A 57,671-nucleotide genomic window follows, 5' to 3' on the forward strand; every position below is an offset into this window, starting at 1 on the left:
GCCGCTGTTCTCCCGTGAGGGTGCGAACATTCGCATTATCGAAAACGGCAATGAAATCGCACGTGCTGACGGTCCCTATGGCGAAGAGGGCATGATTATTCAGCAGTTCTGTGCGCTGCCCAAATTCGGTGACAGCTATACGCTGATTGGCAGCTGGCTGATAGACGATCAGCCGGCGGGTATCGGCTTACGTGAAGATCGGGCGCTGATCACCCAGGATCTGTCTCGCTTCTATCCCCATACCTTTATCGGTTAGTCCGGTGGCGCATTCCGGTGCGCCATATTTATGCCTGCGGCTGACGCAGGCCGCTACCCCACCTGCGCTGACAGCATACTGATCGCGCCCATCTCCATGCCTTCAACCGGCACGCTGACCGCCTCACCCGCTGCGCGTGCGCCCAGAATATAGAGCAGCGGCAGATAGTGTTCAGCCGTCGGATGCGAAAGCGCCGCGCCCGGATGCTGCTGATAGTTAACCAGCGGATGATCGCCCGCCGCAGCGTCGCTGCGCAGATTATCACGCACATACTGGTTAAACCCGTCGGCCCACGGATACACCGGCGCAGCCCCCTGCCACTGCAGCTTGCGCAGGTTATGCACCACGTTGCCGCTCGCCACCAGCAGGATCCCTTCATCGCGCAGCGCAGCCAGTTTACGTCCTGCCTCAAAATGCCACTCAGCAGAACGGGTACTGTCCACGCTGAGCTGCACCAGCGGAATATCCGCCTCAGGATACATTCTGGCCAGCAGGCCCCACGAGCCGTAATCAAACCCCCAGCTCTCATCTTTTTCTGTCAGCGGCAGCAGCTCTGTCACACGCTGCGCCAGCGCAGGCGATCCGGGCGCCGGGTAGCGCACGTCAAACAGCGCCTGCGGAAATCCGCCAAAATCGTGAATGGTGCGCGGCTGTTCCATGGCCGTTACCCGCGTCCCGCGCGTGTACCAGTGCGCCGAGATAGCAAGGATAGCGCGCGGCCGCGGCAGATCTCTGCCCAGCTGCTGCCATACCCGGGTATAGCGATTTTCTTCCAGCACATTCATCGGGCTGCCATGACCCAGAAACAGAGCAGGCATACGACCGTCACGCATTTTCATACCTCATCGCTGTTGCTTTCATGCGCAATACGATACGCGCTTACATGAGCCTGTGAACGCGGAGATACGTGAGCATGTCTGTCAGCAAATTTGAACAAGCGTAAACGACATAACTTTACGCTTAATAACTCGATATTTTATAAGGTTAATTATAATGTAACTGGTAATCATTATCATCGTGGAGCGTGCTATGTCGGTGCCTTTACTGCTCACTGTTCTGGCCGGTGGTGCTACCTTTATTGGCGCCCTGTTCGGCATCCTCGGTCAAAAGCCTTCAAACCGCCTGCTTGCTTTTGCGCTTGGCTTCGCAGCCGGCATTATGTTGCTGATCTCGCTAATGGAGATGCTGCCCGCGGCGCTGCATACCGCAGGCATGTCGCCGATGCTGGGGTACGGTATGTTTATGCTTGGTCTGATCGGGTATTTCGCCATGGATCGCCTGCTGCCGCATCAGCATCCGCAGGATCTGATGGCCACTCACGGGCGTCCGGTTAACCTGAAGCGAACCGCCGTGCTGCTGACGCTGGGTATCAGCCTGCACAATTTTCCTGAGGGGGTGGCCACCTTTGTTACCGCCAGCAGCGATATGGAGCTGGGGCTTGGCATCGCTTTAGCCGTGGCCATCCACAATATTCCTGAAGGACTGGCGGTTGCCGGGCCGATGTATGCGGCGACCGGTTCCAAAGCCAAAGCGCTGTTCTGGGCCTGTATTTCCGGTATGGCGGAGATTCTGGGCGGCGTCATCGCCTTTCTGCTGCTGGGGCCGGCGCTGTCGCCGGTCGTGATTGCCGCCATTATGGCCGCCGTTGCAGGAATTATGGTTGCGCTCTCGGTGGATGAACTGATGCCGCTGGCGCGCGAGATCGATCCGCACAACAACCCGAGCTATGGCGTACTGTGTGGAATGACGGTGATGGGGCTGAGTCTGACACTGCTGCAGACCGCCGGCGCTGGCTGATTTTCCGGGCTCCGGCTGGTCTGCTTTTCTCTACCGGCGTTAGCTGGCCTGGCGGGTATCGCGCTGGCGGCGATAAGCCACCAGATCTTCGATAGTCACTACCGGCATATCATGCTGCTGCGCAAAGGCGATCGCTTCAGGCGCGCGCGCCATGCTGCCATCGTCATTGGTCAGTTCGCACAGCACGCCTGCCGGTTTAAAGCCCGCAAGCGTAACCAAATCGAGCGTGGCTTCGGTATGACCGCCGCGCGTCAGTACGCCACCTTCGCGCGCGCGCAGCGGGAAAACGTGTCCCGGACGGTGCAGGTCAGCCGGTTTAGCGTTATCGGCAATTGCGGCGCGGATAGTGGTGATGCGATCAGCCGCAGAGACGCCGGTGGTTACACCCGCAGCGGCTTCGATCGTTACGGTAAACCCGGTGCCGTAAGAGCTGGTGTTGTTCTCGACCATCATCGGCAGATCGAGCTGCTGACGGCGGGCCTCATTAATGCAGAGGCAGACAATCCCGCTGCCGTGGCGGATAGTCAGCGCCATCTGCTCTGTGGTCATGGTTTCGGCGGCAAAAATCATATCGCCTTCGTTCTCGCGATCTTCATCGTCAAGAACCATCACACCGCGACCGTTACGCAGTGCGTCAAGTGCACGTTCTACACGCTGTTCCGGCGTGCCAAATTCAGAAAGAAGCGTCTGATTCATGGTAATTAACCTTAAAATATTATGAGTTACCAGAACCAGGGCGAGCTTAGGAGTGCGTGAAAAATACACATGGCAAAAACGTGACGCGGGCCTGAACCCGGCTGATGTCGTTACCCTCTCCCATCCGGACTTTAACCGTCGGCCCCGGAATCACACCGGATCTGCTGTCCTTTTACACGGAGGCAAAAGCGCTCGCGGGCTTTCAGCAGAAGCTGATTTACCGCCGGTGGGGAATTTCGCCCCGCCCTGAGAATAAGCAAAATCACTATAGCGTTATTCACCGGGACGGGCAATCGACAAAACGGCAATTGCTTTTGCACATCATGCGTTGCGGATTTCGGGTTTAACCTTTTTGGTTCTGGCATTACACTTACTTCTTGTACCGTCGGAAAACGTGCTGCTCACAGCCACCGCAATCAGGAAATAACCATGATCGACACAAAAAAAATTGAACAACTGGCGCGCCAGGTCCATGAAGCGATGCCGAAAGGTATCCGCGACTTTGGCGACGACGTGGAAAAGAAAATCCGGCAGGTTCTGCAGGCGCAGCTGACCCGTATGGATCTGGTTAACCGTGAAGAGTTTGATGTGCAGACTCAGGTCCTGCTGCGCACCCGCGAAAAGCTGGCAGCCCTGGAGCAGCGTCTGGCAAAACTGGAGAGTGAAAGCCCTGCGGCACCGGCGCCAGCCGTCGTAACGCCCGATCCGGCCGGTAAAATCGATACGCCACAGTAAATATTATCAGCCGGGTGGCTGCTGCCCCCCGGCTGTCTGCTTAGTGACTGCGGATTGTTTTAATAATATTGGTGGTGGAGATGCCATCTTCAAAGTTAAGCACGCGTACGTCACCGCCGTTCGCCCACACTTCTTTACTGCCTGCGATATCTTCCGGCTTGTAATCTCCGCCTTTCACCAGCAAATCCGGCAGCACATCGGCAATCAGACGCTGCGGCGTATCTTCTTCAAACAGAACGACCCAGTCTACTGCTTCCAGAGCGCTCAGCACGATCATCCGGTTTTCCTGTGGATTAACCGGCCGGGTTTCGCCTTTAAGGCGTCTGGTTGACGCATCGCTATTCACCGCAACAATCAGCCGATCGCCCAGCTTGCGGGCATTGGCGAGGTAAGAGACGTGCCCTGCGTGCAGAATGTCAAACACGCCGTTGGTCATTACCACTTTCTCGCCGCGCTGACGCGCCTGGGCAACAGCGGTTTTCAGCTCGCTCTCCGTCATCACGCCAAAGCCGCTTTCCGGCCGCGCATGGATAGCGTTTTCCAGTTCCACCGTACTGACGGTTGACGTCCCCAGCTTGCCCACCACAACGCCTGCCGCCGCATTGGCAAGGAAACAGGCGTTTTCCAGCGTATCACCCGCCGCAAGGACCGCAGCCAGCACACCAATGACCGTGTCGCCGGCACCGGTCACGTCATACACTTCCTGCGCCTGCGTCGGCATATGCAGAGGCGCTTTGCCCGGCTGCAGCAGCGTCATGCCATTTTCTGAACGGGTCACCAGCAGCGCTGAGAGCGCATAATCAGCGATCAGCTGCATACCCCGGCTGACAATGTCCGCTTCGGTTTTACATTTGCCGGCTACGGCTTCAAATTCAGACAGGTTTGGCGTCAGCAGGGTCGCGCCACGATAGCGCTCAAAATCGGTGCCTTTCGGGTCGATCAGTACCGGTACGCCCGCTTCGCGGGCCAGCCCGATCATGGTCTGTACGCTGCTGAGCGCCCCTTTAGCGTAGTCTGACAGCACCAGTGCACCAGCCTGCGACAGCGACTGACGCATACGATCGTGGATGGGCTGCGGATCGACCTGCTCAAAGCCCTCTTCAAAATCCAGCCGGATCAGCTGCTGATTGCGCGACAGCACGCGCAGCTTGGTGATGGTGGGATGCGTTTTCAGCGCGACAAAGTCACAGCTGACGTTAACCTGCTCCAGCGTGCGGCTCAGTACCTGCGCGGCATCATCCTCACCGGTCAGCCCAATCAGACGCGATGCGGCGCCCAGCGCGGCAATGTTCATTGCCACGTTGGCCGCGCCGCCCGGACGTTCTTCAATGGTATCGACTTTGACTACCGGCACCGGCGCCTCAGGTGAAATGCGGCTGGTCGGGCCATACCAGTAGCGGTCCAACATCACATCGCCAACAACCAGTACGGTGGCCTTGCCAAACGCGGGCAGTGTTACTTTCATTTCAGAGACTCCAGACTACGCTCAAAATATTGCGCGGATAATACCATATACCCGCCGCAGGGTAAGATGCTGCCGCACGCCTCAGCTGTCAGGCTCAACCGTGCCCAGCCAGCGCTGCCAGCTGACGTTGACAATCCCGCGCTCGCGGGCAAAACGCTCCGGTGCAACGTGACCCGGCAGCGCCTGCAAAGCCAGATGATGCAGCGCATCACGCAGTGTGACATACGCATCCGTCAGCGCCTGGGCCTCCTGCGCGGGCATGATATCGTGCTGCGCCATCAGAGCAAAAATGCGCACGTTATCTGACCAGCGCGTCAGGGCTGGCTGATGCGCAGCTGACGCTAAGACCAGATACTGGGCAATGAATTCAATGTCAGTGATACCCCCTGCATCTGTTTTTATCTCCCAGCGTCCTTTATGTTTGTTGCTCAGATGCGCCCGCATCTTTTCACGCATTTCGCGTACTTCAGCCCGCAGCGCTGCGGTTGTACGCGGCAGACTGAGGATAGCGTGACGGATCTGCGTAAAACGCGCCATCAGTGCCGGTTCACCAAAGACAATCCGCGCGCGCACCAGCGCCTGATGCTCCCAGGTCCAGGCATCATTGCGCTGATACGCTTCAAAAGCGTCAAAGGTGCTGACCAGCATCCCAGCGGAACCAGAAGGACGCAGGCGGGCATCCACCTCATACAAAATACCGGAAGCGGTACGGGTGCTGAAGAGATGCATGATGCGCTGCGCCAGGCGCAGATAAAACTGCCGTCCGTCGATGACGCGTTCACCATCAGTCTCTGCGCTCTCCGGACAATCATGCAGAAATACCAGATCGAGATCGGAACTGTAACCCAGCTCCCAGCCCCCCAGCTTGCCATAGCCGATCACGGCAAAGCCGCGCTCGTCATCGTGCGTCAGATGCGAAGGCCGGCCATAGCGCTGTACCATCATCTGCCAGGCCTGCTGCACGACGGATTCAATGATCGCCTCTGCCAGCCAGGTTAAGTGATCGCTTACTTTCATTACCGGCAGCGTCCCGGCGATATCGGCTGCGGCAATACGCAATAGCTGTGCCTGCTTAAACTGGCGCACCGCCTCCAGCTGCTGCTCTTCATCCTCTGCCGGAATACGCAGCAGATATTGCCGCAGTTCGTCCCGGTAGGCGTCGGTAGCGGTGGGCTGATACAGCGTGGCGGGATCAAGCAGCTCATCCAGCAGCAGCGGATAGCGGGCCAGCTGGCTGGCCACCATCGGCGAGGCGGCACACAGGCGGATCAGATGGCGCAGTGCGCCATGATACTCGGTCAGCAGCTCCAGATAGGTGCTGCGCGTCAGCACCCCCAGCAGCAGCGGCGTCAGACGTTCCAGCACGCTGTCAGCATCCTCCCGCGGGGAGATTTCACCCAGCAGGCGCGGCATCAGCTGGTCGAGGGCCAGCCGCCCGCGCGGCCCGATGGTGCGCCGGCTGGCATCCTGCCGGAAGTCATTAAGGACGTAAAAAAAGCGCTGCCGCTGCGTGTCAGACAACTGTGGCACCACCGGCGCCAGCTCATGTTCCTCCAGCGTGTCCTGCCAGAGAGCAGCAAACTCCGCCAGCTCAGGCTGGTCGTCAACGTCCGGGGCATCGTCGCCAATCAGCTCATCAAACACCCTGCGTACATCGGCCATATGCGCCGTCAGCTGTGCCGTCAGCGCTTCCCAGTCGGCGCAGTTCATCGCCCATGCCAGACGTTGCCGGTTGAGCGCATCCTGCGGCAGCGTCTGCGTCTGCTCATCATTGATGCTCTGCAGCAGGTTCTCCAGCCGGCGTAAAAAAAGGTAGGCGTCATGCAGCTGACCGACCTGCTGCGGACGCAGCAGCTCCAGATCACCAATGGCCTGCAGCACCGGCAGCAATGAGCGCCCCTGAAGTGAGCGCTCACGTCCGCCACGTATCAGCTGAAATACCTGCACAATAAATTCAGTTTCGCGGATGCCGCCTGCGCCCAGCTTAATGTTATCTTTCAGGCCACGGCGGCGCACTTCACGCGCGATCATCCCTTTCATATTGCGCAGCGACTGAATCACGCTGAAGTCGATATAGCGGCGATAGACAAACGGCCGCAGCATCTGCTGCAGCGCCTGGCTCCATTCGCCGCGATCGTCGCCCATCAGGCGCGCTTTAACCATGGCGTAGCGCTCCCAGTCACGCCCCTGCTCCTGGTAATAGTCCTCCAGTGCCGCAAAGCTCATCACCAGCGGACCGCTGTCGCCGAACGGGCGCAGCCGCATATCCACGCGGTAAACAAAACCATCGACGCCAGGCTGATCCAGTACTTTTATCAGGCGCTGCCCCATGCGGGTAAAAAACTGTGCGTTGTCCAGCTCGCGTCGCCCGCCACGCGTGACGCCATTCTCCGGCCAGGCAAAAATCAGATCGATATCAGAGGAAAAATTGAGTTCTCCGCCACCCAGCTTGCCCATGCCGAGGATCAGCAGCGGCTGCGGCTCACCCGCCTCGTTGCAGGGCGTGCCAAAATCGCGACAGCAATCCTGCCACACCCGATCGCGGGCGGCCGCAATCAGGCTTTCTGCCAGAACGCTGAGTTGCGTCAGGCTCTGTTCGGTTGTGGCGTGCTGCAGCGCCTGCATCCAGGCGATACGTACCAGCATATGCCGGCGAAACAGGCGCAGCTCACGCATCAGCGCGGCCTCGCTATCCGCCTGCTGCAGCGCCTGCTGCAGCCACAGACCATAGTGCTGCCATTCATCAGGCTGAGGAGGCTGCTCCTGCAGTTGCAGCCACCATGCTGGCTGCTGCTGCAGGTTATCCACGATAAAGTCACTGAAGGCCAGCGCGCCAGCCTGCTCAGACGTCAGCGCCGACAGCGGCAGCTGCAGGCGTTCTGCGATGCCGGCCAGCTGCGCCTGCATCAGCGAAGGTAACGGTAACTGCATCCTCTCTCCCTGAATTTTACATGAGGTTGTTAACGCCTGACGCCGCTGCTCAGCCAGAATGGCGGCTGGCGTATGGCCATCGTAGCGAGCTGGATCAGGCCGTGCTGCTGTTTTTCCCGGATGGCGAGCTGCAGTTCCTGCCAGCCAGCCATCCACTGGCATACCTCTTCAGCGGGATAGGCCGCCGCCAGCAGGCAAACAGCCAGCAGCTGTCGCTGCAGGCGCGTGGCCTTATCCTGAAACTCGCCGATCAGTTTTACATCCGTAAAGGTTTCCCGCAGATCCGCTGCCACGCGGCTCAGCATGATGTCGCAAAAGCGTTTATAAGAGCCCTGCAGCTTGATCTGATTTTTGCTGTCGATCCACGGCTGCCACTGTGCTTCTGCCAGCCAGCACGTCAGCGCCATCTGCGCTTCTACGGAGGTGGCAGAGAAACAGAGGGTTTCCGCGCTGATAGCTTCATCCTGCAGCAGTTCCTCCAGCCGGGTCAGTTTCTGGCGCAGATCGCTGTTAGCCTTACGCGGCACCAGCGCACCAAACAGCGAAAATGCCTGTCGCAGCGTTTCCAGCGCCTCCAGCACAGCCTGCCGCGCTGCCGGGTTACCGCGCAGCCAGACCTCTTCATGATACTGCCAGTGATCCAGCGCGGCGCTGAGCGCAGCGACCATCCCCTGCTCTACTGTTGCTTTTGGTGTCACTTTCAGCAACGGCAGTGCCCGAACCGGACGCAGTGCGTCGCCCTGCGCCAGCTGATAGCCGCGCGCAGCTTTGCTCAGGCTGCCGGGACGCAGTCCGCCGCCCGCAGCCAGCGTCTGCGCAAGTCTGAGCAGATCGGCCGGTGTACCCTGTTTAAGCTCCAGCTCAACTTCCCGCAGCGGTTCGCTAAGCTCCCCGGCCGCCACGCTGCCCTGATCGAAGGCAATTTCAATAATGCTGTCACCTGCCTGTACCGTCCAGGTTTCGCGCCGGAAATGGGTGCTGAATAGCGGCTGCAGTCGCTGCTGCAGGCGGGCAATGTCGGTACCCTGCGGCCAGATTTCTGCGGGCAGGCGGGCGATATCAAGCTGTGGTGCCGTCATCTCCACGTTGTACTCCGGGCGCTGGTGCAGACCGCCCAGCGTCTGACCCGCGGTCTTAAGCGTCATCTCATAACGCTTGTCCACCCCCCGGATGCGCAGCCCCATATCCCAGCGGCGCAGCTGGTTGTCGTCTGTTTCATAGTAGATATTCGTCAGCTCGCGAGCGGCTTCATGCTGATGTGGCCAGGCGGCCAGCGTCTCTGCCAGAGTAGCGGCAGCCTGCGGGGTGGCAATGAACTTTAATTCGATTTCAGTGGTCATAATTTTTTATTTACTACGCTGCTGGCACTTATACGGTTAATCTGGCGAGAGTAATGCACCACAAGCACGCTGTCTCGGCTTTCTTGTGCTTTTACGCCCCTTTTCCCGCCGGATTGAGACCAGGATAGTTCTCATTCAGATTTATGCGAGGCAACTCCAGACTGTGCCGGTAAATTTACGCCCATCAAGAAAACACGACATCGAATGAAAAAAATTACACTTGCCGCCCTTTCTTTGCTGGCTTTCAGCGCCATCACCCCCGCTCACGCTGCCGATGAAAAGCGTTATATCTCCGATGAATTATCGACCTGGGTACGCAGCGGTCCGGGCGATCAGTATCGCCTGGTCGGTAAGCTGAACGCCGGGGAAGAAGTTACCGTGGTGCAGACCAACAGCGATGCGCAATACGCGCAAATTCGCGATGCAGAAGGCAAAACCAACTGGATCCCGCTGTCGCAGCTAAGCGCCACCCCGAGCCTGCGTACCCGCGTGCCGCAGCTGGAGCAGCAGGTTAAAGATCTGACCGACAAGCTGGCTAACATTGATAACAGCTGGAATCAGCGCACGTCAGAAATGCAGAACAAAGTCGCTAACAGCGACGGCACAATCGATGGTCTGAAACAGGAAAACCAGAAGCTTAAAAATGAGCTGATTGTGGCGCAGAAAAAAGTGAGCGCAGCCAACGTACAGCTGGATGACAAGCAGCGCACCATTATTATGCAGTGGTTTATGTACGGCGGCGGCGTGCTGGGCGTTGGCCTGCTGCTGGGTCTGCTGCTACCGCATATGGTGCCGCGCCGTAAAAAGAAAGATCGCTGGATGAATTGATCCGCCGTACGCCAGCCGTTTTTTCAGGGGGGATCGCCAGATGCCCCCTTTCCCATGCCCGCTTTTCCGCTAAAGTATGCAACAATTATGAAACACGCGCCTGACGCGCAGTTATCTGAATACCTCTGGAGTTGTTGAGTGAAAACCTTTCTGGTCGGTGGTGCAGTGCGTGATGCTTTACTGCAGCTGCCGGTAAAAGATCGTGACTGGGTGGTGGTTGGCGCCACGCCTGATGAGATGCTGGCGCAAAATTATCAGCAGGTAGGCCGCGATTTTCCGGTCTTTTTACATCCGCACAGTCGGGAAGAGTATGCGCTGGCGCGCACCGAGCGCAAACAGGGCAGCGGCTACACCGGCTTTATCACGCATTTTGCGCCCGATGTCACGCTGGAGCAGGATCTGCAGCGGCGCGATCTGACCATCAACGCCATCGCGCAGGCGGAGGATGGCAGCCTGATCGATCCCTGCCACGGCCAGCGCGATCTTGCCAGCCGCACGCTGCGTCACGTTTCGGCAGCGTTTAGCGAAGATCCGCTGCGCGTGCTGCGCGTGGCACGGTTTGCCGCCCGCTATGCCCACCTCGGTTTTCGCATTGCCGCTGAAACGCAGACGCTGATGGCAGAGATGGCCGCCAGCGGCGAACTGGCGCACCTGACGGCAGAGCGCGTCTGGAAAGAGACGGAAAACGCGCTGCTCACGCGCAACCCGCAGGTCTATTTTCAGGTACTGCGAGACTGTGGCGCACTGCAGGTACTTTTCCCGGAGATTGACAATCTGTACGGCATTCCAGCCCCGCCGAAATGGCATCCTGAGATTGATACCGGTGTGCATACGCTGATGACGCTGACGCTGGCAGCCGCGCTCTCTGATGAGCTGGACGTGCGCTTCGCTACGCTGTTTCACGATGTCGGCAAGGCGCTGACCCCGCCGGAAAAATGGCCGTCGCATCACGGTCATGGTCTGGCCGGTGTACCGCTTGTCGCCGCCCTGTGCCAGCGGCTGCGCGTCCCTAATTACGTGCGCGATCTGGCGCTGATCGTGACCGAGTTTCATGACATCGTACACACCATTGAGCGACAGTCAGCCGCGGCGCTGGTGGCGCTGTTTGATCGCATCGACGCCTGGCGTAAGCCGGAGCGGGTCGAAAAAATGGCGCTGACCAGTGAGGCAGACGCGCGCGGGCGTGCCACGCTGGAGAGTATGCCCTATCCGCAGGGTAACTATTTGCGTCAGGCGTTTGCGCTGGCACAGGCGGTACCGGTGCAGCAGGTGATCGCTGCGGGCTTTAAAGGGGCAGACGTGCGGGAAGAGCTGAGCAGGCGCCGGATTGCGGCTATTGAAGAAGGGCTGATCGGTGCGCGGCCGGCATAGCCCGCCGCGCGACCGCTATTACATAAACACGGCGTAGACCGCTGCTGCAACGATAAAGCGATAGATCGCGAACGACACAAACGAGATACGCTTGATCAGCTCAAGGAAGACCTTGATCGCCAGCAGCGCCACGATGAATGCGGTAATAAAGCCCACCGCGAACATCGGGAAATCCTGCATCGTCAGGAAGCCCATGCTTTTATAGAGATCCAGCACGGTCGCGCCCATCATCATCGGCACGGCAAGAATGAACGAGAACTCCGACGCTGCGTAGCGGCTGACGCCCATCAGCATACCGCCCGAAATCGTCGCACCCGAGCGGGAAAAGCCCGGCCACAGCGCCAGACACTGGAAGCAGCCAATCATAAACGCCTGACGATAGGTGATATCATCCACGCCCACCGCTTTTGGCTGTTTCGGCTTCAGGAATTCCGCGGCAAGCAGCAGCACGCCGCCCACGACCAGGGCATACATGACGTTAATCGGATTAAACAGCGTTTTGATCTGATCGTGCAGCAGTAAACCGATCGCCACCGCCGGGATCATCCCGAGCAGAATGTGGATCAGCGTCAGCTTACCGGTACCGGTACCTTCATGGCGCTCCTGACCAAAATGGATGCCAATCAGGCCAAACAGGCGTCGCCAGAACATCACGACCACTGCCAGAATTGATCCGAGCTGGATCACCACTTCAAACGTCTCTGCTTTATCACCCTCAAATCCCAGCAGGTGCCCGACAATAATCATATGGCCTGTGGATGAGACCGGCAGAAACTCGGTCAGCCCCTCGACAACCCCGAGGATCGCAGCGACCCACAGCTGATGCATATCTGCCATCAAAATTTTCCCCTATCCGTTTTAAACAGTAAAAAGGCGGTCGCAAACTGCTACCGCCTGAAATTATGCCGGCGTTGATCTGAAGAAAACCTTAGGGTTTTCTGCCACTTCGCTTCGCTTAACGCAACGGCCTCAGCTAAGACACACCATAATTTGATTTGGTTTCATTGTGATGGCAATCACAGGGGGTTTATTTAGGAATTGTCCCGCGCTCGATACGCACGCCAACGCTTGCCGCCTGAGCCACTGCACCCGGCTTACCGACCCGGATACGCACGCCGGGCGTTTTGAAACGCTTCATCAACAGATCGCAGATTTCTTCCGCGACGCGCTCGACCAGCGCAAACCGGTTTCCCTGCAGATGCGAAAGGATGGCATCGGTGACATCGGCATAGCTCAGACAGTCGCTGACATCGTCGCTGGCAGCGGCACGCCGGTTATCCCACGCCATTTCGACATCGAGCACCAGCTTCTGCTGCATACCCTGTTCCCAGTCGTATACGCCAATGGTGGTGAACACGGTGAGTTGTTCTATAAATACGATATCCATGATGTCACTCTCTGTTTTTGGCCAGGCCGGATACCACTTCCGGCGGATTATGCGTATTATCCACGCTTACCGGCAACAAAACGACCCAAAAGGAACGGTACGACGCTATGAGTGCTATCGCGCTTGGTATGATTATTTTCGCGTATCTTTGCGGCTCGATTTCCAGTGCGATACTGGTTTGTAAACTCGCAGGTTTGCCCGATCCGCGTACCTCAGGCTCCGGCAATCCCGGCGCCACGAATGTGCTGCGCATCGGTGGCAAAGCGTCGGCCGCGGCGGTACTGATATTTGATGTGGCTAAAGGGATGATTCCGGTCTGGATCGCCTGGATGTTGCACGTGACGCCCATGTACCTTGGCCTGACTGCAATAGCCGCCTGCCTCGGACATATCTATCCGGTGTTTTTCCGCTTTCGCGGGGGCAAAGGCGTGGCGACGGCATTGGGTGCGATTGCGCCGATTGGCTGGGATCTCACCGGCCTGATGACCGGCACCTGGCTGCTGACCGTGCTGCTGAGCGGCTACTCCTCGCTGGGCGCCATCGTCAGCGCGCTGATCGCACCGTTCTACGTCTGGTGGTTCAAACCGCAGTTTACGTTTCCGGTGTCGATGCTCTCCTGCCTGATCCTGCTGCGGCATCATGACAATATTCAGCGGCTGTGGCGCGGACAGGAAAATCGCGTCTGGAAACGGAAAAAAAAGAAAGCGTAAAAAAACCGGCTGCGCGCCGGTTTTTTGTTTTCAGATAGCGGGCAGTTCCGCCAGCGGCCAGCGCGGACGGACGCTGACGCCCAGCTCACCCCGCGTTCCGCCCTTCAGGCGCACCATGCCGGCATAGGCGATCATCGCGCCGTTATCGGTGCAGAATTCAGGCCGGGCATAAAATACCTCGCCACCGCGCGCACTCATCATTTCTGCCATGCGCGTGCGCAGCGTGCGGTTGGCGCTGACGCCGCCGGCGATCACCAGCCGCGTAAAGCCGGTCTGCTCCAGCGCGCGTTTGCACTTGATCATCAGCGTATCCACAACCGCATCTTCAAATGCACGGGCAATGTCCGCACGCGCCTGCTCGTCACCGTCATGCTCGCGAATGGTATTTGCCGCGAAGGTTTTCAGTCCGGAGAAGCTGAAGTCGAGGCCCGGGCGATCGGTCATCGGACGCGGGAAGCGGAAGCGGTTAGCTGTGCCCTGCTGTGCCATGCGTGACAGCATGGGGCCGCCCGGATAGTCGAGCCCCAGCAGCTTGGCTGTTTTATCAAATGCTTCACCCGCCGCATCGTCGATTGACTCACCCAGCAGCGTGTACTCCCCGATACCGGTGACGCTGATAAGCTGAGTATGGCCGCCGGAGACCAGCAGCGCGACAAACGGAAATGCCGGCGGATGCTCTTCCAGCATCGGGGCCAGCAGATGGCCTTCCATATGATGCACCGGCACCGCCGGCACATTCCAGGCGAACGCCAGCGCGCGGCCAATCGTGGCCCCGACCAGCAGCGCCCCCACCAGACCCGGACCGGCGGTATAGGCAACCGCATCGATATCACTGGCCTGCAGATGTGCTTCTTTCAGCGCCGCCTGTATCAGCGGCACCGTTTTGCGCACGTGGTCGCGCGATGCCAGTTCCGGCACCACGCCGCCGTAGTCGGCATGCAGCTTCACCTGGCTATACAGCTGATTCGCCAGCAGACCGGACGCATCGTCATAAATCGCGATGCCGGTTTCATCGCAGGACGTTTCAATACCCAGAACTCGCATAGCTTTATTACCCTCTTCTTGCGGCGCGCAGTGTAGCACAGGCAAAACTGCCGCCGGACTACTTTGACGGGAAAAAGTGTTTTTCTGCCGCACAAAGAGTGCGCTATACTCCACGGCCTGAAAAAACCGGCAGCCGCACAGGCAAACGCTCCTGTTGGTTCTAAATTATCCATGGTGCTTTACAAGCCAGCCCCGGCTGGAGTAAAATGCTGCACCATTTTGAAATGTGCTGGCGCCGCAGTCAGCAGCAAAAACCGAATTTTATCGAGGTGAGAGTTACATGCCGGTAATTAAAGTACGTGAAAACGAGCCATTCGACGTAGCACTGCGTCGCTTCAAGCGTTCCTGCGAGAAAGCAGGCGTTCTGGCTGAAGTTCGTCGTCGTGAGTTTTATGAAAAACCAACGACCGAGCGTAAGCGCGCTAAAGCGTCAGCAGTTAAGCGTCACGCCAAGAAACTGGCTCGCGAAAACGCACGCCGCACTCGTCTGTACTAATTTCTTTCGGAAGTTCGCTTCCGCCGCGTGTTAAACGCAGACAGAGTCAAGTAAGAGGCCGTGCTTTCCGAAAGGAAGCGCGGCTTGTTGCCGTTTAAGAGCTGAAAAAAATCGGGGCTTATGGCTGGACGAATTCCACGCGTTTTTATCAATGATTTACTTGCCCGCACGGATATCGTGGATCTCATCGATGCCCGCGTTAAGCTGAAAAAGCAGGGTAAGAACTATCACGCGTGCTGTCCATTCCATAACGAAAAAACCCCCTCTTTTACCGTCAGCGGTGAAAAGCAGTTTTACTACTGCTTTGGCTGTGGTGCCAAAGGCAACGCTATCGACTTCCTGATGAATCACGATCGTCTGGAATTTGTAGAGAGCGTTGAAGAACTCGCCACCCAGCACGGCCTTGAAGTGCCGTACGAAACAGGCAGCGGCCCCAGCCCGATTGAGCGTCATCAGCGTCAGAGTCTTTACCAGCTGCTGGAGAAACTGGATGGTTTCTATCAGCAGAGCCTGCGCAGTCCGGAAGCGGAGAGTGCCCAGCGCTATTTAGGCTCACGCGGGCTCAGCCAGCAGGTGATCGATCACTTTGCGATTGGCTATGCGCCTGCGGGCTGGGATAACGTGCTGAAGCGTTTTGGACAGCAGCAGGAAGACCGCGAATCGCTGATGGAAGCGGGCATGCTGGTCACCAATGATAAAGGCCGCAGCTACGATCGCTTCCGCGATCGCGTGATGTTCCCGATCCGCGATAAGCGCGGACGCGTTATCGGCTTTGGCGGACGCGTGCTGGGTAATGATACGCCTAAGTATCTAAACTCGCCGGAAACACCGATTTTCCATAAAGGCCGCCAGCTCTATGGCCTTTACGAAGCACAGAAGAACCATCCTCAGCCGGCACGCCTGCTGGTGGTGGAGGGCTATATGGATGTGGTCGCCCTGGCACAGTTCGGCATCGATTATGCCGTGGCGTCGCTGGGAACCTCCACAACGGCTGAACATATTCAGCTGTTGTTCCGCTCGACTGACACGGTTATCTGCTGTTATGACGGTGACCGGGCCGGTCGCGAAGCCGCCTGGCGCGCGCTGGAAACCGCCCTGCCCTATATGAATGACGGGCGTCAGCTACGCTTTATGTTTCTGCCTGATGGCGAAGATCCCGATACGCTGGTGCGTAAAGAGGGGAAAGAAGCGTTTGAAGCACGCATGGAGCAGGCGATGCCGCTGTCGGTGTTTCTGTTTGACAGTTTGATGCCACAGGTGGATTTGAGCACCCGCGATGGCCGTACCAAGCTGGCGACGCTGGCTTTGCCTTTGATCAGCCAGATCCCGGGCGAAACGCTGCGGATCTATATGCGCCAGACGCTGGGTAATAAACTCGGCATTCTGGACGATAACCAGTTAGACCGGCTGATGCCAAAGGCGGCAGAAAACGGTACGCCGCCTGTTGCGCCACCGCTGAAGCGCACCACAATGCGCGTACTGATTGCGCTGCTGGTGCAGAATCCGCAGTTTGCGACGATTGTGCCCACGCTTGACGGGCTGGCGCAGTCAAAACTTGCCGGTCTGTCGCTGTTTGTCGATCTGGTCAGCCGCTGCACAGAGAATCCTGGCCTGACGACCGGACAGCTACTAGAGTTATATCGCGGGACAAATTTTAGCCAGCCCCTTGAAACACTGGCTACCTGGAACCACATGATAGTGGATGAGGAAGCCGAAGCGGTGTTTCAGGATTCACTGGCAAGCATTTATGACGCTGCGCTGGAGCAGCGCCTGGAAGCGCTGATTGCGCGTGAGCGCACCGAAGGGCTCAGTGCCGCTGAGCGGCGCGAATTCTGGGCATTAAGCCAGGCATTAGCGAAAAAATAAGATTCAGCCGGGTCGGAATGGTGGAGTATTTCCCGTTCCGGCCTGCCGCTTTCGGTTTACACGCACATTAAGCGTAACCGTAAAGCACAACGATTTCAGACCGAATATCAAGCGGCTTAAGTGCCGAACTAAAAGGGGCTGCAGCCCTGGCCGCGTTGAAGGCAGCGGCAAAAACATAATGCCTTCACTGTTATAGTTGGCTCGCTGCCGACCGACACCAATCTAATTAACAGAAGTGTGGATACCGTCTTATGGAGCAAAACCCGCAGTCACAGCTTAAGCTGCTTGTCACCCGTGGTAAGGAGCAGGGCTATCTGACCTATGCTGAGGTCAATGACCATCTGCCGGAAGATATCGTCGACTCCGATCAGATCGAAGACATCATTCAGATGATCAACGATATGGGTATCCAGGTGGTGGAAGAAGCCCCTGATGCCGATGATCTGATGCTGAATGAGAACAGCACCGACACAGATGAAGATGCCGCAGAAGCTGCCGCGCAGGTCTTATCCAGCGTTGAATCTGAAATCGGACGCACAACCGATCCGGTGCGCATGTACATGCGTGAAATGGGTACCGTGGAGCTGCTGACACGTGAAGGCGAAATCGACATCGCCAAGCGTATCGAAGACGGTATCAACCAGGTGCAGTGCTCTGTTGCCGAATATCCGGAAGCTATCACCTACCTGCTCGATCAGTACGATCGTGTGGAAGCGGGCGAATCACGCCTGTCCGATCTCATCACCGGTTTTGTCGATCCTAACGCTGAAGAAGATCTCGCCCCTACCGCCACGCACGTTGGTTCTGAGCTGTCTGAAGAAGACCGCAATGACGACGAAGAGGAAGATGAAGAGAGCGACGACGACGACAGCAGCGACGACGACAACTCTATCGATCCGGAACTGGCGCGCGAGAAATTCCTCGAGCTGCGCACTCAGTACGAAGCAACCCGTACCGTTATTAAAGCGAAAGGCCGCAGCCACGCTGATGCCGTTGCCGAAATCAACAACCTTTCTGAAGTCTTCAAGCAGTTCCGCCTGGTGCCGAAGCAGTTCGACTACCTGGTAAACAACATGCGTGAAATGATGGAGCGCGTGCGTACGCAAGAGCGCCTGATCATGAAGCTGTGTGTTGAACTGTGCAAAATGCCGAAGAAGAACTTCATCACGCTGTTCACCGGTAACGAAACCAGTGAGAGCTGGTTCAAAGCAGCCCTGGCGATGAACAAGCCGTGGTCTGAAAAGCTGAAAGATGTTGAAGACGATGTGATGCGCTCGCTGCAGAAGCTGCTGCAGATCGAGGAAGAGACCGGCCTGACCATCGAACAGGTTAAAGACATTAACCGTCGTATGTCGATCGGCGAAGCGAAAGCGCGCCGCGCGAAGAAAGAGATGGTTGAAGCTAACCTGCGTCTGGTTATCTCTATCGCGAAAAAATATACCAACCGCGGCCTGCAGTTCCTCGATCTGATTCAGGAAGGCAACATCGGCCTGATGAAAGCGGTTGATAAGTTTGAATACCGCCGTGGCTATAAGTTCTCAACCTATGCCACCTGGTGGATCCGTCAGGCGATCACCCGCTCTATCGCCGATCAGGCGCGTACCATCCGTATTCCGGTGCATATGATTGAGACCATCAACAAGCTCAACCGTATTTCGCGCCAGATGCTGCAGGAGATGGGCCGCGAGCCGACCCCGGAAGAGCTGGCTGAACGTATGCTGATGCCGGAAGATAAGATCCGCAAGGTGCTGAAGATCGCCAAAGAGCCTATCTCCATGGAGACGCCGATTGGTGATGACGAAGATTCGCATCTGGGTGATTTCATCGAAGATACCACGCTGGAGCTGCCGCTGGACTCTGCTACCTCTGAGAGCCTGCGTTCTGCGACCCACGACGTGCTGGCGGGCCTGACCGCACGCGAGGCGAAAGTCCTGCGTATGCGTTTTGGTATCGATATGAACACCGACCACACGCTGGAAGAAGTGGGCAAACAATTTGACGTCACGCGTGAGCGTATCCGTCAGATTGAAGCCAAAGCGCTGCGTAAACTGCGCCACCCGAGCCGCTCGGAAGTGCTGCGCAGCTTCCTCGACGATTAATCATCTGCAGGAAAACACAAACCCCGGCACGCCGGGGTTTTTTATTGCCCGCTCTCCGGCAGCCCCAGCGCATCCGCCAGCTGGCGATACGCTGCCACCATCTCCTCCAGCGAAGCGCGGTTGAGCCCGCTGGGGTTCGGCAGCACCCAGATGCGCGTCTCCATCAGCGGCTGCGGCTGCTCGCCCCACTCCACTTTACGCTGCCGGAACGCACGCTGATACGCATCCTTGCCCAGCACCGCCAGCGCCCGCGGCTGATAACGTAAAATTTTATCCTGCAGCCGCAGCCCGCCGTCGCGCAGCTCATCGCCGCTCAGCTCGCTGGCCTGCGTGGTGGGACGCTCAACCAGCGCGGTGATGCCGCAGCCGGTCTCCAGCAGCCGCCGCTCCTGCTCCGGCTTCAGCAGCTCGCGCGTGAAGCCGGCCAGATAGATCACTTTCCAGAAGCGGTTGCCGGGATGCGCAAAATGATAGCCGGTATGCGCAGAAGATTTGCCGGGGTTAATGCCGCAGAACAGCACCTGCAGATCGTGTGCGATGATATCGCGAATGTCGTGTTCGGGTTGCATATGCCTCTGAATGCCTGATAAACGTGCTTAAAGGGTAGAATATTCAGCGGGATGGGGAAAGCGTGGTAATTATGATAAGTGAAAAGCCAGCGCCAGCAACCTGGCCAGTTAACGATTTCTTTTAGCGTCTGTGCAGCAAAAAAACGCTCAAACTGTTGTGGCAATCACTCCTGTCACAGCAGCACACCGATTTTTTCATTAATATCAATCACTCACCATTGTGCTAATTTTCATCAACCGATCGGTGAAGGCTGGATCGCCTCTGCCAGATACTTTATAATCCCCGCACTACTGGCCCCTTAGCTCAGTGGTTAGAGCAGGCGACTCATAATCGCTTGGTCGCTGGTTCAAACCCAGCAGGGGCCACCAAATTTAATGATGTAAATCATGCAGTTAAGCCACCTTTCAGGGTGGCTTTTTTGTTGGCTGCTGAGCAAGCTTCGCACAAAAGTTGTAGAGATACGCATTTTTCTGAATACTCACAAAGCCTTGCCCGCCTAACTCATATCTTCAGGGTTGTTTCCCGCAGGCTTTTGGCTTCAGATCCCCGCGAAAAATGAAAGGTGAAATGTGGATAAACAAGCCAGACTGGAGCATTTACACGAATGCTTACGCCGTGAAGTGATGATGAGTTCTAAGGATTTTTCGTGGTTTAGGACGCTGCATAAAGCGATTAAATGCCCGAATCGCCGTTATCACTTCTGGTGGCGCATAGCGTCGCACTGGCACCACTCAGGCAATAAGTTTCTGAAAAAATGGGCCATAAATATAAACAGACGCCTCATTTTCAAATATGGAACTGAAATTCAGTTAGGGGCAAATATCGGCCCTGGCATGGTGATTTCTCATCATCAGGGAATTGTGATAAACGGTTCGGTTGTCACAGGCCATTCCTTGCGGATAAGACAAAACACCACGATTGGCATTACCGGCGCAAATGCTGATAAAGAGCCAATATCAATTGTTATTGGCAATAATGTGAGTATTGGTGCAGGTTCCTGCATCATCGCTGACAGGATCCGGATCGGTGATAACGTTGTGATCGGCGCTATGTCCTTTGTAAATAGAGACCTTCCCGATAACACCACTGCTTATAGTGAAAAGGTTTTGCATGTACGGCCGAACAATTGAAATATAGAATAATTCAGCAGCCACTGTGCTTTTCAGTTATTTTATTGCTGAGGATTGCTGATTGTACTACCGGGTTAACATGCTATCGATAACGTCTAATGTCGTGCGAAAGAACAGAGCGTTATCAGACTGATAACAAAGCGTGGCTCAGGAAAGCACATCAATGTTATTCCTCATGCCAAAGAAAAAAGCATAGCAACTATCGTTACCGGGTTTGCAGCGATCCCCGGGAGTAAAGTCTGATAATGAGAAGTCTTAATAGCTTCTGAAATTCAGGTTTATATTGTATAGCGTCATGCTGTCGCTCCGGATTTAAATATCAGCAAACGAACAGGCTGAGTTTTTCCATTCCCTGCTGACTGGCGGCTCTGGCTTAACTCATCACGTTCTGCTGGCGCAGATGCCGCAGCAGCACCTTTCCTCCCGGCATAAAGTCGGTGCCATAACGCACGATACCAACGTCGTCCAGCCCGGCATCAATGGCATAACGCAGCTCACCGGGCTGCGTCTGTTCCAGCATCACCACATCAACCTGTTTCAGCCGGGGCTCATACTTCAGTAATACGTCAGAAAGAATATGTACCAGCTGATGTGCGGTGCCGGGCAGCCCCTGCAGGATGAGCGTCATATCCGGCAGGCCATAATCGGGCAGATGAGCCAGGGCACCGGCGCGGGTGTTAAGAATGCGCTGCAGGTTATCCAGCACCGACAGAATCACCTGTTCCCGTTCGCTCACCGCATCCAGCTCCAGGCCGCCGCTGAAATTGCCGTAAAGAATGTCGTAAAGTGAAGGCGTCATCAGGGTCTTTTCGCCTTTTCCGCTACCAGCGTCAGCGTGCCGTCACCCAGCTCAATCACCCTGGCCCTGTCCGGATGGAGGTCTGCGCGGGTCAGCAGCAGTCGCCACGTCTCATCCTGAGTATCTGGCGACAGAAACAGCCCGGCCACCGCCACAAACTCTGCTCTCTCCTCCATCGGCATATCAATACTGATCGACTCACCGGGACGCACCCGGATCGCTTTCTGCGCCATCAGATCTGCCCTCAGCACGTGGCTGTCAGCCGCTAACAGTGCAGGATAGTCGGCGGCGTCAAAGGCCTGACGGTCGCTGAGTTGCCAGATGCGTACCACGGTTGAGAGCGCAGCGCCCTGCGCGTTGCGGTTGGCGCCTTCGCGGGCGCGAAAGTCGAGATGCAGCGTGCGTATTTGTTTGTAAAAAAGAGAGTTTGTGACGGAGGCGGTGCCCTCGGATACTTTCTGCGTCAGACCGCAGCCGCTGGCGCTTAGCGCCAGCATCAGAGGGATAAGCGTCTTACCAGCGGTAGTCGCCCTGTTCATCGGTTTCACTCCTTGAAGGTTGTACCCGGACGCGCTGATAACGACCGAGCGGAATGGTGAGTAAATCAGGTTTGCGTGAGGCATTCAGGTTTCTTTGAGGCAGCAACGCGGTGCGGCCCAGCTGTTGTGCCGCTTCTGTCCGGCAACTCAGCTGCGCATCAGGCAGCATGGCGCGGTCGACGCACAGCTCCAGCCGCGCATCCAGCTTTGCCCCGAGGTAGACATGGAGCAGCGCCATCAGATCGCCGTGCAGTTGTCCGCCGGGCAGCCAGCCACGCACCTCCTCCGGGTTACCGGTCAGCAGTCGCAGTAATACCTGTCCGTTAACGTCGGTGGCATGCGTCCCCATGACCGGACGGCGCATCAGACTGACCGGTTGCTGCGTGCTCAGACGTAAACGGCAGGGCTGGGGAACACGGCGTGGATCCCACGGAACGATCTGCGCGCGCGTATCCGGTGCCAGCAGCGCCACCAGCGAGGTCATGCCCTCTGCGGTCCGGGCAGGCAGCATCATGACCGGTAACAGCGCCAGAAAGCGGGAAACCGGCGTGGCGATGTTTTGCGCACAGCCGTTTATCCCCAGACCAGCCAGCCCCAGCAGGTACTGAGAGGTTTTATCGGTGCCGCCAGGTGCGAACGTGGCCGGATAGGTGTATTTGCGCCAGATACGGTAAAACTGCGTAGTCAGCCGGTGACTGAAAATATCCAGAAAATCCTGAAGCGCCTCATGGCCCTCGCGCTGTCGGGTGATATCGTCGATATAGTGCGTTGGCAGCGGAGATGCCGTGCCATACAGCCCCATAAAATTGATGCGTACCGTGGGCGGAAGGTGCGGATGCCCGGAAGTGTCAGCCCCGCGAATTTCACCTGCCGGAAACCCCATGCCGGGGTGCGGCCTGAACCGTACCGGCTCGTGTCGCACCTGCCAGTCGCTGCCTGGTACCGGCGCTTCAGGATCGCACTTCTCCAGCAGCTGGCAAAAACGGTAAAAATTCATACAGGGCAGCTGGTTACCCAGCCGTGCTATCAGCCGGGCAGACGCTGGCTGTGATTCTCTTTCCATCGGAGACATTTTCCTTCAGGCCGGATAATCAGCGAGAGCTGAATGAACTGATTCATGTCCGCATACAGGGACAGGAAACGGTTAAGCATTTCACCAAACAGATGTACGTCGCCGTCACCGGTAAAACCGCTGCTGTCGAGCGTCACTTCAACATCAAGACCACGCAGCAGATAACCTGATTCAAACCGCTGCAGGCGGTGATGCTGCACGTCAAGAATCGCCTCCAGCCTGCGGTTGCAGAGTTCGTCATCCTGCCAGTTATAGAGCGCCAGCGTGCCGCGCAGCACCTCCGCACTGTTCATCATGTTGATAAAGCCCGAGCCGAGGTGACTCAGGACCCGCCAGTGAAAACGGTCCTCAGCGGGTGGATAAGCAGGCAGCGTCGGACGGGTCAGATTGCACACCGTTACCGGCGTCTGCAGCACCTGTTCGCAGCGGTCCAGCAGTGTACTCTGCAGCGCGCGACGCGGAAGCTGGCCGTTGGTGCCGGTGATGCGCAGCGAAAGCGTGTCGCGGGAAAGCACATCGTCTTTCTCCCACTGCTGACCGCCAAGGATCAGCCAGGTGTCATGCAGGCCGGTAACCCCCCGGCGCACGCGGGTATGAAAGTAGCGCTCCGGAGCATGACGTCGCATCATGCCGCCCCGGTGCCGGAAGCTGGTGAACGGAACATATTCAGCTGCCCCGGCCAGCCCTGAACCGCTGACCGCATCCACTGAGTAAATTTCTGTGTGCCCATCCTGCAGGCGCTTTGCGCGCAGCAGATACTCGCTCTCCAGTCCGTTCACGGTCAGCGGATCGGCTTCCAGGTCGAACAGGTTAATCACCGGTACGCAGTGCAGGCGCAGAGAGCGATCTTTCACCGGTAAATCACGCTGCCACGGCTCGCTGAACACCACCTCGATATCGATGTATGCCAGCCCGGGTGGAAGCGAGAGCATCTCCAGTCCGTTCAGGTTCACAAAGCGGAATTTCTCAGGAAAGGTGAAATATTCCAGCAGCAGCTGATAGCCGCTGAAGGCGCTCTCTCCCTTTGGCCAGAGCCGGTCATCCTCGTCAAATCCGCCCGGGCTGAACCAGCCGTCAAAGGCGCTACGCTCCGGCTGCCCGGCCAGACGAATGTACAGCGCCGCCTGACGGCGGGTCAGCCTCTGATGCAGCGCCGTCGCCACGGGCACATCTTCTCCCAGCCACAGGCTCAGCTGACGCAGGTCACACTGGCTCCAGTCTGCCTGTCCGCTGCTGGTCAGGCGCAGGCGTAGCACAGAGCGCCCATCCGGTTCAGTGCCCATAGCAACCCCGGCGACTGCCAGCGGGTTAAGCGTGACCGGCTTTGTGGTGCGATAGCGGCACACGGTATTTTTTGGCCCCACGGGACGGGAAAAGATCTCCAGCCCTGCAGGTGCCGTCTCTGCTATCTTCATTTTCGGCAGGTCCGGCGTCAGCGCCACCACAGCGAGTGACGGAATGGTGCGCAGATAGTGCGGCCAGAGCATGCTGACCAGGCCCTCGGTCAGTTCCGGCAGGTCATCATCAATCTTCTGACGCAGTCGTCCTACGCTAAAGGCGAAGCCTTCCAGCAGGCGTTCCACGAAGGGATCCGGGATGCCAGCGCGATCCAGGCTGAGCATGGCGGCGCGGTCAGGATGGGTTTCGGCAAATTCTTTTGCGGCGTCGCGCAGATAGCGCATTTCGATATCGTAATAGCGCAGGGTTAAGTCTTTCATGTTCTGACGAGCCTCTCTTATTTGAACGCACCCATATCAATCATCAATTTGAGAAACGTCAGCGATATCGGGAAAAAATAATGTCATCAATCCTTTGGACCATTTTTTTTTAAATTAAAGAAAGAGGTCAGGCCGTATTAAGAAAAGAGCACTGACGCTCGTGCAGCATCGATAGTCACCAGCCCGGCCAGCAGCTGCTCCATGTCAGACTGCATACGGGTTTTATCCGTTTCACTCCGGCCCGTGCGGGCACGCAGTAACTTCAGCCGGCGGGACTTTACTTCAAATAACAGCGCTGGCTCCCACTCCGCCAGCGTCATACTCTCTGCGGTATCATCGAGCGCGCCCAGCAGCTGCAGTGCCAGTTCCTGACGACCAGACTGTTCAGCGATCCGTGCCATCAGCAGGCGAAGGAGCCACTGCTGGCGGGGAGTGCGAATACCGGGTCGCTGCTGCAGCCAGGCCAGCGCAGCTTCAATGCCCTCCCTCTCTGCCAGCTCAGTGGCCTCACTCTCCAGTAACAGCACGTCATCTTCCGGCATGCCCGTCGCAGCGGCGGGATCGGATCTGAACGTACTCTCTGTTATCAGTACCTGCTGCTGGATCCAGCTCAGCGTCACCTCATCCGCAAATGGCATGCCGTCGCTGAAGGCCAGCGTTTCCAGCCCGCGCAGGCGTGAGAGCAGCCCTTTCAGATCGTCCTGAACAATAGCTGCAAATTCCGCATGCCCCAACCGCAGCTGCGCCTGGTGCTGATACCACTGCAGGTCAAGCCAGAAGTGGTTGGCACCCCGGCTGAACAGGCTGTCCGCCTGCTCAGCCAGTTCGGCCCAGCTCTGCTGAAGCCAGAGGCGTTTAAGCAGGGCGTGCTGGTCAGATTTTGGTGGCGTAACACGACTGTTGCCGTTACCTGACAGCAGCGGCAGCTGACTGAGCGTGTCATGGCGGAGGGTTTTCATCAGCCGGTGTGCGGCCAGCGCGCCATTTGGCTGCTCGCGCAGATAAGCTGCCAGCGCTCGCGCCTGTTCCATCAGCTCCCGCCCGGAGCTGATGGCAGCCAGAGCTGGCGCTGCCGGTGTTGAAGAAGCGTCTGGTTGCGGAACGTCCGCTGCTGTCAGCGGCACCACCGCATCAGGGCCGCCAGCGTTAAGCAACCGGCCCTCGAGCGCACTGTAAAGACCACTAAGGTTTGTACCACCCTGTGCCCTGCAGATGTCATCAATAGCCAGCAGCGCCGCCACGGTGCGCTGCGCCGTGGCGATCGTCACCTCCGGATAGAGCGTCAGCGCGTCCAGCACGCGCACGCTGGATATAAAATTCAGCGCCGCCTCGCGACTGCGCGTTCGCTGCGGATGCAGGTCGTCACCAAAGCGCTGCAGCAGACCCGCCAGCAGGGCCAGGCCCTCAGCAAACCCCTCTTCGCCATCCTTCTGCAGGCGTGCGAAGCTATACCAGACCGCTACGCGGATATCTTTCGCTTCCGACGTCAGTATCTGCGCTGTCAGCGAACAGATAAGCGTCGTATCCGCACCAGACAGCCGGTTCATCTCTTCCTGCATCTGCTGAAACGCATCGGTATAGGTCGGATCTTCACCGGCGGGGAGGCTGGCATTCACAGGCTGCAGCCAGTGCTCCCATAAAAGAATGTGCTCAGCAGCCTGTACGCGGAGGTGTTCCGCATCCATGCCGCAGGCGCTAATCAGGGATTGCAGGGGCATCACTCCTCCTCACTGAAGTCAGCATCATCCGACGGGCTTTGGGTGCTGCCGGTGATAAAAATATCGGACGGAAGCGTAAAGTTGCGCAGCTTCAGCAGCACCAGCGGCCCCTCGCCGGCTTCGGTACGCAGGATATAATTTAACGGCCGTCCGTCAGGGGCATGCCAGGTAAGCTGCCAGCTGCTGCCGGACCCCGGTCTGGCACTGATCTGCGCCTTCTCCAGCAGACGGATCAATCCCCAGCTGCCTGGCATGTCAGCGTACAGACGGCTGCCTGCTTTGGTGCTGATCCAGCTCAGCGATGCGCCCGGCGCTTCGGTGTCGGCAGGCCAGGTAAAGCGCCGCCAGACCGGCTGCTGGTTCATGTAAGTCAGCTTCTGGCTGTCGATTATCAGGTCAGTCTGCATCACGTCTGCTGCCGTTCCCGGACGCAGCTCAAAATGCAGGCCGGCATCACCGCTGGCAAATATCACGTCAGCAATCTGACTGAGCTGATTAAGCGCCTGCAGAAAAGCCGGATTAAATGTCAGTCCGCGGGCGTTAATGCGGTCCGGTACCCAGCGGGTCCCTTCGCGGTGCAGTACGCCGCTCAGGCGAGCGTGCAGAAAGCGGGTAAGGCGTCCGTTTTCCGCATTCAGGTATTTCGCCAGCAGCGGCAGTGATACCTCGCTGCTGACGTTTCTGAACGGGTAGCGGCCGCCAAATGCGCGGTTCCACTCGTTCACCACGGCCTGCTGCCACTGTGCGTTGAAGCTCCGTGCAGCCGGCATCAGCACCTGCTGCCACGCCTGCTCTATCGGGCGCACAAACACTGTCTGCCCGAAACCACTCCACTCCTGTCCCAGTCCGGCGGCGACCAGGCTGCCGTAGTCACGTGTCTCCGTCAGATCAACGCTCTTGCCCTGAAATACCGTCTGCGCCAGCGTCTGCGTCATCGCCTGCGGATCTGCCGCACTGGTGATCTGCTGCAGACGCAGGCGCACCTGGGTCACGCGCGTCAGAAAAGTGCGCAGGCTCAGGGTGCTGCTGCTCTGATTATCGGTCAGCGCCAGCAGCGGTCCGAAGGTGGCATCAAGCGGTCCCCGCGGGCCGCTGCGCTGGTCAATCGCCGGGCGCTTCTCCCGGTTAAACAGGTTTTGCGCCGATCTCACCAGCGAGTCGCTCATCGCGTCGCCGCTCTGTGCAGTACGCCCCTGCAGGTTGAGCGTGTTCATCAGCGCTACCAGCGGCGACTGTCTGACGTCCGCTATCAGCGTGAGCTGGTCAATTGCATCGGAGAGCGTTGGCGCGGGCTGCAGGCGCAGACTATTAAGGAAGTGCAGCCAGGCCGCACTGTAATCGGCAAAGTAGCGGCTGGCGAACCTCGCTTCCAGTGCCTCAGGCGAAGCAGCATCACCCGCAGGCGGCGGTGCATCACTCAGCACCCAGTCCATCTCTTCACGCCGCTCACGTGCCACCTGTTCAATGGCAGGTTTAACGCCCTCTTCCCACGCCTGCCGGGTGAACATGCCGGGCACAACCTCATCGGTGGTAAAGAGGCGACCGGCATCCGTATCCCCGGTCATATCGGCCAGCCGCATATCGGCGTACTGGTGCTTTATCCGGGCAATCACCCGCTGATATTGCCGCGATTCGCTGTTGGTCACCCCCATCTGGCGTACCAGCAGAGTGCGTACCTGTCCGACCAGATCCGGGTCGGCTTTCAGTGACCATTCGGAATGTGTAATGAGATGCTCCGCATAGAAGGCCAGCAGCGGCTGCCCGCTTCCCTGCCAGCGAGCGTCATCCAGACCCTGCCGCTGCGTCCAGCTCTGCATCAACGTCTGGCTGAACCAGGCGGCATCCATACGTTCAGGACGCGCCAGCATCAGATAGAGTCTGAGATGCACATAGGCCTGCTTTGCCTGCGTTTCGCGCAGCGGGCTGTCGGGCGGGAGTGCGGCATAAGCCTGCAGTGCATCGGTGAGCCAGTCTGCGGCGGCGCCGCGCAGCAGAGGCTGTGCAGCCTCAAGGTAGCGTGGCCATAAGGCAGACCGCAGTTCTTCGTTCTGACTAAGCCCGGCGCGCTGATACCATGGCACGCCATGTTCCGCGCGATACTCCAGGCGAGCCAGCGTATTCTGAAATGCAGTCAACGCGTTCATGCGCTGTTCAGGCGACTGATTCGGCCTGACGGCAAGCGCGGCCTGAGCATTTACCTCAGCAATCTGTCTGTAATTAGTTACGTATGCCATGCCTATCCACGCAGCCCAACCCACCACTGCCAGAGAAGCACAAGACGCCATCACCTTTTGCCATGGAACGCCCGGCTTACGTGGCCGAAGCTCTGCAGGAAGTGTCTGAACTGACGCAGGCAGAACATCCCAGCACTTATCCATGCGCCAGTGGTGCATAGCAGCTTGCCTTGCACCCGCAGAAGGCTGGCTGAACACCAGCCCCGCGAGCGATAGTGGGCTGGACGGAGTGAGCATCGCTGAGAGGAGCGCGGTCACGTTCTCCGATCTGCGGCTGAGCTGATCAGCGAGCGTCAAAAGAAAGTGATGGTTTATATCACTACAGGCTTGCTGTAGCCCCTGCGAGATGAGGACCGGCGTCAGGGCAGTCAGCGTTTCTGTTAAAGCCTTATTATGACAGCCGGCAGGTAGCAGACAGCCAGTGGCCTGCGTGATGCGACCTTCCGGCTTACCGGCGCATGTATGCAGGGACCAGACATATAGCGGAAGCTTCCAGCCCAGCGCATCCATCCGGGCGCGAATGGCATGAGAGAGGGGATCCATGCTGCTCTCAGAAAGTAGCGACAGCGGCTGCTTCAGTCCCGTCGCTGACAGCTGGTCGAACGCCGGAGTCACCCACACCACTCCATCAACCGGACGGCGACGCAATCTGCGTAACGCCATCAGCCAGGCAATGTCAGCAGGTGTGTTAAGATCGCCCCCCCACAGCAGCAGCGTGCCACGGTCTTCCTGCCAGAGCTGAGCCGGCAGGCCCGGGGTTAACTGTTCCACTTCATCAACTGCACCGGTTATCAGCAGGATGCGCGTTTTACCTGCCCAACGGCGACCGTGGAGGTTACGCAGGGTAAGGCGGATAGCATCAACGGTGACGTTACGCGGTGCGGTTTGTGCAACACGACTTTCATCAGCAGGCAGGACATTCTTTCGCTTAGCCTCTAAGCGATGCCAGCCCTGCTGAATAGCCAGACTCATTGTTCTGCCATGACGAAGCATCATCAACAGAAATAACGCACCGGCAAGTACCAGAATTTTCATAAGCGTAGTATGCAGCCCAATCCTGTCGTCAAAGTGCCATATCAGCCAGACAATCCCTCCTGCAATAAGGGCGGAGAATCCCAGTCGGCCCCACTCTCCACGCCATAAAGAATCACCTGTTTTCATTGGTTATATTCCCTGTTTGCACTGTATTGATAAATTCCTGCTCACCATCCGTTGAGAGCATCAGGCAGTCCGCTTTTTGTAAATTAACGATATCGCTGGCTACAGCAGCCAATATCCATGGAGAGAAAGGGCCACTTATTCCGGCATATTTTTCCAGCCAGTAAAGCTGTTCAGGTTTCCAGTAACCGCCATATTCTCTGGCTGAATTAAGCAAACGGAAAAATGCATTACCCCAATCCACTTTGTCACCAACGATACTGACCGCTGAACAGGCCTGTGTTTGCGTTGAGAAAAACATATTCAGTGACGTTTCTGATATCGCCCTATCAAGTTTCATTGGACGCAAAACACGGGCGTTAAAAGAGAGGCTGAATTTTGTGACTACATCATCGGAGGTCAACATAAGAAGAGCCAGCGCATCACTATACGCATCTCCTCCCTGAGTCTGATGAATCAGGATTAGTTCCACATCCAGCGCAGGTGCCCGAATTCGCTCATCCAGTGAAAGGAAGGACTTCGACTTAAGAATGGTCAACCGGGGTCTCGGGCGATCGGGAATAGCTCTCTGCCAGGCATTCATAAATGCAGCCTGCAACGCAGGCAAATCATCAGAAAAATCGGTCAGCAATGTAACGACAGGTACGATACCTGAAGGCAACTTTGCTAAAGCCTGATTTCCCCCTGCAAGCAAAACAGAAAAGTGCGCCTCAGGAGTGTGCAGAGCGATTCGTCGGGATAAAAATGAGCTTTGCTCCAGCGTTGGCGGAGAAGCCAAAAGAATTTTAGATGTCAGATTTGCAGGCAATATAACACCGCTGTGCAGGACTGCGATGTTGCGGCCACCCCACTCTTCCCACTGCTGTTGTGCAAATTCTGCTTCACTTAATTCAAATTCATGCCTGTTAAACGCGTTGTTGTAGAGCCAGCTGCGCAGGCAGAGAAAAAATATCCAGAGAACAGCAGGAAATGCGGCGACGGCCCAAAGACTATATGTTTGAAGTACCCCTGCCAGTTTATTAGCATGCAGGACAAATAATAGTATGCACCCGACCAGTGCAAGAACCCCTGCTATTATCCACAGGATGAATGAAGGCTCTTCGGGCTTAGCTGATATTGTTGATTTTTGACGCTCCCAACTCATTATTTATCCTATTGCGCAATCCGTCGCACTGGAAATAACCTGACAACCACATTCGCAGTGGCAACCATTAACAACCACGGCTTTACCATCTGATATCCATTCTGGCGAGCCATCGATAATAGCATTAATGCCATAGCCATTTATCGGGCAACTTATTTTATCGCCAACAAGGGCGACACTCTTTCCATTGATTACCATTGTTGATGAGGCGGAAATGACCTGTCCACCATGTGTGGTTTTATCACCCAGCAACACAAAACCTTTCGACATATTGAGACCCATATTTAATTCCGCATATAAATTTCATTATGCATATAATTTTATTAGTTCTTTTTTTAATATCTTTCAACTTATCACACGCATTGTAATCACCTTTAGAGCAACTATTTTTGAACAGTTCGACGGCCAGCTCCTTGTTTTCAGCAACCCCATAGCCATCGAAGTATATCGTGCCCAGGTGATACATCGCCGAAGGCTGGCCTTGTTTTACTGCAATCTCAAGCCAGTTTCTGGCTTTGGCATAGTTCATTTCAACTCCCTCACCATTGAGGTATGCGTAGCCTAAATTCATTTGGGCAGTGGCATTGCCATTTTTCGCTGCTTTCTCATACCAGTAATTCGCCTTTTCGTAGCTTTGCGCGGTTTCTTTTCCGTAATAATAAATATCACCTAAATCAACCTGAGCATCCGTGTTTCCGAGTTCAGCAGCGATCTGGTAGAACTCGAAGGCTTTTTTCATATCCCGCGGAACTCCCATGCCTGAATGATACATCTTAGCTATTTTATTTGCATCGTCCGCCCTGGTTGTTGATATGGCATCGGCAATGGTTGTTGAAGAAAATAAACAAGCAGAGATAAAAATAAGAAATAATCTATTTGATGATTCCATAAGAAAATCCATTTAGATGAGAGGGAAGTTGCCTGACTAATTTTATTTAAAATATAGTGGCTTACCAGATCCCATAAAGATACTTTTTATCTTTAATAAAATCAGGAGTATCCCCATAGTATACATATCCATCTGGATGTCCTGTGACACCTTTGCACATATCTAGTTCTTTACCTGAAACAGTTATTATTTCTGTATCGATTAGTGGAATATCTGAATGACCATATTGCCTCAGCCAGACGCGAACTTTCCCCTCAGGCGCCAGACCTATCAGCATCGTCTGTCGGTATGCATTTTTTCCCGGATCTAAGACATCAGGATAGGGGCTAATCATCTTTCGCCATGTATCCTGAGTGAAAAATAAAGTGGATTGGTAAGTTTTCTTATCGATTATTGAATCCCAGCAAAACATCATTATTTGCGGCAATCTTTTTGCCTGATTAAATTGCGTATTTCCTGCTGAATTCTTTTCACTCCAGCGTCCTGTGCTGATACCCCGCGGTTGATCAATAGTCCGATATGTAGATGCATAGCCATCTATGTCCAGCAGCTTTAACACTGTTACCTGAGCCGGCAAAGATTTAGGCGTGGTAAAAGCAAAATACCACCTCTCCCAGGGAGTCTTGTAACTGTCAGGTTTATTGCTGGTACAGGCGGTAGTAAAAATCAAAATTAAGAAAACCGAAATCAACCAGGATATATTTTTCATAGCCACCCTCACTTTCTTTTTGCAGGCTACGCACAACGAACTGATAATATATTTAATAAATAGTTACCCCGTATTTAAAAAATATTCACCAAGAGCCATAAGGATATTTTTTATTTGAAATAAACGCTTTCGTTTTATTGCTGTAACCATAGGAAAAATTACTTCCTGTGACACTTTTGCACATATCTAGTTCTTTACCTGAAACAGTTATTATTTCTGTATCGATTAATGGGATATCTGAATGACCATATTGCCTCAGCCAGACGCGGACTTTCCCCTCAGGCGCCAGGCCTATCAGCATCGTCTGTCGGTATGCATTTTTTTCTGGTTTCAGAACGTCAGGGTAAGGGCTAATCATTTTTTCCCATGTATCCTGAGTGAAAAAAAGAGTGGATTGGTAAGTTTTCTTATCAATTATTGAATCCCAGCAAAACATCATTATTTGCGGCAATCTTTCGGCCTGATTAAATTGCGTATTTCCTGCTGAATTCTTTTCACTCCAGCGTCCTGTGCTGATACCCCGAGGTTGATCAATAGTCCGATATGTAGATGCATAGCCATCTATGTCCAGCAGCTTTAACAATGTCACCTGTGCCGGCAAAGATTTAGGGGTGGTAAAAGCAAAGTACCACCTGTCCCAGGGAGTTTTGAGATTGTCAGACTGATCGCTGGCACAGGCGGCAGTAAAAATTAAAATTAAGAAGGCCGAAATTAATCTAATAATATTTTTCATGAGCAACCTCTCTTCTTATTGAAGGCGGCGAAAACCGAAATGAGGTTCAGATGGGTTATTAAAATGGAACACCCCAACTCTAAAACAAATTTATTCACCATGAACCATAAGGATATCGTTTTCCATTTATAAATTTTTTTATGCTCTCATTATATTTATATCCATTAGGAAAGTTCGTTTCGCCTTTACACATATCAAGATCCCCTCCTGAAACAGTTATTATTTCTGTATCATTTAATGAAATATCTGAATGACCATATTGCCTCAGCCAGACGCGGACTTTCCCCTCAGGCGCCAGACCTATCAGCATCGTCTGGCGGTATGCATTTCTTTTCGGTTTCAAAACGTCAGGGTAAGGGCTAATCATTTTTTTCCATGTATCCTGAGTGAAAAATAGCGTGGATTGATAAGTTTTCTTATCAATTATTGAATCCCAGCAAAATATCATTATTTGCGGCAATCTTTCGGCCTGGTTAAATTGCGTATTTCCTGCTGAATTCTTTTCACTCCAGTGTCCTGTGCTGATACCCCGAGGTTGATCAATAGTCCGATATGTAGATGCATAGCCATCTATGTCCAGCAGCTTTAACAATGTTACCTGTGCCGGCAAAGATTTAGGGGTGGTAAAAGCAAAATACCACCTCTCCCAGGGAGTCTTGTAACTGTCAGGTTTATTGTTGGTACAGGCGGTAGCAGTACACACAAGCAATAAAAGCTGAATTGGTCTGGTAATTAACCTCATGATTTTCCTCCCTGCATATTCCACACAGCGCGAACCCAGCCAGGATTCGGACGATTGATATAAAAAAAAATCAGATGATTTGACAGCGCCATAGATAGTTTTTACTTTCTTCCCGTCCAGCCAGACATCTTTAACAACTACAGGGTTCCAGTGAGCAGAGCAGTGAATATATTTCCCAATAGTTTCTAATTCAGATGAGGAAAACGACGTCATCACACCACCGCTTCTTACCATTTTTCCCTGGTCAATTGCTTTTTGACATAAAAATTCAAGTTCACGAGGCAAAGAAAAATTCTCATCCTCGATGATAATTTCCTCAAATATTACTCCCGCTTCCTGAGCCGCATCCAGCATCACTCGTAAACTCACTTTGCTCCAGTCATTAGTCACTACTCTCTCAATAGTTATTGCCGCCCCAACACGTTTTTGTAGGGTGCCACCACGTTTTTTATCCTCGTTGACCAGATAGTCATACCAGGTCTCTGTCTTTACCTCACCGCTCGGAATTATTGCACTTAACCCTGGATTACTATTGAGATCGGATATTTGTGCCACTGAACGCCGATAAACATTGGTCATTTCAGAAGAAATACCTTCATTAACAGTTTCGTTTCGGGGCTCGGTCAGGTAAAGATATTCTTTTTCCCTCGGGTTATAGCCACCGCCGATATCTGAATGCACGCCTGGCAGGGCCAGTTCCGGCCACGATTCCCTGATGCTGTTAAGACTAAAGTTGTAGCGGCACTCATGCATTGCCGTAATTTGAAAGACTTTCTGTGCAATACCCGGAGGTAAATCCAGCTCAATGCCAGGGTTCACACCATTATGTACATCAAATAAATTGCTTACCGTACCTACCGCGCACACGGTATCAAATAACCCCAGAAAGCGGGTTTCTCCTGCAGGTTTACCATGGTGATTTCGACCGCCCAGCCCTTTAGCTATTGCCAGCCGTATGGCTTTATCGTTATTTCTTACACGATTCACAAAGTGGCGGGCTGCGGCTGCTCCGCGACTAAATCCAAAAACATCGAACTGAATTTTCTCAATGGCAAAATTTACTCCCTGGTTAAGCGCCAGGAATTCCGAAATTTGCTCAGTGATAAGAGCGACGCCTTCGTCAGATTTATCAACCACACCATAAAACCAGCCGCCTGTCGCCATACTTATCGAGCTATCGCTATTACCTCTGACAGTACCAATGCCCTGTACATAGATTGCTCGTTGATAAACTGCCTGCCCCTCAATCACTTCGTCATCGGTAGCGTAAAGCATATTCAGCCAGTGAATATTAGAATAATACCCAATATAACTCCCGGCACTGCTGATATTCCACCCTAGTTTCCTGGCGCAGGCTTCTGCATCTTCTGCCTTCATTCCAACATCGAGATGAGAACATGACTCCAGAATGCGGTTCTGAGTATTAAATGTGTTGTTTCCCGTACCATCGAAAAAAACCCCAATAACAATTGTTATTCCCGGGACAGGCTTACGCTTACAGACAATTTTTTTCTCTGAGATATTTACATCAGTAAAATGCTCACATTCAGTGGCTTCCCATGCATGGTAATCAGGCATAGCTATAGACTCCCTGCTGAATCGCCAGTGCCAAGGATCTCAATTTTTAATTTCCCGGGCATTGCAGTATAGATCGGCAACGTCTTTCCGTTGTCATCTGAAACCCCATGGAATACCTGCCCATCAGCAGTTGTTACCCTATATTCAGTTTGAGGGATGATTTTACCTGCCTCGTCAGTCAGAGAGTAAACACCGCCATAGCCTTTTTGGAATTCAGGAGCAGGCGTGTCTGCAGAAGCTGCTCCCATTTTCTGAACATTGGCACATTTCAGCAGAATATTTCCCGGGCAGCCCAGCTCAATATTTCCATTACTTAACCTGATGTAAGCACCGTCGCAGTTAATGACCAGTTCCGTTGCTGCTGTAATACTAATTTTACCTTTGGTGCTGGTTACGGCGATGTCTTTTTTCGCTATGACGTCCAGCGCATCATCCTGCGCCTGGATTTCAACTTTTCCTTTTGCCGCAAATAGTTTCATACCAGCCTGACGTGCCAGCATACTGATGGCTTCACCTGCCGCTACCGTAAAGCGTTTCATCACGCTGATATCAGCATTTTTTTGCGCTACGATCCCTACGCTGGCGCTTCCCGAGGATACGCGTACGCCTTCCGGACTGCTGATACTTACTCCCTGCGGTGCATTCAATACCATCCCCGGCTGTACCAGTTCTGTCAGTGCGTCTGTCATTAACTTCTGGCTTTGAATATCCGCTGGATATGCCTGCGCACCTTCTGCCGCACCTGACAGGCTTCTGGCAATACTCAATGCATGTTCAAGCTGTGCCTCAGCTTCTTTCATGGAGAGCATTTTGTCGCTGCCATATGACTGGCTGTCCGCACTGATGAATACACCGGCTCCGCCACGAACGGTTACCCACTTATCGGTGCGTAATTCAGCCCCTTCACCACGAAGAACCCTGCTCGCGTTGACGTTATGTCCCAGATTCAGCTGCGTTTTCCCGCCATACTCCGTGCTAAGCTTGATGTGCTCCTCACCGCGCTTATCCTCCATACGCAGCTTATTCAGGCCCGCCGTACGGATGACATTGCGCGTGCTGTTTTTTTCAGTGACGTGATCGACATGACGTGAATCATGCAGCGCATGAGCAATATAGGGCTGATCAGGATCGCCTTCGCGGAACGCTATTGCCACCTCAGTGCCCTGTATCAGCGGGAAGTGGAAGCCGTACATGTCGCCGCCGTAGGGTTTCGCCAGCCGCACCGGCATGCTCTCCAGACCGCGCTCCCGGCTCTCCTCATCGGCGTCAAACACCACGCGGTATAAACCCGCTGCGTCCTGCCAGGCGTAGATATCGTTATCTTTCGCACTGGTCACACGCGCCGTCATGGTGCCGCTGACTTTTGGGCGGGCAAGCAGAGCGGGACGCCAGCAAAGGGTTTCACTGTAGGGAACGGCGCTAAGCGTTATGCGCATTGCAGACTTTCTGCTGGCAACAAATCCCAGCCTGACTATAACAAGTGGATTGAGAAGCTGTTCCGGTAAAGAGGGGGGTATATTATTGTCGGTGACAGTAATAACCTGCCCCGCAGCAAGGCCAGGATCGCTGCTTGTACCTGCGATAACAGACTGCGCAGCCAAAAATCGTTCGTGATCGAGTCGCGCATAGAAGTTGGCGGTTTCCGCAGAGGGAAACATTTTATCGCCTGCCTGAAGATGTCGGGCGCGATAATGATAAGCCTTCCCGTAATTGATTTTGTCGCCATCGCCCCGCGTCATATCTGCTTCGTCAGAGCGTAAAACATATTGTGCTGCGCGGTGATTATAATCTTTTGCCGTCACGCTTTTTTGTACAATATGATGCTGCTGATTTAAGCCCCAGACTGATTCGACGCCTCCATCCTCCATGCCTGAGGGCGTGCTGAACAGTAATACTGTTCCTGTTTCAAATGCTGCTTGGCTATCACCAAAATGAACAACCTCTGTACGAACGTCTTCCTGCAACCGGAAATAGTAGAAAATGCCGACCTCAGCTAATATTCGCTGGATGAAGGCTAAGTCGTTTTCCTGGTACTGGTTAATTTGCTCGCGTCTGGGATAATCCTGCTTCAGACTGAATTGATATTGCCAGCTCTTCAGACCAAGCTCTGCTAATATCTGAGAAACGACGTCAGTAACAGATTTATTTACAAAAAAACGATGACTACGAAAATTTTTCTCAAGTAATGCAATGAAGGGTTTAATCTCAATCTCATACAAAACCTGATCGACGGAACTTTGCAGTCGTCGAAAACCAGTGACAATGCCATGCACAGTTTTTCGTGTTTTTCCGGGCAGCATTTCATCCCGCACGCCTGGCGTGTCATGCATAGTGAGCCAGACATTTTTACGTAACATTTGCTTAGGCAGAATATCTGACTCGTCGCTGGTAAACCTGATAGTATAGCGATAGATTTCACTCAATCCCTCCTGAGCATCAAATTCTTCGACATCCATTTGAAAGAGACAGTCAGGTATTTCCAGATGAAATCGATTGTGTGAAAGCGCAGATGACTTAGTGAGATAATTATAAGAGATCATTTATCCTCCATGATAAGATCAATCCCCATCAGGGGTGCCTGTGTGCTTTCATATCCGGTAAAAAACAAGCCAGCTGAGTTGTCTAAAGCATTAAATGCTTTCGCGTGAAAAATTTAATGGTCAACATCAAATTCGTTATACATTTTCTCAAAGCTGTATTTTATCAATTTATAGCCTGCGTATGTTTGTAACAAAAAAACGATGATTAAGACATATCGATAATCATTGGTTGAAAGAAAAGCATAACAGATTGATATGATTAGCCCTGTCGTCATTAGCACTGAGCCTGCTGCTCTTACAGCGAGTGATGCCAAAGTTAAGCCTAAACATTTTATTAAAGAATTCTTCACGGCTCCTCTCATCATACTTTTAGTCAAATAAAATCAGCTTTTTAAACCATTAGAAAAGTATTTACATAACTCATCAAACTCAAGAGGATTTTCTTTATGTATATCGCAGGCTCTTTCAAAAGGAGCAACCGTATCTTTAATAATGAAGTACGAAACCTTCATCTGAACATAAATGACGTATAGAAAAGAATTAGCAAGACTATCCATACGGCAACGAATGCGAGCATCTGCTACAACCGGGTATTAAGGCCATATAAGGGGCCGAAATGAAGCATCAAGGCCACTGTAATTACTGAGATGCAGGCTATTATGGCGGCAAGTCCCTTTCTGCTCCATGCACTACCCGGCATCATTATTTTCACTCCCTGGGGTAACAGTACTGACAAAACGTTCTTTACCTGAAGTAAACATCCCTAAAACCGGTTCGTTGCTGACAGACACAATATCGGCCAGTAATATGGCTAACAGCCACGCGCTCCCGGTTCCTGGAATACCGTTATATTTTTCCAGTACATCAATTTCCTGCGGCACCCACGGTGTCAGATGTGATTGAGACGCTGTCATTAGATCAGCAAAACAATCATTCCAGTGCCCGTAATCGCAAAACACTTTCGACGTCTGACAGGCGATCGTTTGTGTTTCAAGGAATAAACCTATATCAGCCTTGAAATTTGGCATGCATAGCGGCATCGGTCTCAATATGCGGGAAGAATGGTAAAGGTTGTGTTTTTCAACAACATCGTCACTGGTCACTATTATGGTCGCGAGTGCATCGGAATAATGTTCATTTCCCTGATGCTGCAATATCAGAATCAAATCGATATCGAAAACAGGATTTTTCAGGCGCTCTTCAACCCAGGCAAAAGAAAGGGTTTCACAACATGAAACCGAGCCTGTTATCGCATATCCGGGGTAGGTTTTTTCCCATGATTCGCGGAACTGAGTCTCGAAGTCAGACGAAATCATGTCGCTCACAATGGTAACGTTGAACCGCCCTGTCGCAGGCAATATCGCAATTGCATTTTGTACACCGGCCAGAGCCAGTTCGAGCAAGAGGGTGGACGTCGCCGATTGCGAATCAAAATGGCTGGTGAGTGAAAGAAATTGCGGTGCATCCGCAGCGTCTGATTTAACAATGGCGTCAGAGGTCACTCCAGAAGGCAGCAGTATGCTGCTTCCAAGCACAGCCAGATAACGTCCTGCCCAGACTTCCCATTGATGCTGTACGTATTCAGCTTCTTGCTGCAAAAAATGATGTTCATTGACTGCTCTACCCCATAGCCATCCTCGAAAACAAAAAAGTAAAAACCAGCCAATAACCGGGCTGGATGCCATCCACCAGATATTGAATACAGCCTGTGCCTTAATCATGCCTGATGCATGTAGAATAAATAGCAAAATACCCATAACCGTGGCAACACTACCCGCCACCAGCCACCTAAAATAAGACGGCTGAGGTGGCAACTCAGTTATTTTGGGTTTGGATCTTTCCCAGCCCATTTATCATCCTACGGTGCTGTTCATCGCACTTGAAATTACCGTACAACCACACTGGCACTTGCACCCATCGACAACAACAGCACGACCATTGAAAGTGCGATTCGGCAAACCTTCTAAAATTGGATTTGCTCCATGACCCTGAACCGGGCAACTCACCATGTCACCGACCAATGCGGCTTTTTTTCCATTGACTGTAATAGCGGAAGAAGCGGTAATTACTTTCCCGCCATGGGACGTTTTGTCGCCAAGTAAAATCAGACCTTTTGCCATATCTCATTATCAATAGAAAAAATAATCATTTTATTTTCATTTTGTCGACTTTATCAAAGTCAGGGAAGAGAGTTCTTGCAGGAGCAAAACTTCCGTCCGGATAAATTATTTGAGGATAAACACCTTTTATTTTTTCTTTTGGTTCAACATATCTAATCACTTTACTTTCATCTAATAAAGGCTCAAATAGAATATTATCGCCATCAGTAATCCTGTATTTTAAAAAAGTTCTCTTTCCATATAAAGAAAGATCTTTCATTTTTTTATTTATATTCCACTCTGTTATATAAGGGTAATATTTGTGCGATATTTTCAAATCCCCTTTAATGAATCTATATTGTCCATTTCGGGAGGCATCGTTATCAAAAGCAAGCGATACTCCTACAGCAGCACCGGGTACCAAGTCTTCGCCAAGGTGCATTACATCAATATATTCAATACCAAGTGTTACGGCACTCAGCATCCATTTACACGAGCCACCACCAGTCATAGCAACTTTTGCTTTCCAGATATCCCCACCCTCTTGCTGCATGGGGATCCCAATAACGTTATAGCTGGGTTCCGTGATAACTGAGCCATCAAAGCCACTGATTCTCCTTTTCATGCATTCATACGAGATGTATCTGACCTCCAGCGGGAACGGTTTCGTATACTGAGACGGGTTTTTCACTTCAATATTGACCCATTTTGTATCCGCCGGTGGAGATAACGTTTTGTTAGCAGCTCTATTTATGCTGCACCCTGATAATGAAAAAAACGCCAACGAGAGCAGAATGATTTTTGATTTATTATACATTTTCCATTACCTCTTCTCCATATTGAGCAAACCGTAAAAGCGTATCGTTGCCAGACGGCATAGACAGCGTAGGGGAAAGTGATACATCCAGGAGCTCTTCGATATCCAGAAAGATTTTATTTCTTTTTAACTCTTTATCTGGTATGCCATCTTTATTTTCTGCCATCTGCTCCCTGAATGAATCAACGTTGTACCGATGCTCAGTAAAGGTGCGTTTTTCCACTATGCCAGCATTATCAATCAGCTCTAGCACTTTGTTGTACATATAGGGCATATAGGAAGTCATAAAGTGATTAAAGAGATTTAAATTAATCCCTCTGTCCGGGTTACTGCCTTTGGGAAAAAAGTCAGTGAGATCTGCCTGCATTAGTGATGCTTTAAACTCTTTCTGCTGCTGACCGGCCTGCTGCATCTTCTGTTCCGCCAGCGCGGGTACCAGGAAAAGTTTAGTCTTAAAGGGTAGTAAATTTCTGATGGTAATACACCCTGCCGGCGTTGGCAGGTCTCTCTTGCACTCTTTCCACTCCCTGCTCTGGGTGGCGGTGAGAAAGGCCACCGTATTACCGTGGTGCCAGAAGCAATCTCCCCAGGCAACCATCTGGTAAGCGAGAAGTTCACCTACTGACCAGAAAAAACCGAGCGTTCCCCCCAGCCATCCCCAGAGTTTATATAGTTCATTATCCAGATTAGCTTCTGCTGGAACCGCAGGAATTGGGTCGTTATCATTAACATGGCGGAAATGAGTAATCTCCGACAACTGCATCACGGCATCACGGCATCACGGCATCACGGGTAAAGGTTCGCGGCATTCCATAAGTATATAAGAGAGGATTGCTGTTTTTTAATGAAGTAGCGTGAATTAATGCAAGCGCTCCACCCAAACTATGACCGCAAATATATAAATCATGAGAACCAGATAATCGTTCTAAGTTAACAAATTCTGCAGCGAATTTCATATTAACTCTATTATACCCACTCCAGAATCCGATATGTACTTTTCCAGCAGGCAGCAAGCTAGTACATCGCGCCTTACCTTTATCGCATAAATTTGTATTTACCGGTCTGAACGCAAGATCAGTCCCCACATCAAACAAACTGGCCGTTCCGCGCCAGGCAACGATCACCTTATTCGCGTTATAGACATAATAAAGCTGTGTATCACCATCTGCCTTTGTTGCAGCAGTATCGATCCCTGTATGTGCTGTTGCCTGTGAATTATTCCTGGCCACCTCAGGCGAAGTATCCCGTGAGGTATCCATAAATACCGGGGGATAATACCGTTCACTAAAGGGAACATCCTGTACCAGCGTACTCCATGCAGAGCCTTCTTTATAGAGCTGAGGTAAGCGGGATAGATCCTGACACTGATTAATAAAAAAGCGCGTAATTGACACCGTATCCAGAGCATTGTCATCTGCATAGGCTAGTGTGGCTGCTGCCCCAAGATTAATTCCATTCGCAATGGAATAACATATTTGATGATGCAGAACAAGCTCCCAGGCTCTGAAGGGGCATATTTCAATAACATGTCGCTTTTCAAGATGATTAGTTTTTATTACCACCCCTTTCATAATTTTATTCTGAGGGAAATGAAATGGCGGCCAGACTTCCCCATCTCTTAATTCAACAGAAGGAAGCATCCGGCAAAGCTGACCAATAACAGCATAATGCCAGATATACCCTTTCTCTTCAGCTTCAGGACGCACAACAGAATCATTTTCCGCATCACGACTAACGCGTAAGGCGCGTTTTTCCATTTCCAATGCCAGTTGATTACCATCTAACGTCAGCCTCAACTCAAGTCCATGTGGCATATCAATGCGAATAAGCCCGTCTGAGTCACTTTGACCTGTATACATAAAGTTATTAACTGGTCCGGACACAGGATGAGTACTTTCCACAGTCCATGGTATATTCACTACAGGATCGCCCTGCTCATCAACCAGTTGAAATTCGACCCAATAAGGCATTTGCTCTTTACAGGGAGCAGATGGATTTTTGCGACAAAGTGAGGAAACTGTGGTAGTCATTTTTATTCTTCCACTTGGCTATCGGCAATATTTCGTGGATATTCGATTTTTAACTGCGAGGGCATGGACGTAAATATGGGAGATGTTTTTCCATCAGCACCAGAAATTCCTGCATAGATATCGCCTTCAGCCGTTGTAATTTTATATGTGGTGAAAGGCTTGACTGCTCCACTGGCTGATGACGTTGTGGTAAACCCTTCGCTATACCCCTTCGGGAAAGTCACAGGTAGTGTATCTAAACTGGCAGGTCCGGTCTGATTAACATTGGCAGCTTTCAACAAAATATTCCCCGGGCATCCCAGCTCAATATTTCCGCCGCTAAGCTTTATATAAGCACCTCCGCAACGTAAAACCACTTCCTGGCTGGCATTAACCATTACGCATCCCTGACCACTGGTGATGTTGATGTCCTGTAGTGCAGAGACCCCTATGGCGTCTCCTTGCGCCTGGATATCAACTTTACCCTTTCCGGCGAACAACTGCATGCCAGAGGACTGTGCAAACAAACTCACTGACTCACTAGCAGCGACTGTGAAAGAGTGGCCGGCACTAATATCCGTGTTTTTCCCGGACATCAAGCCAATGCTCGCCCCACCCGCAGCAACGCGAACAGTTTCAGGACTAAGAATACCAATTCCGGCCGGGGCACTAACCAGCACCCCAGGCATTTTCAGGTATTTTAATGAACTATTAAGTGCCTTCTGGCTGTCAATATCCGATAAGGTTGCTTTCGCTCCTCTCACTACAGCCTGCAGGCTTCTTGCCAGGGTAAGAGCCTGTTCGAGTTGTTGAACAGCGCTGTCCATTTCAAGCATTTTACTGCCGACATCAGGTTGCGCATCTGCAGTAATCAATACGCCCTTCCCACCGCGCACACTTACCCAGTCATTCGTCCGCAGTTCAGCCCCCTCACCACGAAGAACCCTGCTCGCGTTGACGTTATGTCCCAGATTCAGCTGCGTTTTCCCGCCATACTCCGTGCTGAGCTTGATGTGCTCCTCGCCGCGCTTATCCTCCATACGCAGCTTGTTCAGGCCCGCCGTACGGATGACATTGCGCGTGCTGTTTTTTTCAGTGACGTGATCGACATGACGTGAATCATGCAGCGCATGAGCAATATAGGGCTGATCAGGATCGCCTTCGCGGAACGCTATTGCTACCTCGGTGCCCTGTATCAGCGGGAAGTGGAAGCCATACATATCGCCGCCGTAGGGTTTCGCCAGCCGAACAGGCATGCTCTCCAGACCGCGCTCCCGGCTCTCCTCATCGGCGTCAAACACCACGCGGTATAAGCCTGCTGCGTCCTGCCAGGCGTAGATATCGTTATCTTTCGCGCTGGTCACACGCGCCGTCATGGTGCCGCTGACTTTTGGGCGGGCAAGCAGAGCGGGACGCCAGCAGAGGGTTTCACTGTAAGGTACCGCTTCCAGCATGGACTGAAAGGCTGAACACCGGCTCCCGCTGACGCTGATACGGGTTATTAATGCAGGACTCTGCAGCTGTGCAGGCAGAGTGGCTATGCCTGACCCGGTAATTAACAAAACCTGTCCCGGGCTGACAAAAGCGTCATTGCATATCCCGGTTATCAGCGTCTGTCGGGCAAGAAAACGCTCGTGGTCGAGGCGGGCATAGAAGTTGGCGGTCTCAGGTTCCGGATAAACTTTATCGCCGCTCTGCGGGTGGCGCGGGCAATAGTGATAAACCTGACCATAAGAGATGTTTTCACCATCCCCTCGCGTCACGTCTGCCTGCACCGACCGCAGCACGCGGTGTGCTTCGCGATGGTTATAATCTTTTGCGGTGACGCCCGCTTCAGCCACGTTATATGTGATATTCAGGTTCCAGATGGACTCCTGAGCATTGTCGTTCAGACCCGATGGATTGCTCAGCGGCAGTGACCTCTGACCGTCATAGGCGCTCTGCGCGTCGCCAAACCGGATGACTTCAGTCTTTGTGTCTGACTGCAGTGTGAAGAAGTAAAAAATGCCAGTTTCCGACAACAGACGCCGTATAAACTGCAGGTCACTCTCATGATACTGGTTAATCTGCTCTCTTTTGGGGTAATCATGCTTCAGGCTGAATTCATATTCCCACCCCTGAAAACCATGCTCATCCAGTATCTGACTGACCACTTCCGGCACGGATTTATTCACAAAGAATCGGTGTGAACGATATTGTTTATCCAGAAGCGAGAATCGGGGTTCTATGACGATAAGATAGCTGACCTGGTCTGCGGAACCCGTCAGACGGCGGAAATCGGTGATATAACCGTGAACAACCTTATATGATTCAGATTCAGGCAGTAAACCGGTTCGCATGGTTAGCGTGACCGTTTTGCGCAACATCTGCTCCGGCTGGATGTCTTTATCCGGACTGGTGAACATCACGCTGTAAAGGTAATTTTCGCTCATGCCCTCTGTACCGGTCAGGTTTTCCACATCAACCGGAGAGACACAGGATGGAATTAATAGAGAATAGCGATTAAGCGTAGAGGAGACTGCCGATGCTGCACGTTGTAGTAAATCAGTCGGGATCATTATCATTCGCTCCGTGATGACGGATTTCTATCTCCCTCACTGATGGTAGAGAGAGTAACTCAGAGTTATTAACAGTATTATTTACTGACCTGAAGGATATTAATATTTACTAAAATCTTTAACCAGTTAGCGCAGACCACAGCATATTAAACTGAGTACAACCATGGACTCTGCGTTTTTTCTCTAATGCCAGTTGGTTGTATCATCAAATATTCGCTTAATAGCAAAACTGTACAGCATATATCCGACAATAATTTCAAGCAGGGACAATACGCCCCACCCTATTCTCCACGAATCCCTGGAGAAGAAGAAAAACCATATTGCAAATCCGGAGCCGGAAATAAAAAGCCCCGATCCCAGCCCCTGAATGAGTCTGGAAAGAAATGATAATATTATCTGTCTTGCTCTCATAAGCCCTCAAAGAAATATTTGCATATTTTCTTAAACTCTTCCGGATTATATTCAGCAATATCGCATGCTTTTTCATAAGGCCCAACAACATCTTCTATAATGAAATAGAGCAAATCCAGATCCCCTCTGCTTTTAAGCTTATACCAGCGCTCAAAATTTCTTTGCCTTAATGCAAGTGAGGTATAAATTGCCCTGGATTGTTCGGCCCCAACTGTCAGAATTCCTGATATCGCAAAACCAGACATAATGGATCCGAGCATACTTCTCAGCAATACCTTTCCCAGATTGACGCCTGTCAGTGATGTAAAAGTTGCCCCACCTATTACCGTAGCGGATACGTTATCCATGGCTTTCAGAACATCATATCTGTCAATTCTGTCAGTAAACTCGTTTGTGAACACTTCAATCGCACGTGGCAGAACGTCCTGTTCTGATAAGCTGTTTTTTATTAACTCAGCAAACCGGATTTTATCGTCAAAACGGCTACTGCGGCTGTCAGTATCAAGAAAGTCATATCCCAGATAAGCCAGTGATACGGGTAAACGAATAAAACTTTTTGTAAACGCTACCATTATTCCATCGCGATCGGCGTTTATTACAGCCAGCATTTTTCGGGCAATCTCCTTTGCGCTGTTCATCCGTTTCAGCCTCTGAATTCAATCAGTACACTGCCCTCTTCATTCCAGTCAAGACTGATGCTCTCTGGCAACTGCCCCCTGGCCTGATACTGCAGTAGCTGCTGACTTACAATCGGCAAAATCTGCTGACTGAGCAGACTGTCAACGTTGCGCGCGCCGGTGTCCGGCAGCAGGCAGGCGGCGGTGAGGGCATCGTACAGCGCGTCTGTGATATCCGTGCGCAGACCATAATGGCGCTGCAGGCGCTCTCTGACCTGCTCAAGCTTCGTTTCAACGATGATACGCATTGTGTCATGGCTCAGCGGGCGGTAAATCACCGTCTGGAAGCGCGCCAGCAGTGCGGGCTGGAAATGGTCGCGGATAATCGGGCGCAGCAGTTGCTGCAGGTCCGCCTCGCTGGCGTCCGGCTGTTCACTGAGGAACCGCATTAACGCGTCGCTGCCAAGATTGGAGGTCATCAGGATAACCGTATTGCGAAAATCAATTTCCTGCCCCTCACCATCGCGCATAAAGCCCCGGTCAAATACCTGATAAAACAGGTTGATCACGTCACGATGCGCCTTCTCCACCTCGTCAAGCAGCACCACGCTGTACGGGCGCTGGCGCACTGCCTCGGTCAGTACGCCGCCCTGTCCGTAGCCCACGTAGCCCGGCGGTGAGCCCTTGAGCTGGCTCACCGTGTGGGGTTCCTGGTACTCAGAGAGGGTAATGGTGATCAGCGACTTTTCGCCACCGTACAGCGTGTCAGCCAGCGCCCGCGCGGTCTCTGTTTTGCCGGTGCCGCTGGTACCCACCAGCAGAAACACGCCCTGCGGCCCGTTCTCATCGGTCAGGCCGGTTTTCGATGCCCGCAGCCGCTGCGCAATGGCGTTCAGCGCTGCCGGCTGCCCTGCCACGCGTGCTTCCAGCGTCTTTTCCAGTGTCAGCAGCGCCGTCTGTTCATCCTTCATTAAGGAAGAGAGCGGCACGCCGGTCCAGTCGGCAATCACGCCCGCCACCGTACGCGCGTCCACGTCCAGCGTGATCAGCGGCTCACCCTGCTGCAGCGTCTGCAGGGCAGAGTGTAACGTGCCATGTCTGGCGTGCTGCGTCGCGTCCTGACGACAGGCCAGCAGCGTCTCCATCAGTTCGCGCTCGGCGTGGTAACGCAGCTCCAGCTGTTCAAGGCGTTCTTCAGCGCGGGCCAGCTCGCTCAGAATGTCATGCATCCGCCCTGCCTGAACGGGACCGCCCAGCGCTTCATCATCCAGAATGGCGCGTTTTTCAACGTTCAGCGCATCCGTACGGGCACGTAACTGCGTGACAGCCTCCGGCACCGTGTCCTGACTCATGCGTACGCGGGCGCTCGCGGTATCGAGCAGGTCGACTGCTTTATCGGGCAGCTGTCGTCCGGTCATGTAACGCCGGGAAAGCGTAACGGCCGCGCGGACGGCGGCATCGGTAATATGTACGCTATGATGCTCTGCATAACGCGATTTCAGGCCGCGCAGCATCAGGCAGGCGGTTTCATCATCCGGTTCATCAACTTTTACCATCTGAAAGCGACGCTCCAGCGCGGCATCCTTTTCAAAGTACTGCTTGTACTCGCTCCAGGTGGTAGCCGCGATGGTACGCAGCTCGCCACGCGCCAGCGCGGGTTTGAGCAGGTTAGCCGCATCTGCGCCACCGGCCTGATTACCGGCGCCGATGAGGGTGTGCGCTTCGTCAATGAACAGCAGCACCGGCTGCTCCGCCTGCTGTATCTCAGTAATGATGGTTTTGAGGCGCTGCTCAAACTCGCCCTTCACGCCCGTGCCCGCCTGCAGCATACCGAGGTCAAGCGTGCGCACGCTGACCGTGCTCAGACTCTCCGGCACGTTGCCTTCGGCAATGCGCAGCGCCAGCCCTTCCACCAGCGCAGTTTTACCCACGCCCGGCTCGCCCACCAGAATCGGGTTGTTCTTGCGGCGGCGGGAGAGAATATCCACCATCTGGCGGATTTCATTATCGCGCCCGTATACCGGGTCGATCTTTCCGTCGCGCGCATCAGCAGTCATGTCGCGGGTAAAGCGGAGCAGCGCCTCTGAGGCAGCGGATTTTTTTTCTCCGGTAAGATCGGACTGCTGAACGGTGATATCCGGTATCAGCGGCGGCCCCGCGTCCGGACGTTCATCCGACTGAGCATCCAGCAGCGGACGCAGCGCCGCTATCCGGGGCCGATCCAGGGTAAGAACCGGCCAGAGCGCGTCACAGCACATCAGCGCATGATGATCGGCCATGGCGAGCAGCAGGTGCAGGCTGCGGATACGCTCCTCCCCGGCCATGGAGGCAGCAAGCCAGGCCTCCTTCAGCAGATGATGCAGGCGGGCCGACAGCGCTGGCCGGCTACGCACCTGCCGGGGCTGACCGTCGAGAAAGCTCAGCAGAGCCTGCCAGACGCCATCCATGTCCCACTCGTAGCGACGCGCGATGACCGTGATATCCCCTTCTCCCTGCTCCAGCAGTTTAAGCAGCCAGTGCTCAGGTAAGATTTCTGCATGTGTGCGGGTCTGGCACAGCGAGGCGGCGGCCTCCAGCGCCCGCGCGCAGAAAGGGTTAAGCCGGCGCAGCAGCGCTGCAGACGCATGTTCCATATATTTTCTCTCCGTTTCAGGCACGCTACCGCCCCTGGCCGTTCACCGAGGCCCATAAGGCTTAAAAACAGGATTGGCTGAGCGCATGGTGCAAAAACGCTCACTGAACATGGCGACAGGTATCGCCACTTAGGGTTTAAAAACTGTGACCGGGGTGCTCTCTTTTATTGACATCAATTGGCCGGGTGACCCTGTTATCCAGAATGACGTGCCAGCAGGAGCTGCCCGTATCCGGTTGCAGTGTCCTATGCCAGCGGGCATCACCGCCGCCATGTGGTTCCGCTTTCCGGTGTGGTCCGGCAATCACCTTGAGCGTACCGCTGCAATAAGCATCATTAAGCTGAGAATCGATGGCACACGCTTTTTCAATCAGGCGTTCCGTATCGTTCTTGCTGAAACGCGGATCTTTCTGCCAGTTGGTTGCCCGGTTAGCGAGCCTCCATTTGCAGGTGCTCAGAACACAACGCCCTGAGCAGGGTGAATCAGTTACGCGGTAGCGCGTTCGTTCCAGGAATCGGAGTGGATGATGTTGCCTTCTTTATAGGTCCAGATGATCTTTTCGTAGCGCAGCTCAACGTGCTCCAGATGGTTGTGCTTCTCCTTTGTCGGATCTTTGATGTCGTGCATCACCGGATTCACCTTCACCACTTTCACGTTCTCAAGTTTGGTGCTGAAATAATTCGCTTCCTGTCCTGCTTCACTGATGTGGTACCATTTGAATTCCGCCGACTTCAGGGTCTGACCGGTGGTCAACGCCTTATAGAGGTAGGGACTTGACGCATCAAGCGCTTTAGTCAGCTGAAAGGGCAAGTGAACGCGGGTACCGGTCACTTTGCCGGTATTGTTATCCGTCGGGAGATAGAGAGCATGCTCCTGTCTTATAACTTCTATGCTGCCCTCGCGATTCTGTGCGTCTACCGATCCTTTGATGTCCGCACCGCCGTCATCCTTCAGCCACAGATAAACTGCAATTGCCATGGTATTGCTCCTTTTCAGATTAAGAATGGCCATCATCCTGTGATGACCGGGTGAGTCCGTCTGCTACGCGACAGGCGTCAGCATGCGGTACCAGACTGATTTCGACGCGACGGTTGCGCGCGCGACCCGCGGCCGTGTCGTTGGCAGAAACCGGGCGGTCATGACCGTAACCCTGCACCGCAAAACAGCTCTCCGGCACGTCGCCGGTGTCGCGCATCCAGTTACGCACGGCTTCCGCGCGTCTCAGCGAGAGCAGCTGATTGCTGCGTGCCCTGCCGGTGCTATCGGTGTGCCCGGCTATCACAATCAGCCAGCCAGGCCGGGCCCTGATATTCACCAGTGCATTGATCAGCACCTTGCCGGAACCCGCTTTTAGCGTGGCCCTGCCCGATTCAAACAGCGACAGGCTGTTAAGGCGCACCGTTTGTGGCCCCTGTACGACCTGCTGAATAACCGGCACCGGCGGCGGGGGCGGTGCCCAGCGGTGAATGGCCGCATTCACCGGTACGGTCAGCCGCATGCCCTGATAGAGCCCCAGACCAAACCGCACCGGCTCGCCGCTGCGCTGCCACTCATCCAGCAGCGTGCGGTCGCGGATAAGCGCATTGCGCGCAAGGGTTTTCGCCGCAGTGGCCTCATCAGGCAGGCTGCGCCACAGGGCAAGATGATCGGTCACGCTCCGTATGAGGCGCTGGTTGTGAATGAAAGAAAAAAGCATGGCCAGTGCCAGAAACAGACCCAGCATCAGGCCCGCCATACGCACCGTACGTAGCCCGCGGCTGACACCCGACCGCCGCGGTATGCCGGACAGAAGGCGATCCGGCAGCGGCAGTGAAAGCGGGGATACCGTGTTTTCAGGTGCAAGCGTGGTCAGCCCGGCGACATGCTGCTGCCACAGGTTGTCCGCCAGCGCCGGCACCGGCGTCAGGCAGAGACCGATCTGGCAGGGACTCGCTGAGTGCGAAGCTGCGAACTGCCCCGCATACCACTGCATCACGCTTTGCAGCCTGAGTGCGAGGTGAACATAGCGCGCATTCTGTGCCACCCATTCACTCAGTGGCAGGCCGGCACGCTTTTCCGGAAGAAACTGCAACTGTGGACGCTCGGCCGTCAGGCTGAACCAGTATGTACCGTCATCGCCGGATGAACTCCATATCACTGTCCGGAGCGGCGGCAATCCGTTCAGCACGCGGCGGCACTGTAAAAATGCCCGCAGCCACCCGCTCTGCTGCTGCGTAAATACATCTGCGGAGGCGTGCAGTCCGGGAACAACTGCCAGCATCACTGACAGCTGCGGCAGCAGTGACGGAGAGTGAAGAGCCAGCCGTTCTGCCAGCGCGAATAACTCATCAGGCTGGCGTACGTTCAGGTACCATCCCTGCCCGGTCTCATGATGGTTTCGATTGCCAAACAGCGGAACCGTGTCTCCTGTCACCAGGATCACCGGCCGGCACCAGCTTTCAGGTGGCAGGCTGGCATCCGCAGCAGAGTGACCATCAGAGGCAGAGCGCCGCAGACGCCACAGAATATATGCAGCCACCAGCAGTATCAGCCCGCAGAACATCGCCTTGTTGAGCGGCTTCAGCCCCCAGTACTCCACTGCCAGCAGCAGGGCGAGCCCGCTCCCTAGCAGCGTCAGGCCCTGGCGTGAGTCGGGTCGGAACATTACTGAGCCCCCGCAATGTGCGACACCATATCTGCCAGCGCTGACTCCAGCATGAACCAGAGCCCGGCGAGCAGCATCACAGCCATCATCCAGCTCAGCCAGTAAACGCGGCGTCCGGTACGCAGACCTGCGGGCCGGATAACCAGCGGCGCATCTTCCGGTAGCGTAAACGGCGGCACCAGGGCCGCCAGCGCATTCACCACATCTTCACGCCGCTCATCATCCTGGGCGCGATAATGCCCGACGAAACCCAGCTGCAGGGTGCGATAAAAGCAGGTCAGTACGGTGACGTCCGGTGCTGGCTGATGCAGTACGGTACGGATGCGATCCCATAACGCCTCACCGCCGTTCAGGGAGCCAAAAAAACGGACCTGCAGCGGGTCACGGCTCCAGCGGGCCCAGCCATCATCCTGCGTATCCCGGTTCAGCACAGCCTCGTCCAGCAACACGCAGAAGGCATACAACATATGGTCGCAGCTGGCCTCACTGACTCCGGCCTCTGACAGCGCTTCACGGGCTGACGTTACCCAGTTAACGGCCTCGCGGTAAAGCGCGTCCCCGTTTTCAATCTGCTGCCCGCATCGCAGCTGGCTCACCATCAGCCAGCCCTGAAAAAACAGTCTTTCAATCAGTCTGTTAAGATCACTCATGAGCGCAGCACCGCGTAGAGTTCCAGCTTCAGCTCACCCAGCGATTCCGGGGTATAAAAAGTACAGCCGCCAGAGGCAAGCATCGCTTTCGCCGCATCCGTTGAAAGATCCAGCGCAAAGTACTGGTTCTCAAGGCGCAGCGGAATAGCCGCAGGCACATGGGATAACGGGCGGATCGTCATACCGCTCAGGGCAATATTCACCACTTCAGAAACGTCAGCGTGACTGCCAGCCTTGCACAGCAGCGGAAAACGCGCCTGAAGTTCGTGATTTGGCAGCGAAGAGCGAACGGAGAGATAAAAATCTGCTCCTTCGCGTAAACGGGCATCGTGCAGCTTTCCCTTCCACAGCACGCCCTGATTCTCCAGCTCAATGGCGATAACGCGGGAAGGCAGACTCGCCTCCAGCAGCGTATCCAGTAGCGCAAACAGCGGCGGGAAAACCTGCTCCGGCAGGTCATGCCGGTAACGTGGGATGTCATCCGGCGTGTTGCTGAGGGAAAACGTCAGCAGACTGCCCGCCAGACGCACCAGCTCACGATAAAGCAGTTCAGGATGACGCGATGGAGCGTGATACAGCTCCATCAATACCGGCTCGGCACTGTTCAGCGCATTCAGCAGCCAGAACAGGGAAACGTCGGAAACGGCGAAATCCGCCATACGCTCATTGCTTTCGCGGCGCAATTGCATCAGATGCTGACGCCGCGCCTGCAGGCGGTGCAGCAGGTCGCCCAGCCCCGCAACCAGCGCCGGGCTGGCAGCCAGTGCCAGCACGGGCGGGATAAACGCAGTGTCACGCACCCATTCTCCCTGCGCGTTACGCTCAAGACGGGCGACCGGACAGGTCAGGTACGCTGCGTTTTCCTGATGCGCCAGCCGCAGACGCAGGGCATAACGCTGCACGGCGATCTCCGTAAGCTCATGACCGGCCAGGTCCTGCACGCGCTCCCGGGCGGCAACCCAGCGGCGCGGACGCTCGCTCTCCGCACCGTTTTCCAGATTACCGCCGCTTGCGTCCATGAGCGGCAATGCCAGCACCACGTCCACAACATTCCGGTCCGCGACTTTTGTTAAGTCACAGACTGGCGGAAGCGCATCAGCCAGGCGGGTATCAACCAGCGTGCCATCGGTAAAGCGGACGGCAATGCGTGTCGCATTGAGTTTTGAGAGTGCCAGCGCGCCGTCATCAAACTCCGCACAGAGCACGCCCCACGGATGTGCCAGCATCATACCTGCTACTGCGCCGGCCACATGTGCGTCCCACATCGCCTGCTGCTGAAACTGCTGCGGCGTCAGAAACGCGCCCTCTTCCCATAACGGACGGTAAATTTTCATTCCGGTTAGCCGCCTTACGCTTTCGCTTTTGGCATCCGGGATACCAGCGACAGGTTGACGTCCATGCCTTCCACCTGAAAGTGCGGCACCGCAAACAGCTTCACGCGGAAAAAGCCTGGATTGTCCTCCATGTCCTCCACCACTACCTTCGCATCGCGAAGCGGATGCGAAGCCTGCAACGCGTCGCCGGGATTGGTCATCTCGGTCACCAGCGTTTTTATCCAGTTATTAAGCTCCAGCTCCAGCAGGCGGCGATCTTTGGTGGTACCAATGTTTTCGCGCTGAATCAGCTTGAGATAGTGCGCAATACGTGACAGCAGGAAGATATAGGGCAGGCGGGCGTTGATACGGCTGTTTGCCGTCGCGTCAGGCGTGTCATACAGCGCCGGTTTTTGCGTGGAGTTTGCCGAGAAGAAGCAGGCGTAGTCGCGATTCTTATAGTACGAGAGCGGAATAAAGCCGAGGTTCGCAAACTCAAACTCGCGGGTTTCCGGGATCATCACCTCTGACGGGATTTTCACCTGGTTGCCGGTGCCAAGATCGTAAAGATGGATAGGCAGGTCGTCCACTGCGCCGCCCGCCTGCGGACCGCGAATTTGCACACACCAGCCGTTGCTGATAAAGCTTTTCACCATATTAGCGGCAAAGGCGAACGAGGCGTTGATCCACAGGTATTTCTCGTGGTCCGGGCCTTTCACTTCCTCTGCATAGTTAAAACTGCGTACCGGTACAGTGTCGGGACCGTATGGCAGGCGGCCCAGCACGCGTGGCATGGTCAGGCCGATGTAGCGGGCATCATCGGTATCGCGGAAAGCTTTCCACCGGATGTACTCAGCGCGGTCAAAGTAGTTGCCTATATCCTTAATGGCCGCGACCGCTTCCATTGAGTCTTTCAGGAAGAAGGCCGGGCCTGCGGAGCCGATAAACGGCATATGCGCAGAGGCAGCTACTTTAGAGATATTGCGCAGCAGCGCGATATCCTGTGCGGAGGCATCAAACTCATACGCTGAAATGACCGCCCCAATCGGCTCACCACCTGGCGTATCGTATTCGGCAACGTAGGTCTGCAAATAGAAACCGCTCTGGACTATTTCCGGCGCATCTTCAAAGTCCCGGCGCAGGTCATCTTTTGAGATGTCCAGCACGTCAAGCTTCACGTTCTGGCGAAAGTCGGTTTTATCTACCAGGGATTTAAGGCCGCGCCACACCGACTCAACCTTCTGAAACCGCTCATGGTGCATCACTGCATCCAGCTGGCGGCTAATCTGCGCGTCAAGATCGGCGATGTGGTGATCCAGCAGATGCTTGTCGAGTTTCTCAACCTGTGTGTCGCTGCTTTTGAGGCGGGTAAGCAACACCTGTATGGCCGCGGTAACGCGCTCATCGGCCGAGGCGTCTGACAGCGCCTGACTATCCTGCCAGACGTTCAGATCGCTGAGCTCAGAGACCGGATTGAGGTTGATTTTATCAAACAGCGAGGCGTAAACGCCCTCTGCTGCCGGACGTTGCGGCACGGCGGCACGGTCCGCAGACAGGGTTTCATTCTGAACTGACATCAGGATTGTCTCTCGTATTAGTCCGTTAAGAGGAGAATTCAGTCGTGGTTACTGGCGAGGGCTGAAAGCTCGCTGCGTAGTTCGCCGCTCAGCGCCGGATCTTTGAGAATGGTTTCAAACTCTTTGCGAAAGGTCGCATTGTCGAGCAGGTTGGATTTCAAATCGCGCAACAGGTTGCGCATGGCCAGCATCGCATTGAGCTGCGGGATTTGACGGACAACCTGTTCCGGCTCGAAGTCCTTCATGCTGCGAAATGTCAGGCTGACCTGTTGTTCACTGCCGTCAGCGGCGAGGGCGTCTGGCACAGCGTAATGCACGGCAGGGGCAAACTCGCTCAGCACGCTGTCAAAGTTGTGTTTGTTGACGCTGATTTTTTCGCGTTCAGAAAGCACTCGATTTTCTCTGCCGTTGCTGAAATCTCCTGTCACCAGCAGTTTCAGCGGCAGCTCAGTTTTCTTCTGTGCCCCACCGGTATGCAGGTCAAGGCGCAAATTAATACGGGCTTTAGGGATCTCACTTTGATAAGAATTGCTCATATTTACTCCTGTAAAAATGGCGAAAAAACAGATAATCCCTCTGCTTCCTTAGGGACAAGGCGTGAATATAAAATAGGCCGGATTAATAAATCAACCGCATGGGTTAAATTCTTATGATTGATTTATATAGTAAAACAGCCAGAATTTGACTTAAGTCATTGATATTGATTTTTAAAACTGCGCTCAGATTTATCTTAAAATTTATCGATTGTACTTTTCTTTCCGCCAGGTTATGGCTCTCTGACGGGCAGATAAGATCATTATTATTTAACTGTTATTTTAAGGAACAGTTTTTGTATGCAATTAACAGGCAGGCGACGCCCGACGCTGTTAATCGCGCTCCATACCGCACACCTGCCAGCGCACCGCACTGACGCCCTTCTCCAGACTGATGCGGCTGACAAGATTTTCCAGCTGCTGGGTCAGATTGGGCTTCCCCAGCACTTCGGCGCTGACCATCATGCGCTGCGAGCTTTCGATATCTTCACTCTGCAGCGACTGCAGGCGCAGATCGCTGTTGCCTAAACTGTGCAGCATCAGGCTGCGCACCTGCACCTCATCCTGCGCCAGACAGGTGATCTGCACGGTATAGTGCTGCACCGCTTCGGCAGCAGGTACCAGCGTCTGACGGTTGATACTCCGGGTGAGTTCGCGCAGCAGAATATTAGCGCACAGGATGATCAGGGTGCCGATAGCCGCCTCCAGCAGCAGGCCCATGCTGCACAGCACGCCTACTGCTGCCGTGCACCAGAGCGTGGCAGCAGTATTGAGCCCGCGCACGTTCAGGCCATCGCGCATAATTACGCCGCCACCGAGAAAGCCGATGCCGGAGACCACGTAGGCGGCGATACGCGATGCGTCATGTGCAATGCCGGGCACGCTCTGCGTCATCAGTACGAACAGACAGGCGCCGGTGCTGACGAGGGCGTTGGTACGCAGGCCGGTCAGGCGCTGCCGCAGCTGGCGTTCGCTGCCGATCAGCGCACCCAGAATCAGTGCTGCAGTCACCCGCAGCAGGAAAATTTTCCAGTCCATTTTATCCTCCGCATGTCAGCAGGTGCTGACAACAGCTCAGAATGAAAGAATGGATCGCAGCGGGCGACGTGCTGCATGTGAGGCAGCAGGTAAACAGAGGCAATTCATGAGGGAATAAGCCATCTCAACGCGCGGTCAAGACAGCGGGAACACTATCTTAGCGCAGGCGCCTTTTGCGATCGTTCGGGACAGTTGTCCAAAATAGTGCTCCTGTTAAGTAAACCGCCGCGATTTTAAGCACAGAGCATCGCGTAATCAAACTGATTTCCCGTCTGTTTAGGGAAGATTGACCGTTTTTTGCAACAGCAGGAGCACGTCACCATGCGCGCCGTTCTGATGCGATTTGCGCTCCCCTGACCCGGAATACGCGTGCTATCTTAGCTGCTCGCTTAACTGCAATCGGATAAGAAACAATGGCAAAACAGCGCGTGGGCATTGTCTTCGGCGGCAAATCTGCTGAGCATGAAGTCTCGTTACA

Annotated in this window: 48 protein-coding genes, 1 tRNA gene and 1 riboswitch (2 of these 50 cut by a window edge); of the genes, 12 read left to right on the forward strand and 37 right to left on the reverse strand. The window is 54.1% G+C overall.

Annotated features, from left to right (window positions below):
- Positions 1-256: the 3' portion of a glutathionylspermidine synthase family protein gene (locus B3041_RS16040; protein WP_065648167.1), read on the forward strand. The gene continues 908 nt to the left of window position 1, outside the view; the window shows 256 of its 1,164 coding nt (coding positions 909-1,164); the start codon falls outside the window, past its left edge; the stop codon is at positions 254-256.
- 53 nt (positions 257-309) lie between these two features.
- Here the strand turns inward: B3041_RS16040 and ygiD are convergent, their stop codons facing one another.
- Positions 310-1,089, reverse strand: a complete 780-nt coding sequence (gene ygiD, locus B3041_RS16045) for a 4,5-DOPA dioxygenase extradiol (protein ID WP_292977154.1) — start codon at positions 1,087-1,089, stop codon at positions 310-312.
- A 196-nt stretch (positions 1,090-1,285) separates the two neighbouring features.
- On the opposite strand from ygiD, the gene zupT reads away from it, so the two are divergent.
- Positions 1,286-2,053, forward strand: coding sequence for a zinc transporter ZupT (zupT, locus tag B3041_RS16050; protein WP_065648166.1), 768 nt, complete (start codon positions 1,286-1,288; stop codon positions 2,051-2,053).
- Between the two features lie 39 nt (positions 2,054-2,092).
- Here zupT and ribB read toward each other — a convergent pair whose 3' ends face one another.
- The gene (ribB, locus tag B3041_RS16055) at positions 2,093-2,749 is read right to left on the reverse strand and encodes a 3,4-dihydroxy-2-butanone-4-phosphate synthase (RefSeq protein WP_292977157.1); all 657 of its coding nucleotides are present in this window, start codon (positions 2,747-2,749) and stop codon (positions 2,093-2,095) included.
- A 108-nt stretch (positions 2,750-2,857) separates the two neighbouring features.
- A riboswitch (FMN riboswitch) is annotated at positions 2,858-3,007 on the reverse strand.
- A gap of 171 nt (positions 3,008-3,178) precedes the next feature.
- Here ribB and ubiK point away from each other — a divergent pair.
- Positions 3,179-3,484: a ubiquinone biosynthesis accessory factor UbiK gene (ubiK, locus tag B3041_RS16060; protein WP_034828368.1), complete on the forward strand. Its 306-nt coding sequence runs from the start codon at positions 3,179-3,181 to the stop codon at positions 3,482-3,484.
- 40 nt (positions 3,485-3,524) lie between these two features.
- On the opposite strand, the gene hldE is transcribed toward ubiK, so the two are convergent.
- From hldE to B3041_RS16075, 3 genes are all read right to left on the reverse strand, one after another.
- The gene (gene hldE / locus B3041_RS16065; protein ID WP_065648164.1) at positions 3,525-4,949 is read right to left on the reverse strand and encodes a bifunctional D-glycero-beta-D-manno-heptose-7-phosphate kinase/D-glycero-beta-D-manno-heptose 1-phosphate adenylyltransferase HldE; all 1,425 of its coding nucleotides are present in this window, start codon (positions 4,947-4,949) and stop codon (positions 3,525-3,527) included.
- An 81-nt stretch (positions 4,950-5,030) separates the two neighbouring features.
- Positions 5,031-7,880, reverse strand: coding sequence for a bifunctional [glutamate--ammonia ligase]-adenylyl-L-tyrosine phosphorylase/[glutamate--ammonia-ligase] adenylyltransferase (gene glnE, locus B3041_RS16070; protein WP_292977164.1), 2,850 nt, complete (start codon positions 7,878-7,880; stop codon positions 5,031-5,033).
- A 29-nt stretch (positions 7,881-7,909) separates the two neighbouring features.
- Positions 7,910-9,220 (reverse strand): inorganic triphosphatase, encoded by a 1,311-nt coding sequence (locus B3041_RS16075; RefSeq protein WP_292977166.1) that lies wholly within the window; start codon positions 9,218-9,220, stop codon positions 7,910-7,912.
- A 204-nt stretch (positions 9,221-9,424) separates the two neighbouring features.
- On the opposite strand from B3041_RS16075, the gene B3041_RS16080 reads away from it, so the two are divergent.
- Both B3041_RS16080 and B3041_RS16085 read left to right on the forward strand, forming a co-directional pair.
- Positions 9,425-10,048: a TIGR04211 family SH3 domain-containing protein gene (locus B3041_RS16080; protein WP_065648161.1), complete on the forward strand. Its 624-nt coding sequence runs from the start codon at positions 9,425-9,427 to the stop codon at positions 10,046-10,048.
- 138 nt (positions 10,049-10,186) lie between these two features.
- Positions 10,187-11,419, forward strand: coding sequence for a multifunctional CCA addition/repair protein (locus B3041_RS16085; protein WP_065648160.1), 1,233 nt, complete (start codon positions 10,187-10,189; stop codon positions 11,417-11,419).
- 18 nt (positions 11,420-11,437) lie between these two features.
- On the opposite strand, the gene bacA is transcribed toward B3041_RS16085, so the two are convergent.
- Both bacA and folB read right to left on the reverse strand, forming a co-directional pair.
- Positions 11,438-12,256, reverse strand: a complete 819-nt coding sequence (bacA, locus tag B3041_RS16090) for an undecaprenyl-diphosphate phosphatase (protein ID WP_292977168.1) — start codon at positions 12,254-12,256, stop codon at positions 11,438-11,440.
- Between the two features lie 190 nt (positions 12,257-12,446).
- Positions 12,447-12,806 carry a bifunctional dihydroneopterin aldolase/7,8-dihydroneopterin epimerase gene (folB, locus tag B3041_RS16095; protein WP_065648158.1) on the reverse strand — a complete coding sequence of 120 codons (360 nt, stop codon included), beginning with the start codon at positions 12,804-12,806 and terminating at the stop codon, positions 12,447-12,449.
- Between the two features lie 107 nt (positions 12,807-12,913).
- Here folB and plsY point away from each other — a divergent pair, with 107 nt between their 5' ends.
- Positions 12,914-13,516 carry a glycerol-3-phosphate 1-O-acyltransferase PlsY gene (gene plsY / locus B3041_RS16100; RefSeq protein ID WP_065648157.1) on the forward strand — a complete coding sequence of 201 codons (603 nt, stop codon included), beginning with the start codon at positions 12,914-12,916 and terminating at the stop codon, positions 13,514-13,516.
- Between the two features lie 30 nt (positions 13,517-13,546).
- On the opposite strand, the gene tsaD is transcribed toward plsY, so the two are convergent.
- Positions 13,547-14,560, reverse strand: coding sequence for a tRNA (adenosine(37)-N6)-threonylcarbamoyltransferase complex transferase subunit TsaD (tsaD, locus tag B3041_RS16105; protein ID WP_065648363.1), 1,014 nt, complete (start codon positions 14,558-14,560; stop codon positions 13,547-13,549).
- 280 nt (positions 14,561-14,840) lie between these two features.
- Between tsaD and rpsU the strand changes: the two genes are divergently transcribed.
- The 3 genes from rpsU to rpoD all read left to right on the forward strand — a co-directional run bounded on the left by rpsU (position 14,841) and on the right by rpoD (position 19,021).
- Positions 14,841-15,056 (forward strand): 30S ribosomal protein S21, encoded by a 216-nt coding sequence (gene rpsU / locus B3041_RS16110; RefSeq protein ID WP_001144069.1) that lies wholly within the window; start codon positions 14,841-14,843, stop codon positions 15,054-15,056.
- A gap of 120 nt (positions 15,057-15,176) precedes the next feature.
- Positions 15,177-16,922, forward strand: a complete 1,746-nt coding sequence (gene dnaG / locus B3041_RS16115; protein ID WP_065648156.1) for a DNA primase — start codon at positions 15,177-15,179, stop codon at positions 16,920-16,922.
- Positions 16,923-17,173: 251 nt separating this feature from the next.
- Entirely contained in the window at positions 17,174-19,021 is a 1,848-nt protein-coding gene (gene rpoD / locus B3041_RS16120) for an RNA polymerase sigma factor RpoD (RefSeq protein WP_065648155.1), read from the forward strand.
- Positions 19,022-19,062: 41 nt separating this feature from the next.
- Here the strand turns inward: rpoD and mug are convergent, their stop codons facing one another.
- Positions 19,063-19,590, reverse strand: a complete 528-nt coding sequence (gene mug / locus B3041_RS16125; RefSeq protein ID WP_292977188.1) for a G/U mismatch-specific DNA glycosylase — start codon at positions 19,588-19,590, stop codon at positions 19,063-19,065.
- Positions 19,591-19,883: 293 nt separating this feature from the next.
- Between mug and B3041_RS16130 the strand changes: the two genes are divergently transcribed.
- Both B3041_RS16130 and B3041_RS16135 read left to right on the forward strand, forming a co-directional pair.
- Positions 19,884-19,959, forward strand: a tRNA-Ile gene (locus tag B3041_RS16130).
- A 201-nt stretch (positions 19,960-20,160) separates the two neighbouring features.
- Complete coding sequence (locus tag B3041_RS16135; RefSeq protein WP_292977190.1) at positions 20,161-20,721, forward strand: serine acetyltransferase; 561 nt, start codon at positions 20,161-20,163, stop codon at positions 20,719-20,721.
- A 373-nt stretch (positions 20,722-21,094) separates the two neighbouring features.
- Here the strand turns inward: B3041_RS16135 and tssE are convergent, their stop codons facing one another.
- From tssE to B3041_RS16275, 28 genes are all read right to left on the reverse strand, one after another.
- On the reverse strand, positions 21,095-21,520 hold the full coding sequence (tssE, locus tag B3041_RS16140) for a type VI secretion system baseplate subunit TssE (protein WP_292977192.1): 426 nt from the start codon (positions 21,518-21,520) through the stop codon (positions 21,095-21,097).
- The gene (tssJ, locus tag B3041_RS16145; protein WP_292977194.1) at positions 21,520-22,059 is read right to left on the reverse strand and encodes a type VI secretion system lipoprotein TssJ; all 540 of its coding nucleotides are present in this window, start codon (positions 22,057-22,059) and stop codon (positions 21,520-21,522) included. The genes tssE and tssJ overlap by 1 nt, the downstream gene beginning before the upstream one ends.
- A complete protein-coding gene (gene tssG, locus B3041_RS16150) occupies positions 22,034-23,131 on the reverse strand; it encodes a type VI secretion system baseplate subunit TssG (RefSeq protein WP_292977196.1) in 1,098 nt (365 codons plus the stop codon). Before tssG ends, tssJ begins: the two co-directional genes overlap by 26 nt.
- Positions 23,086-24,849 (reverse strand): type VI secretion system baseplate subunit TssF, encoded by a 1,764-nt coding sequence (gene tssF, locus B3041_RS16155; RefSeq protein WP_292977198.1) that lies wholly within the window; start codon positions 24,847-24,849, stop codon positions 23,086-23,088. The genes tssG and tssF overlap by 46 nt, the downstream gene beginning before the upstream one ends.
- 137 nt (positions 24,850-24,986) lie before the next feature.
- Complete coding sequence (tssA, locus tag B3041_RS16160; RefSeq protein WP_292977200.1) at positions 24,987-26,570, reverse strand: type VI secretion system protein TssA; 1,584 nt, start codon at positions 26,568-26,570, stop codon at positions 24,987-24,989.
- On the reverse strand, positions 26,567-29,962 hold the full coding sequence (locus tag B3041_RS16165; RefSeq protein ID WP_292977202.1) for an ImcF-related family protein: 3,396 nt from the start codon (positions 29,960-29,962) through the stop codon (positions 26,567-26,569). Before B3041_RS16165 ends, tssA begins: the two co-directional genes overlap by 4 nt.
- Positions 29,949-31,103 carry a hypothetical protein gene (locus tag B3041_RS16170; protein ID WP_292977204.1) on the reverse strand — a complete coding sequence of 385 codons (1,155 nt, stop codon included), beginning with the start codon at positions 31,101-31,103 and terminating at the stop codon, positions 29,949-29,951. The genes B3041_RS16165 and B3041_RS16170 overlap by 14 nt, the downstream gene beginning before the upstream one ends.
- 3 nt (positions 31,104-31,106) lie before the next feature.
- Entirely contained in the window at positions 31,107-31,373 is a 267-nt protein-coding gene (locus tag B3041_RS16175; RefSeq protein WP_292977206.1) for a PAAR domain-containing protein, read from the reverse strand.
- On the reverse strand, positions 31,345-31,992 hold the full coding sequence (locus B3041_RS16180; protein WP_292977208.1) for a tetratricopeptide repeat protein: 648 nt from the start codon (positions 31,990-31,992) through the stop codon (positions 31,345-31,347). Before B3041_RS16180 ends, B3041_RS16175 begins: the two co-directional genes overlap by 29 nt.
- Positions 31,993-32,053: 61 nt before the next feature.
- The gene (locus tag B3041_RS16185) at positions 32,054-32,701 is read right to left on the reverse strand and encodes a DUF2931 family protein (RefSeq protein ID WP_292977210.1); all 648 of its coding nucleotides are present in this window, start codon (positions 32,699-32,701) and stop codon (positions 32,054-32,056) included.
- Positions 32,702-32,786: 85 nt separating this feature from the next.
- The gene (locus tag B3041_RS16190; RefSeq protein WP_292977212.1) at positions 32,787-33,434 is read right to left on the reverse strand and encodes a DUF2931 family protein; all 648 of its coding nucleotides are present in this window, start codon (positions 33,432-33,434) and stop codon (positions 32,787-32,789) included.
- A 94-nt stretch (positions 33,435-33,528) separates the two neighbouring features.
- Positions 33,529-35,754, reverse strand: a complete 2,226-nt coding sequence (locus B3041_RS16195) for a DUF2931 family protein (RefSeq protein ID WP_292977214.1) — start codon at positions 35,752-35,754, stop codon at positions 33,529-33,531.
- Positions 35,755-35,756: 2 nt separating this feature from the next.
- Positions 35,757-38,294: a type VI secretion system Vgr family protein gene (locus B3041_RS16200; RefSeq protein ID WP_292977216.1), complete on the reverse strand. Its 2,538-nt coding sequence runs from the start codon at positions 38,292-38,294 to the stop codon at positions 35,757-35,759.
- Positions 38,295-38,983: 689 nt separating this feature from the next.
- A complete protein-coding gene (locus B3041_RS16205; RefSeq protein WP_292977218.1) occupies positions 38,984-40,144 on the reverse strand; it encodes a hypothetical protein in 1,161 nt (386 codons plus the stop codon).
- 3 nt (positions 40,145-40,147) lie between these two features.
- Complete coding sequence (locus B3041_RS16210; RefSeq protein ID WP_292977220.1) at positions 40,148-40,414, reverse strand: PAAR domain-containing protein; 267 nt, start codon at positions 40,412-40,414, stop codon at positions 40,148-40,150.
- A gap of 25 nt (positions 40,415-40,439) precedes the next feature.
- Complete coding sequence (locus B3041_RS16215) at positions 40,440-41,210, reverse strand: hypothetical protein (RefSeq protein ID WP_292977222.1); 771 nt, start codon at positions 41,208-41,210, stop codon at positions 40,440-40,442.
- Positions 41,203-41,973 (reverse strand): hypothetical protein, encoded by a 771-nt coding sequence (locus B3041_RS16220; RefSeq protein WP_292977224.1) that lies wholly within the window; start codon positions 41,971-41,973, stop codon positions 41,203-41,205. The genes B3041_RS16215 and B3041_RS16220 overlap by 8 nt, the downstream gene beginning before the upstream one ends.
- Before the next feature lie 7 nt (positions 41,974-41,980).
- Positions 41,981-43,240 carry a lipase family protein gene (locus tag B3041_RS16225; protein WP_292977226.1) on the reverse strand — a complete coding sequence of 420 codons (1,260 nt, stop codon included), beginning with the start codon at positions 43,238-43,240 and terminating at the stop codon, positions 41,981-41,983.
- A gap of 2 nt (positions 43,241-43,242) precedes the next feature.
- On the reverse strand, positions 43,243-45,777 hold the full coding sequence (locus B3041_RS16230) for a type VI secretion system Vgr family protein (RefSeq protein WP_292977228.1): 2,535 nt from the start codon (positions 45,775-45,777) through the stop codon (positions 43,243-43,245).
- Between the two features lie 407 nt (positions 45,778-46,184).
- Positions 46,185-46,826, reverse strand: coding sequence for a hypothetical protein (locus B3041_RS16235; RefSeq protein WP_292977230.1), 642 nt, complete (start codon positions 46,824-46,826; stop codon positions 46,185-46,187).
- 5 nt (positions 46,827-46,831) lie between these two features.
- Positions 46,832-49,438, reverse strand: coding sequence for a type VI secretion system ATPase TssH (tssH, locus tag B3041_RS16240; RefSeq protein ID WP_292977232.1), 2,607 nt, complete (start codon positions 49,436-49,438; stop codon positions 46,832-46,834).
- 486 nt (positions 49,439-49,924) lie between these two features.
- The gene (gene tssD, locus B3041_RS16245) at positions 49,925-50,416 is read right to left on the reverse strand and encodes a type VI secretion system tube protein TssD (protein WP_292977234.1); all 492 of its coding nucleotides are present in this window, start codon (positions 50,414-50,416) and stop codon (positions 49,925-49,927) included.
- A 19-nt stretch (positions 50,417-50,435) separates the two neighbouring features.
- Complete coding sequence (locus tag B3041_RS16250; RefSeq protein ID WP_292977236.1) at positions 50,436-52,082, reverse strand: OmpA family protein; 1,647 nt, start codon at positions 52,080-52,082, stop codon at positions 50,436-50,438.
- On the reverse strand, positions 52,082-52,732 hold the full coding sequence (gene tssL / locus B3041_RS16255) for a type VI secretion system protein TssL, short form (protein ID WP_292977238.1): 651 nt from the start codon (positions 52,730-52,732) through the stop codon (positions 52,082-52,084). The genes B3041_RS16250 and tssL overlap by 1 nt, the downstream gene beginning before the upstream one ends.
- On the reverse strand, positions 52,729-54,066 hold the full coding sequence (gene tssK, locus B3041_RS16260) for a type VI secretion system baseplate subunit TssK (RefSeq protein WP_292977240.1): 1,338 nt from the start codon (positions 54,064-54,066) through the stop codon (positions 52,729-52,731). Before tssK ends, tssL begins: the two co-directional genes overlap by 4 nt.
- Before the next feature lie 14 nt (positions 54,067-54,080).
- Positions 54,081-55,628: a type VI secretion system contractile sheath large subunit gene (gene tssC / locus B3041_RS16265; RefSeq protein ID WP_292977488.1), complete on the reverse strand. Its 1,548-nt coding sequence runs from the start codon at positions 55,626-55,628 to the stop codon at positions 54,081-54,083.
- Between the two features lie 32 nt (positions 55,629-55,660).
- Complete coding sequence (gene tssB, locus B3041_RS16270; protein WP_292977242.1) at positions 55,661-56,158, reverse strand: type VI secretion system contractile sheath small subunit; 498 nt, start codon at positions 56,156-56,158, stop codon at positions 55,661-55,663.
- Positions 56,159-56,488: 330 nt separating this feature from the next.
- Positions 56,489-57,193 carry an MgtC/SapB family protein gene (locus B3041_RS16275; protein WP_065648150.1) on the reverse strand — a complete coding sequence of 235 codons (705 nt, stop codon included), beginning with the start codon at positions 57,191-57,193 and terminating at the stop codon, positions 56,489-56,491.
- Between the two features lie 413 nt (positions 57,194-57,606).
- Here B3041_RS16275 and ddlA point away from each other — a divergent pair, with 413 nt between their 5' ends.
- Positions 57,607-57,671, forward strand: partial view of a D-alanine--D-alanine ligase gene (ddlA, locus tag B3041_RS16280; protein WP_292977246.1) — the 5' portion only. 1,030 nt of this gene lie beyond the right edge of the window; only the first 65 of its 1,095 coding nucleotides appear in the window; its start codon is at positions 57,607-57,609; its stop codon lies off the right edge, out of view.

The organism is Pantoea sp. UBA4549 (assembly GCF_002387285.1).
GTDB classification, from domain to species: Bacteria; Pseudomonadota; Gammaproteobacteria; order Enterobacterales; family Enterobacteriaceae; genus Pantoea; species Pantoea borealis.

Bases quoted from the DNA above. Each gene is read 5' to 3' on its own strand.
- ygiD (WP_292977154.1), bottom strand. From the start codon at position 1,089: ATGCGTGACGGTCGTATGCCTGCTCTGTTTCTGGGTCATGGCAGCCCG.
- zupT (WP_065648166.1), top strand. From the start codon at position 1,286: ATGTCGGTGCCTTTACTGCTCACTGTTCTGGCCGGTGGTGCTACCTTT.
- ribB (WP_292977157.1), bottom strand. From the start codon at position 2,749: ATGAATCAGACGCTTCTTTCTGAATTTGGCACGCCGGAACAGCGTGTA.
- ubiK (WP_034828368.1), top strand. From the start codon at position 3,179: ATGATCGACACAAAAAAAATTGAACAACTGGCGCGCCAGGTCCATGAA.
- hldE (WP_065648164.1), bottom strand. From the start codon at position 4,949: ATGAAAGTAACACTGCCCGCGTTTGGCAAGGCCACCGTACTGGTTGTT.
- glnE (WP_292977164.1), bottom strand. From the start codon at position 7,880: ATGCAGTTACCGTTACCTTCGCTGATGCAGGCGCAGCTGGCCGGCATC.
- B3041_RS16075 (WP_292977166.1), bottom strand. From the start codon at position 9,220: ATGACCACTGAAATCGAATTAAAGTTCATTGCCACCCCGCAGGCTGCC.
- B3041_RS16080 (WP_065648161.1), top strand. From the start codon at position 9,425: ATGAAAAAAATTACACTTGCCGCCCTTTCTTTGCTGGCTTTCAGCGCC.
- bacA (WP_292977168.1), bottom strand. From the start codon at position 12,256: ATGGCAGATATGCATCAGCTGTGGGTCGCTGCGATCCTCGGGGTTGTC.
- folB (WP_065648158.1), bottom strand. From the start codon at position 12,806: ATGGATATCGTATTTATAGAACAACTCACCGTGTTCACCACCATTGGC.
- plsY (WP_065648157.1), top strand. From the start codon at position 12,914: ATGAGTGCTATCGCGCTTGGTATGATTATTTTCGCGTATCTTTGCGGC.
- tsaD (WP_065648363.1), bottom strand. From the start codon at position 14,560: ATGCGAGTTCTGGGTATTGAAACGTCCTGCGATGAAACCGGCATCGCG.
- rpsU (WP_001144069.1), top strand. From the start codon at position 14,841: ATGCCGGTAATTAAAGTACGTGAAAACGAGCCATTCGACGTAGCACTG.
- dnaG (WP_065648156.1), top strand. From the start codon at position 15,177: ATGGCTGGACGAATTCCACGCGTTTTTATCAATGATTTACTTGCCCGC.
- rpoD (WP_065648155.1), top strand. From the start codon at position 17,174: ATGGAGCAAAACCCGCAGTCACAGCTTAAGCTGCTTGTCACCCGTGGT.
- mug (WP_292977188.1), bottom strand. From the start codon at position 19,590: ATGCAACCCGAACACGACATTCGCGATATCATCGCACACGATCTGCAG.
- tssE (WP_292977192.1), bottom strand. From the start codon at position 21,520: ATGACGCCTTCACTTTACGACATTCTTTACGGCAATTTCAGCGGCGGC.
- tssJ (WP_292977194.1), bottom strand. From the start codon at position 22,059: ATGAACAGGGCGACTACCGCTGGTAAGACGCTTATCCCTCTGATGCTG.
- tssG (WP_292977196.1), bottom strand. From the start codon at position 23,131: ATGTCTCCGATGGAAAGAGAATCACAGCCAGCGTCTGCCCGGCTGATA.
- tssF (WP_292977198.1), bottom strand. From the start codon at position 24,849: ATGAAAGACTTAACCCTGCGCTATTACGATATCGAAATGCGCTATCTG.
- B3041_RS16165 (WP_292977202.1), bottom strand. From the start codon at position 29,962: ATGAAAACAGGTGATTCTTTATGGCGTGGAGAGTGGGGCCGACTGGGA.
- B3041_RS16170 (WP_292977204.1), bottom strand. From the start codon at position 31,103: ATGAGTTGGGAGCGTCAAAAATCAACAATATCAGCTAAGCCCGAAGAG.
- B3041_RS16175 (WP_292977206.1), bottom strand. From the start codon at position 31,373: ATGTCGAAAGGTTTTGTGTTGCTGGGTGATAAAACCACACATGGTGGA.
- B3041_RS16180 (WP_292977208.1), bottom strand. From the start codon at position 31,992: ATGGAATCATCAAATAGATTATTTCTTATTTTTATCTCTGCTTGTTTA.
- B3041_RS16185 (WP_292977210.1), bottom strand. From the start codon at position 32,701: ATGAAAAATATATCCTGGTTGATTTCGGTTTTCTTAATTTTGATTTTT.
- B3041_RS16190 (WP_292977212.1), bottom strand. From the start codon at position 33,434: ATGAAAAATATTATTAGATTAATTTCGGCCTTCTTAATTTTAATTTTT.
- B3041_RS16195 (WP_292977214.1), bottom strand. From the start codon at position 35,754: ATGCCTGATTACCATGCATGGGAAGCCACTGAATGTGAGCATTTTACT.
- B3041_RS16200 (WP_292977216.1), bottom strand. From the start codon at position 38,294: ATGATCTCTTATAATTATCTCACTAAGTCATCTGCGCTTTCACACAAT.
- B3041_RS16205 (WP_292977218.1), bottom strand. From the start codon at position 40,144: ATGGGCTGGGAAAGATCCAAACCCAAAATAACTGAGTTGCCACCTCAG.
- B3041_RS16210 (WP_292977220.1), bottom strand. From the start codon at position 40,414: ATGGCAAAAGGTCTGATTTTACTTGGCGACAAAACGTCCCATGGCGGG.
- B3041_RS16215 (WP_292977222.1), bottom strand. From the start codon at position 41,210: ATGTATAATAAATCAAAAATCATTCTGCTCTCGTTGGCGTTTTTTTCA.
- B3041_RS16220 (WP_292977224.1), bottom strand. From the start codon at position 41,973: ATGCAGTTGTCGGAGATTACTCATTTCCGCCATGTTAATGATAACGAC.
- B3041_RS16225 (WP_292977226.1), bottom strand. From the start codon at position 43,240: ATGACTACCACAGTTTCCTCACTTTGTCGCAAAAATCCATCTGCTCCC.
- B3041_RS16230 (WP_292977228.1), bottom strand. From the start codon at position 45,777: ATGATCCCGACTGATTTACTACAACGTGCAGCATCGGCAGTCTCCTCT.
- B3041_RS16235 (WP_292977230.1), bottom strand. From the start codon at position 46,826: ATGAACAGCGCAAAGGAGATTGCCCGAAAAATGCTGGCTGTAATAAAC.
- tssH (WP_292977232.1), bottom strand. From the start codon at position 49,438: ATGGAACATGCGTCTGCAGCGCTGCTGCGCCGGCTTAACCCTTTCTGC.
- tssD (WP_292977234.1), bottom strand. From the start codon at position 50,416: ATGGCAATTGCAGTTTATCTGTGGCTGAAGGATGACGGCGGTGCGGAC.
- B3041_RS16250 (WP_292977236.1), bottom strand. From the start codon at position 52,082: ATGTTCCGACCCGACTCACGCCAGGGCCTGACGCTGCTAGGGAGCGGG.
- tssL (WP_292977238.1), bottom strand. From the start codon at position 52,732: ATGAGTGATCTTAACAGACTGATTGAAAGACTGTTTTTTCAGGGCTGG.
- tssK (WP_292977240.1), bottom strand. From the start codon at position 54,066: ATGAAAATTTACCGTCCGTTATGGGAAGAGGGCGCGTTTCTGACGCCG.
- tssB (WP_292977242.1), bottom strand. From the start codon at position 56,158: ATGAGCAATTCTTATCAAAGTGAGATCCCTAAAGCCCGTATTAATTTG.
- B3041_RS16275 (WP_065648150.1), bottom strand. From the start codon at position 57,193: ATGGACTGGAAAATTTTCCTGCTGCGGGTGACTGCAGCACTGATTCTG.